49 protein-coding genes, 2 tRNA genes and 4 pseudogenes (1 of these 55 cut by a window edge) are annotated in these 56,881 nt (G+C 58.9%); 24 read left to right on the top strand and 31 right to left on the bottom strand.

The window, feature by feature from the left end; translation table 11 throughout:
- The 3 genes from Q8K09_RS12170 to Q8K09_RS12160 form a co-directional block, all read left to right on the top strand.
- Nucleotides 1-4,546 carry the 3' portion of a hypothetical protein gene (locus Q8K09_RS12170; RefSeq protein WP_305255239.1) on the top strand. 1,721 nt of this gene lie to the left of the window's left edge, so only the last 4,546 of its 6,267 coding nucleotides appear in the window; the start codon falls outside the window, past its left edge; it ends in the stop codon at nt 4,544-4,546.
- Entirely contained in the window at nt 4,524-5,225 is a 702-nt protein-coding gene (locus Q8K09_RS12165) for a hypothetical protein (protein WP_305255238.1), read from the top strand. Before Q8K09_RS12170 ends, Q8K09_RS12165 begins: the two co-directional genes overlap by 23 nt.
- Nucleotides 5,226-5,576: 351 nt before the next feature.
- Nucleotides 5,577-5,903, top strand: a complete 327-nt coding sequence (locus Q8K09_RS12160) for a hypothetical protein (RefSeq protein ID WP_305255237.1) — start codon at nt 5,577-5,579, stop codon at nt 5,901-5,903.
- Between the two features lie 202 nt (nt 5,904-6,105).
- Here the strand turns inward: Q8K09_RS12160 and Q8K09_RS12155 are convergent, their stop codons facing one another.
- From Q8K09_RS12155 to Q8K09_RS12135, 5 genes are all read right to left on the bottom strand, one after another.
- Nucleotides 6,106-6,354: a hypothetical protein gene (locus tag Q8K09_RS12155; RefSeq protein ID WP_305255236.1), complete on the bottom strand. Its 249-nt coding sequence runs from the start codon at nt 6,352-6,354 to the stop codon at nt 6,106-6,108.
- Between the two features lie 8 nt (nt 6,355-6,362).
- On the bottom strand, nt 6,363-7,331 hold the full coding sequence (locus Q8K09_RS12150) for a tyrosine-type recombinase/integrase (protein ID WP_305255235.1): 969 nt from the start codon (nt 7,329-7,331) through the stop codon (nt 6,363-6,365).
- Nucleotides 7,324-7,560 (bottom strand): AbrB/MazE/SpoVT family DNA-binding domain-containing protein, encoded by a 237-nt coding sequence (locus Q8K09_RS12145; protein ID WP_305255234.1) that lies wholly within the window; start codon nt 7,558-7,560, stop codon nt 7,324-7,326. The genes Q8K09_RS12150 and Q8K09_RS12145 overlap by 8 nt, the downstream gene beginning before the upstream one ends.
- A gap of 572 nt (nt 7,561-8,132) precedes the next feature.
- On the bottom strand, nt 8,133-9,623 hold the full coding sequence (locus Q8K09_RS12140) for a hypothetical protein (protein WP_305255233.1): 1,491 nt from the start codon (nt 9,621-9,623) through the stop codon (nt 8,133-8,135).
- 41 nt (nt 9,624-9,664) lie between these two features.
- The gene (locus Q8K09_RS12135) at nt 9,665-10,033 is read right to left on the bottom strand and encodes a hypothetical protein (protein ID WP_305255232.1); all 369 of its coding nucleotides are present in this window, start codon (nt 10,031-10,033) and stop codon (nt 9,665-9,667) included.
- An 837-nt stretch (nt 10,034-10,870) separates the two neighbouring features.
- On the opposite strand from Q8K09_RS12135, the pseudogene Q8K09_RS12130 reads away from it, so the two are divergent.
- The 5 genes and pseudogenes from Q8K09_RS12130 to Q8K09_RS12110 form a co-directional block, all read left to right on the top strand.
- Nucleotides 10,871-11,032, top strand: a pseudogene (locus Q8K09_RS12130) (IS1595 family transposase); the annotation flags it as partial.
- A gap of 758 nt (nt 11,033-11,790) precedes the next feature.
- Nucleotides 11,791-14,559 (top strand): DNA methyltransferase, encoded by a 2,769-nt coding sequence (locus tag Q8K09_RS12125; protein WP_305255231.1) that lies wholly within the window; start codon nt 11,791-11,793, stop codon nt 14,557-14,559.
- Complete coding sequence (locus Q8K09_RS12120; RefSeq protein WP_305255230.1) at nt 14,556-15,584, top strand: virulence RhuM family protein; 1,029 nt, start codon at nt 14,556-14,558, stop codon at nt 15,582-15,584. Before Q8K09_RS12125 ends, Q8K09_RS12120 begins: the two co-directional genes overlap by 4 nt.
- A 136-nt stretch (nt 15,585-15,720) precedes the next feature.
- Entirely contained in the window at nt 15,721-17,841 is a 2,121-nt protein-coding gene (locus Q8K09_RS12115) for a DEAD/DEAH box helicase (RefSeq protein WP_305255229.1), read from the top strand.
- Nucleotides 17,834-19,042, top strand: a complete 1,209-nt coding sequence (locus tag Q8K09_RS12110) for a GIY-YIG nuclease family protein (protein ID WP_305255228.1) — start codon at nt 17,834-17,836, stop codon at nt 19,040-19,042. The genes Q8K09_RS12115 and Q8K09_RS12110 overlap by 8 nt, the downstream gene beginning before the upstream one ends.
- A 50-nt stretch (nt 19,043-19,092) precedes the next feature.
- Here Q8K09_RS12110 and Q8K09_RS12105 read toward each other — a convergent pair whose 3' ends face one another.
- The 22 genes and pseudogenes from Q8K09_RS12105 to Q8K09_RS12000 all read right to left on the bottom strand — a co-directional run bounded on the left by Q8K09_RS12105 (nt 19,093) and on the right by Q8K09_RS12000 (nt 39,179).
- Entirely contained in the window at nt 19,093-19,584 is a 492-nt protein-coding gene (locus tag Q8K09_RS12105) for a type II toxin-antitoxin system VapC family toxin (RefSeq protein ID WP_305255227.1), read from the bottom strand.
- A complete protein-coding gene (locus Q8K09_RS12100) occupies nt 19,581-20,753 on the bottom strand; it encodes an XRE family transcriptional regulator (RefSeq protein ID WP_305255226.1) in 1,173 nt (390 codons plus the stop codon). The genes Q8K09_RS12105 and Q8K09_RS12100 overlap by 4 nt, the downstream gene beginning before the upstream one ends.
- A 44-nt stretch (nt 20,754-20,797) precedes the next feature.
- Nucleotides 20,798-20,927: pseudogene (locus tag Q8K09_RS12095) on the bottom strand (IS5/IS1182 family transposase); the annotation flags it as partial.
- Nucleotides 20,928-21,191: 264 nt separating this feature from the next.
- Entirely contained in the window at nt 21,192-22,136 is a 945-nt protein-coding gene (locus Q8K09_RS12090) for a replication initiator protein A (protein WP_305255225.1), read from the bottom strand.
- Nucleotides 22,137-22,169: 33 nt separating this feature from the next.
- On the bottom strand, nt 22,170-22,373 hold the full coding sequence (locus Q8K09_RS12085) for an AlpA family transcriptional regulator (RefSeq protein ID WP_305255224.1): 204 nt from the start codon (nt 22,371-22,373) through the stop codon (nt 22,170-22,172).
- Nucleotides 22,374-22,508: 135 nt separating this feature from the next.
- Nucleotides 22,509-23,228 (bottom strand): hypothetical protein, encoded by a 720-nt coding sequence (locus Q8K09_RS12080; protein WP_305255223.1) that lies wholly within the window; start codon nt 23,226-23,228, stop codon nt 22,509-22,511.
- A complete protein-coding gene (locus Q8K09_RS12075; RefSeq protein ID WP_305255222.1) occupies nt 23,225-24,445 on the bottom strand; it encodes an integrase arm-type DNA-binding domain-containing protein in 1,221 nt (406 codons plus the stop codon). The genes Q8K09_RS12080 and Q8K09_RS12075 overlap by 4 nt, the downstream gene beginning before the upstream one ends.
- A gap of 168 nt (nt 24,446-24,613) precedes the next feature.
- Nucleotides 24,614-24,689 (bottom strand) — tRNA-Thr (locus tag Q8K09_RS12070).
- Between the two features lie 610 nt (nt 24,690-25,299).
- Nucleotides 25,300-26,517, bottom strand: a complete 1,218-nt coding sequence (locus Q8K09_RS12065; protein ID WP_305255221.1) for a methyltransferase — start codon at nt 26,515-26,517, stop codon at nt 25,300-25,302.
- A 39-nt stretch (nt 26,518-26,556) separates the two neighbouring features.
- Nucleotides 26,557-27,246 (bottom strand): ABC transporter permease, encoded by a 690-nt coding sequence (locus tag Q8K09_RS12060; protein ID WP_305255220.1) that lies wholly within the window; start codon nt 27,244-27,246, stop codon nt 26,557-26,559.
- Complete coding sequence (locus Q8K09_RS12055; RefSeq protein WP_305255219.1) at nt 27,243-27,938, bottom strand: ABC transporter permease; 696 nt, start codon at nt 27,936-27,938, stop codon at nt 27,243-27,245. Before Q8K09_RS12055 ends, Q8K09_RS12060 begins: the two co-directional genes overlap by 4 nt.
- Before the next feature lie 50 nt (nt 27,939-27,988).
- The gene (locus tag Q8K09_RS12050) at nt 27,989-28,741 is read right to left on the bottom strand and encodes an ABC transporter substrate-binding protein (RefSeq protein WP_305255218.1); all 753 of its coding nucleotides are present in this window, start codon (nt 28,739-28,741) and stop codon (nt 27,989-27,991) included.
- Nucleotides 28,742-28,759: 18 nt separating this feature from the next.
- The gene (locus Q8K09_RS12045) at nt 28,760-29,533 is read right to left on the bottom strand and encodes an ABC transporter ATP-binding protein (protein WP_305255217.1); all 774 of its coding nucleotides are present in this window, start codon (nt 29,531-29,533) and stop codon (nt 28,760-28,762) included.
- A gap of 548 nt (nt 29,534-30,081) precedes the next feature.
- A tRNA-Phe gene (locus Q8K09_RS12040) sits at nt 30,082-30,157 on the bottom strand.
- A 189-nt stretch (nt 30,158-30,346) separates the two neighbouring features.
- Nucleotides 30,347-30,619, bottom strand: a complete 273-nt coding sequence (locus tag Q8K09_RS12035; protein WP_305255216.1) for an oxidative damage protection protein — start codon at nt 30,617-30,619, stop codon at nt 30,347-30,349.
- Nucleotides 30,616-31,692: an A/G-specific adenine glycosylase gene (gene mutY, locus Q8K09_RS12030; RefSeq protein ID WP_305255215.1), complete on the bottom strand. Its 1,077-nt coding sequence runs from the start codon at nt 31,690-31,692 to the stop codon at nt 30,616-30,618. Before mutY ends, Q8K09_RS12035 begins: the two co-directional genes overlap by 4 nt.
- Entirely contained in the window at nt 31,689-33,920 is a 2,232-nt protein-coding gene (locus Q8K09_RS12025) for an AsmA family protein (RefSeq protein ID WP_305255214.1), read from the bottom strand. Before Q8K09_RS12025 ends, mutY begins: the two co-directional genes overlap by 4 nt.
- A gap of 108 nt (nt 33,921-34,028) precedes the next feature.
- A pseudogene (locus tag Q8K09_RS12020) lies at nt 34,029-34,351 on the bottom strand (FAD-dependent oxidoreductase); the annotation flags it as partial.
- A 196-nt stretch (nt 34,352-34,547) separates the two neighbouring features.
- Complete coding sequence (locus Q8K09_RS12015; protein ID WP_305255213.1) at nt 34,548-35,330, bottom strand: ABC transporter ATP-binding protein; 783 nt, start codon at nt 35,328-35,330, stop codon at nt 34,548-34,550.
- Nucleotides 35,331-35,340: 10 nt separating this feature from the next.
- The gene (gene ntrB / locus Q8K09_RS12010; RefSeq protein WP_305255212.1) at nt 35,341-36,213 is read right to left on the bottom strand and encodes a nitrate ABC transporter permease; all 873 of its coding nucleotides are present in this window, start codon (nt 36,211-36,213) and stop codon (nt 35,341-35,343) included.
- Between the two features lie 31 nt (nt 36,214-36,244).
- Nucleotides 36,245-37,576, bottom strand: coding sequence for a CmpA/NrtA family ABC transporter substrate-binding protein (locus Q8K09_RS12005; RefSeq protein WP_305255210.1), 1,332 nt, complete (start codon nt 37,574-37,576; stop codon nt 36,245-36,247).
- Between the two features lie 310 nt (nt 37,577-37,886).
- On the bottom strand, nt 37,887-39,179 hold the full coding sequence (locus Q8K09_RS12000; protein ID WP_305255209.1) for a nitrate regulatory protein: 1,293 nt from the start codon (nt 39,177-39,179) through the stop codon (nt 37,887-37,889).
- Nucleotides 39,180-39,310: 131 nt separating this feature from the next.
- Here Q8K09_RS12000 and hisB point away from each other — a divergent pair, with 131 nt between their 5' ends.
- The 11 genes and pseudogenes from hisB to ntrC all read left to right on the top strand — a co-directional run bounded on the left by hisB (nt 39,311) and on the right by ntrC (nt 47,861).
- Nucleotides 39,311-39,904: an imidazoleglycerol-phosphate dehydratase HisB gene (gene hisB / locus Q8K09_RS11995; protein ID WP_305255208.1), complete on the top strand. Its 594-nt coding sequence runs from the start codon at nt 39,311-39,313 to the stop codon at nt 39,902-39,904.
- Complete coding sequence (gene hisH / locus Q8K09_RS11990; RefSeq protein WP_305255207.1) at nt 39,905-40,543, top strand: imidazole glycerol phosphate synthase subunit HisH; 639 nt, start codon at nt 39,905-39,907, stop codon at nt 40,541-40,543.
- On the top strand, nt 40,544-40,804 hold the full coding sequence (locus Q8K09_RS11985; RefSeq protein WP_305255206.1) for a DUF2164 domain-containing protein: 261 nt from the start codon (nt 40,544-40,546) through the stop codon (nt 40,802-40,804).
- Nucleotides 40,805-40,840: 36 nt separating this feature from the next.
- Complete coding sequence (hisA, locus tag Q8K09_RS11980) at nt 40,841-41,578, top strand: 1-(5-phosphoribosyl)-5-[(5-phosphoribosylamino)methylideneamino]imidazole-4-carboxamide isomerase (RefSeq protein WP_274087640.1); 738 nt, start codon at nt 40,841-40,843, stop codon at nt 41,576-41,578.
- Between the two features lie 109 nt (nt 41,579-41,687).
- Nucleotides 41,688-42,446 (top strand): imidazole glycerol phosphate synthase subunit HisF, encoded by a 759-nt coding sequence (gene hisF / locus Q8K09_RS11975; RefSeq protein ID WP_305255205.1) that lies wholly within the window; start codon nt 41,688-41,690, stop codon nt 42,444-42,446.
- An 81-nt stretch (nt 42,447-42,527) separates the two neighbouring features.
- Nucleotides 42,528-42,905 (top strand): annotated as a pseudogene (locus Q8K09_RS11970) (amino acid ABC transporter substrate-binding protein); the annotation flags it as partial.
- Nucleotides 42,906-42,979: 74 nt separating this feature from the next.
- Nucleotides 42,980-43,735: an ABC transporter substrate-binding protein gene (locus Q8K09_RS11965; protein WP_305255204.1), complete on the top strand. Its 756-nt coding sequence runs from the start codon at nt 42,980-42,982 to the stop codon at nt 43,733-43,735.
- A gap of 240 nt (nt 43,736-43,975) precedes the next feature.
- Complete coding sequence (locus tag Q8K09_RS11960) at nt 43,976-44,530, top strand: DUF4124 domain-containing protein (protein WP_305255203.1); 555 nt, start codon at nt 43,976-43,978, stop codon at nt 44,528-44,530.
- Nucleotides 44,531-44,533: 3 nt separating this feature from the next.
- Nucleotides 44,534-45,148, top strand: a complete 615-nt coding sequence (locus tag Q8K09_RS11955; RefSeq protein WP_305255202.1) for a DUF4124 domain-containing protein — start codon at nt 44,534-44,536, stop codon at nt 45,146-45,148.
- Nucleotides 45,149-45,342: 194 nt separating this feature from the next.
- The gene (glnL, locus tag Q8K09_RS11950) at nt 45,343-46,428 is read left to right on the top strand and encodes a nitrogen regulation protein NR(II) (RefSeq protein WP_305255201.1); all 1,086 of its coding nucleotides are present in this window, start codon (nt 45,343-45,345) and stop codon (nt 46,426-46,428) included.
- Nucleotides 46,425-47,861: a nitrogen regulation protein NR(I) gene (gene ntrC, locus Q8K09_RS11945; RefSeq protein WP_305255200.1), complete on the top strand. Its 1,437-nt coding sequence runs from the start codon at nt 46,425-46,427 to the stop codon at nt 47,859-47,861. Before glnL ends, ntrC begins: the two co-directional genes overlap by 4 nt.
- Nucleotides 47,862-48,249: 388 nt before the next feature.
- Here ntrC and Q8K09_RS11940 read toward each other — a convergent pair whose 3' ends face one another.
- The 3 genes from Q8K09_RS11940 to gpmI form a co-directional block, all read right to left on the bottom strand.
- A complete protein-coding gene (locus tag Q8K09_RS11940) occupies nt 48,250-49,551 on the bottom strand; it encodes a S41 family peptidase (RefSeq protein ID WP_305255199.1) in 1,302 nt (433 codons plus the stop codon).
- A gap of 34 nt (nt 49,552-49,585) precedes the next feature.
- Complete coding sequence (locus Q8K09_RS11935; RefSeq protein WP_305255198.1) at nt 49,586-50,845, bottom strand: murein hydrolase activator EnvC; 1,260 nt, start codon at nt 50,843-50,845, stop codon at nt 49,586-49,588.
- A gap of 145 nt (nt 50,846-50,990) precedes the next feature.
- Entirely contained in the window at nt 50,991-52,526 is a 1,536-nt protein-coding gene (gene gpmI / locus Q8K09_RS11930) for a 2,3-bisphosphoglycerate-independent phosphoglycerate mutase (RefSeq protein ID WP_305255197.1), read from the bottom strand.
- Between the two features lie 138 nt (nt 52,527-52,664).
- Here gpmI and Q8K09_RS11925 point away from each other — a divergent pair, with 138 nt between their 5' ends.
- The 3 genes from Q8K09_RS11925 to secB all read left to right on the top strand — a co-directional run bounded on the left by Q8K09_RS11925 (nt 52,665) and on the right by secB (nt 53,993).
- A complete protein-coding gene (locus Q8K09_RS11925; protein WP_305255196.1) occupies nt 52,665-53,078 on the top strand; it encodes a rhodanese-like domain-containing protein in 414 nt (137 codons plus the stop codon).
- A 1-nt stretch (nt 53,079) separates the two neighbouring features.
- Entirely contained in the window at nt 53,080-53,334 is a 255-nt protein-coding gene (grxC, locus tag Q8K09_RS11920; protein WP_305255195.1) for a glutaredoxin 3, read from the top strand.
- A 167-nt stretch (nt 53,335-53,501) separates the two neighbouring features.
- Nucleotides 53,502-53,993, top strand: a complete 492-nt coding sequence (secB, locus tag Q8K09_RS11915) for a protein-export chaperone SecB (RefSeq protein ID WP_305255194.1) — start codon at nt 53,502-53,504, stop codon at nt 53,991-53,993.
- 119 nt (nt 53,994-54,112) lie between these two features.
- Here secB and trmL read toward each other — a convergent pair whose 3' ends face one another.
- Complete coding sequence (gene trmL / locus Q8K09_RS11910) at nt 54,113-54,577, bottom strand: tRNA (uridine(34)/cytosine(34)/5-carboxymethylaminomethyluridine(34)-2'-O)-methyltransferase TrmL (protein ID WP_305255193.1); 465 nt, start codon at nt 54,575-54,577, stop codon at nt 54,113-54,115.
- Here trmL and Q8K09_RS11905 point away from each other — a divergent pair.
- Both Q8K09_RS11905 and chrA read left to right on the top strand, forming a co-directional pair.
- The gene (locus tag Q8K09_RS11905) at nt 54,576-55,016 is read left to right on the top strand and encodes a hypothetical protein (protein WP_305255192.1); all 441 of its coding nucleotides are present in this window, start codon (nt 54,576-54,578) and stop codon (nt 55,014-55,016) included. The genes trmL and Q8K09_RS11905 overlap by 2 nt on opposite strands.
- 454 nt (nt 55,017-55,470) lie before the next feature.
- Complete coding sequence (gene chrA, locus Q8K09_RS11900; protein ID WP_305255191.1) at nt 55,471-56,814, top strand: chromate efflux transporter; 1,344 nt, start codon at nt 55,471-55,473, stop codon at nt 56,812-56,814.
- Nucleotides 56,815-56,881: the final 67 nt, after the last annotated feature.

The raw sequence follows: 56,881 nt of genomic DNA, 5'->3' as shown, positions 1-56,881 counted from the left end.
GTTGGTGAAGGGCGATAGCCTGCACTTTCTCGACGAGCCCTCGGAAACCTGGTTCCGCGAGAACTTCAAGCCTGACACCCATGAGTTGGAAGTTTTGCTTCAGAGAATGCGCCCGTTGACCGCACATAGCGCATACGCTGCTGCTGTGCTGCCTCAACTACTACTGCAAGCAGGCAAGCTTGACGAACTCGTCGAACTAGCTCTGGCAGGCGACGACCTACCGACTGACAATCCTCTGGCTCGGCGCGACGTCGAACTCCAACGCCTTTCGTTCGCCCTCAAGGCTTGTCTGAGTTCCAAGCGATACAAGGCTGCGGCCAAGCTGGCCCTTCGTGCTGGAGGAGAATCTGCGGCTGAGTCTCGCCAAAATGAGCTTGTTCAAGAGAACACCGACCTCGCGGCCTATCTCTTGCCCGCCGATCGAATTGAGGAGATCGTCTCTCGTCGGAGCTTCAGGTCTACTTGGATGGGCTCGTCGCAGGCCTACTACGCCGGCCTGCTATCCGGCCGGCCAGAGCTCCGAACCGATGCAGCAAGTCGGCTTCGCATAGCAACAGATTGGCTGATGGCATGGGCTCGACGTGCCAAGGAGGACAACGATTCGCCTGAGCGATTCCATGTGACAGATGCAGATCGCGCTGAACTTACCCTTACCTATCTTCGCGTGAACGGGGCAGACAGTGCTGCGGACTTTCTCAGGCAGTGGACACCAAAAAGCTTGGCGCTCGAAGCTGGGCGAAGCGTTACCGCTCGACTGCTCGACCAACGAGATACGTCCGCCGTCGATGCGTTGTTTGCATCCGCTGGGAACAATGTCTGGCTCCTCCTGGGAGTTGCACTCGAGTCTGCGAAGGTGGGCCACTCGCTAGATACAAAGCCCTTGAAGCGTCTCTTGAGGTTGCTCGATAACCGCCGTGTTTTTCTTGAGATCGAGGGAACGAGGGGAACCCATTGGGACTTATTGTCCGCGGTGACGGCTACAATCGAAATTGCACTGAAGATCCTTCCTGCAGATGCGCCTCGCTGGAGTCAAATCCTTGAGCGCTACTTACCCTCGACCCCACCCTGGGGCCTTGTCGAGCAGCACGGAGGAGTTCTTTCAGCCGTTCTGAGGGCCTATGCACTGCATGCCGAGCTATCAGGTAAGGCGTTAACGCTTCATGCCCTTGCGCCACAATCTATTAGCGAATTTGTGAGCCTTGATGGCAAAGCGGTTAATCACAACAGCAAAGCGGAATCGTTTTGTCGCGATGTTGGGGGTGTGCTGGACTGGTTCACCCTTGGAGCTTCTGCGACATATGAACACGGCACTATAAGCATTGAAGCGGCTGCGGAGGCGGCGCTGATGAAGCTGAGCCTTGCCGAGACCTATCGTTACTACGGTGGAAAGTCGCTGACCCAATCAGTGGCCACAGAGTGGCTCTTCGTTCTGCGAGTCAGTCGACTCACCGCTGGTGCGCCATGGAGCCAATACGAGAGTTGGCTGGAGACTGTCAAGGAGGCGCTCTGGCCCATTACGCTGATTGCTATTTGCAGGCTCGCGGCACATATCCGAGATCTGTGTGACTTTGCCTTCAAGATGGCCACCTACACCTATCAACGAATCGAGAATCTCACCGGTGACGATGCAGAGTCCCGAGTACAGAACTACCAAGAACTGGCTAGGGCCATCCTTCCTCTTAGCAAGGAAGAAGCCTCTGCGTACTTCGATCGGGCAATTGAAATCGCAAGCCGCATAGGACAAGAAAACCTCAGCCGTTGGAATGCTCTGATAAATCTCGGCAAAGCCGCTGGCGCGCCTGATAATCCGCAGCCCGAGCTCGCATACAAGCTCGCACGAGCGGCAGAGCTGACATACTCCTATTCAGAAGACCATTTTGATTGGCGCGGCACGGTGGACGCACTCGGCCGACTCTGCGCCCCATCTTTGCTTGCGATAGCAAGCCGCTGGCGAGACCGTCGATTTGGCCATCAAGAGTTCTTGGTCTCGCATACGATTGAGAAACTTATTGAGCTAGGCCAGTTACCCGAGAAAGCAGCAGTGGTTATGGGTGGACTAGACGCTCAATGGGATCGCGTTGCAATCCTCAGTCGCACCCTCGACAACGAGCCCACGTTGGATGGTCGACGCCGGCTGTTGGCAACTGCTTATCGATACATTCGGCTGCAATCAAACAACAAAGCAACGTGGAGAAAGCTCAGGGCTCTCGGTGAACAGCTCAGTGTCGAACTGCTCGACATTGACCGTCTGGTCCTGTTCGGATCCGACGATATAGAGAAAGACGGCAGCATTCATTTGCCCTGCAACCGCTCAAATGCAGAGATAGAGAGGCGCGAATCTTCGCAGGAAGACTGGAGAGTGCAGCTCGACAACGCACGTCTAGACGACGCAGGCGTCCTCAAGGAAATCTTTGAGCGGAGCAAGCAATCCGGCAATTCCTTGTCCTACGCTGTCTTCGTCGATGAAGGACTGCGCAGAGCAGGCCTCGGCGGAGCTGCAGCCTTCCTGAAGGCGGTGTCTTCCTGGGGCGATTTCGATCTCTACAATTTACGAAGTCTGCTCGACGCGGTTCCGCCGCCTTATAAGGAGCTATCCTCCGTACGTTTAGCCATCAAGGCCGCAGTACTAACCGTCTGCAAACGCGAGCCAAGCCGGATTACGCGCCGAGGAGATTGGGTTTTTCTTCCGTTAGAACAACTCGACGAGGAAGGCATCGTTCCTGACGCTGAGGTCGTTGCGGCCATCCTGAACGGCTCCGTGGACCAAGTGCAGGACGCAGGTGCCGACGAGCTCTTCCGCCTTCTGGAACCGCTCGCCACGACTCTCTCGCCAATAGAGGCTGCCGAGTGCTTGGACTATGGCATTGACCTGCTTCAAGAGGCCCTAGTTGACGATAAGGGCGACGGTGTTTGGACCGAGGCGCTCCGCCCACCTACAAGTGTGCTGTCGGCGCTTGGCGGCTACATCTGGTCTGGACTCGGCTCTCCTATCGCGGCCGAACGTTGGCAGTTCGCTCACGTCGTTTGCAATGCGGTGGAGGTGCAATGGGACAATCTCCTCGATGAACTCGCTTTGCGCGCCACGACAAGGATCGCAGGATCTTTCTCGGACCATCGGCTGGAGTTCTATAGTTGGCACGCGCGCCAATGGTTGCTTGTCGGCCTTGCCCGGGGCGCGCTAGCCCGAAAAGGTCTTCCGACGTCCTGCATCACGCTTCTGCGGCAAGAACTTAAGGCGCGGCATGTGCTCATCCGCGCTTTTGCCGCACAAGCGTTGGTTGCGGTTGAGGCGGCCCAGACTGTTGAGGATAAGACCGCGTTTCTGGCCACGAACCTGTCTCAACTTTCAGAAGTAACCACTGTCAGCTACCGCAATGGCGTTGAAACGGTAACTAACCGGGATCGACATAACGCTGGCGAGAAGGATTATTCCTTCGGCATCGATATAGGACCGTATTGGTTCGAGCCGCTGGGGCGCTGCTTTAACTTGTCGCAAGCATCTGTTGAGCTGAAAGCCCGGGAGGCGATTGAAAATCAGATATTCGCCGGAGACTTTAGTTGGAGTCGAGATGAGAGATATAGCCGCGGCATTTTCGGGCAGCACGAGAACGGAACCCACCACAGACATGGCAGCAACCCCCGAGTCGACAATCTGCAGGCGTACTGCTCCTACCACGCCATGATGCTAGTGGCGGCCGACCTACTCGAAGAACGATCGACTGTCCGAGATGACGGTGAAAGCGAGAACCGATTTCAGGAGTGGCTCGCCAGACATTTGCTCACACGTGAAAACGGGATGTGGCTGGCGGATCTGCGAGACCCTCAACTCGCCAGCGAACCGCCCTTGCCAAGCGATTATCTACCCAATGACTGGTATTGGGGCGTTACGAAAGATGATCTCGACCGCCAGCTTCTGACCGACGACAACCGGCTCGTTGTCTGGGGGGCGTGGGGCGTTGGTCGCACAGGTGATGACGAAGACATCTCCGTTCAGAGCGCCTTCACCGAAGCGGCGCTGGCCCCGGCATTGGTGGCAGCTCTTCAAACGACGACTAGTGACCGTTTCTACCTTCCCGCCGCGGATGACCATCGGTACGATGAGGACAATCTGCTTCCGCTCATTGGCTGGATTAATCGCTATTCGCCCTACGTTCAGATTGACGAAATGGACCCTTGGTCTCAAGGCATTTCCTACCCAGCCCCAGGTCCGGACGACGACACTTGCCGAGAACTTGCGCTCGATATATCCGAAGACGAGCGGCAATGGACTGTAGCGAACGGTGGATCTCTCCGGTCAGAGTCATGGACACGCGTTGTCGGCTATGGCCGCGATGAGACTGCCCTATGGGGGCGGCGACTAAGTGCCGATAACGCCTTCGTCGAGGCCCTGCTCGAATCAAAACCGGGCCATTGCATCGTTCTGTGTGTTGAGATCCGTCGGCGTCTGGATCGCCATGCAGCCGAGCGAGACGGCCTTGAACAATATCCGTGGCCATACAGGCGTTACTACTTACTGGATCGCAATGGAATTACTCGCACGCTCTAAATTCGTCATTGCGCTGGGCAAACGCATTGCTGCTTCTCTAGCGGAGGACGAGGATCTCGTCTCTGAATGGATGGCACATCTTATTGCCGAGCGGATCGATGCCGTGGAGCAGGCACCACCAGAGGACAAGGCTGCGGCCGAGGAAGCCTGCGTTCAAGAGATTCTTCGGCTCTGGAGTCATCGCTATGCCGCTCCGCATCGCATGAACCCCCTTAAGGATATCGAGCCTATCGCCCGAGCTTTGGGTGCGCTTGATCCTGAAAGTACGGCATACCGCTATAACCCTGATGCCCTTGGTTTGGCGAACGATGAGGACTGCAAAAACCCGAACGATTGGCTGAAGCTAGCTCTACAGGTCGACCGCGTATCAAAAGACCTCATCCACTTTTCTCTGCAGAAGGGAGCGCAGGAAGCGCTCGCCAGTACGGAATTCCAGACAGCCCTTGGCGAAGCCGTGAATGGTAATGCCGACACGGCCCTCGAGGTTCGCCTCGCTAGTTTTCTCTTGGACATCGGAGAGACGAAGGCGCAACTTGCTCGAGCAGGTGAGAAAATTTACCGCGAAAGGATCGCACACCTTGAACGCTTCGCATCCCTTGCCATGCTCTTGGCAGAGCAGCTCAAACAAGGGCTGCGCGAGCCGTCAGATGTATCTCAGAATGATGATACGCCGAACTGAATAGCCCCTTTTTGTAGATTCCACGAAGGGCCGCTTTCTGCCGATTCTCACCGGCAGCTTGGGTCGGTTGCAGTTCTTCAGTGCTTGGCTGAGCACTCACCCCCTGAATGGCACCTGCTGACACCGGTCAACTGCAAATAGCTGGTCTGCGCTAATGCAAACGACTGGTCAGTGGCGATGCAATTAGGTCCTTGTAAAGTCAGTGCAGTTTCGCAAGCAATGGAACAGGATGTGCGCATAAGCGGGACTGGCTTAGCGTACGGTTTTTACGAATTCTGGGGGCTCCCCTAGACGATCGTGGGCAGCCTGTCTGCGTTGGATATTTCAACCGTTCTCACTAGGGGCTCGAGCATGGCAAGGGCGCTTTCGGAAAACCAGGTCGCGCACGACTTGGGTGTGTCGCTTCAGGAGCGGCTGGTCAGAGGCGTCATTCGCGGCATTCAGAGCTTGCGTGATGAGTCTCAGCTCTCCGGTGAATTCAGCGGGCTGGGCAGTGTTTGGGAAGAAATATGCGTTCAGCAGCAGGGAGAAGAGTCGCTCTTTTGGGATGTGTACCTGGAAGTCATCGACACTTTCATCGCGGCTCGTCTTGAAGGGTTGCAGCCATACGAGCTAGATGCCCTATGGCTGAGGACTGGCGGTATGAGGACAAGGAGCACCGCGCTTCATACCCTGTAGCCAGTTACGATGTTCAGATTGGCCTTCAAGGCCAGGTGCTGAGCAAGGCATGCGACTGGAGCAATGCTCGGATCGCCCGATACCTTGAGCGCGATTATGATTGACGTTGAGCGGTAATCCCCTGAAATCAGTACTAGCAGAAGTGGATTTTTCTCCTAATCGGATCAACGAAGTTTTGCGTGAACCGCAGTGTTGTTCTGACTTATGGATGGCTTTGCCTCAATGCCATGGTTTTGATTCCGGTCAGACACACAGCTACGGCAATGGCACAGATAGCGGCCGCTGCCAGGGGCATGATCATTGCGCCGATAACCAGTGTGGCGCCGCCAGTCGTTGCGCTGCCTGCAATGGTGCTGAGCTGCGGGTTCGAGCGCCACGCGGCGATGCCGCTGCAGACCATATCGGTGAGCAGAAGCAGCGCCACCACGATGGCGATTTCAAGCTCGATCATAGATCACCTCAATAACGCACTTTGAACGTGGGTGAGTCCTCCGGCCGCATGCCGCGCCGGTCATAGATTTTCGTGGTGCTGATGTTGGCGTGGCCCAGCCACTGTTGCACTTTGGCGATGTCGGCCTCATGTTCCAGAGCGTTGGTCGCCGCCGTTGCGCGTAGGCCATGCACTCCCAGCCCGGCGACCTCGATGCCGGCCACTTTGGCATAGCGGCCCACCAGGGCATAGATACCATCGGCACTCAGACCTCTGCCCGTACTCGTGCCGCGCAGCGGCATAAAGAGCGGTGCCGCAGGTTGTTCCAGGTGATGCCCGGAAATCTCCAGGTACGCATGAATGCGCTCCAGGGCGACGGGGTGCATGGGCAGGTAGCGCAACTTGCCGCCCTTGCCGTGAACACACAGGTGCTTGATACCCCGGCGCTCCTGCATGTCCAGGACATGCAGGCGGGCGGCTTCTTCACGACGTAGACCGTGATAGAGCAACACCGCCAGTACGGCACGATCACGCAGCCCCTGCAGGCTGACCGGATCGGGCGCATCCAGCAGCGCCTTGGCCTGGTGATCGCCAAGAGCCGGCGTTTTGCCTTCGTTGGTTTCAATCTTCGGCCGCTTCACCCCATGCACCGGGTTGCCGCCCGCGACGGCGTTGGCATCGAGCAGGTGATCGAACAGGCTGGCCAGGGCGGCCAGCTTGCGGCGAATGCTGGCCCCGGACAGGCCGCGCTGTTCGAGCTGGCTGCGCCAGGCGAGGATGTGGGCGCGGGTGACCGCCCGAAACTGCTCGGGGGCATGGATGCCGAGGAAACTGCAGAAGTCTTCGAGGTCACCCTGGTAAGCGCGTCGTGTGCGTGGATTGTCCAGGTTGGCGAACCACTCGGCCGCTGCCGGCACTTCGGTCAGGCCTTGGAATTCGGCGGCCGTCAGGCGGCGCTCAGTCGAAGGACTCTCGGTCGCTGTAATCAGGTTATTCATCGTGGGCGTCCGCGCGCTGCTGGCGATGCCACTGCTCGGTCAGTTCGTCGATGCGGTCGGGGAGGCGGGGTGTTTTGGAGAACACCAGGGTGCGCGTGGTGCCGACGACCTCCTCGATCAGGTACAGCGAATCGCCGACATCCACGCCCAGTTCCTGCAGCACCTCATCCGGCAGGCGGATGCCGCCATCGCCGTCCCAGTCTTCGATGACGATCTGCGTTGGTTTCATGCGTGATTCCAGGTGGGGGCTGAAAACTAACGATAACCTATTTTATCGTTAGTTATTTACGATGATGGTAGGGTGACTGTACATCTCCGGAAGACAACGATGGGGTACTGCCTGCTGGACGCCCCCTGCACAACTGCTGAGGCTGAAACCAGCAATCCACTGAGTCAAATTTCAATCGGCAGGGGGGCAATTTTCCATCAGCGCCAACAGGCATGTATCACAGGCTGAACGCATTTTGCTGTCCGTTGCACAGCCTGATTAAATGCCATTAAATGCCATTAAATGCCATTAGATGGCATCTAATGGCATCTAATGGCATGTATCACAGGCTGAACGCATTTTGCCGTCCGTTGCACAGTCTGATTAGCTGCCATTAAATGCCATTAAATGCCACCTAATGGTATGTATCACAGGCTGAACGCATGTCGTGTATCACACGCTGCACGCTTAAAATCAGTGCGAGACTATTACGGGAGGGCATTTAGGGTGATACACCAGTGTCTATTTCACTCTCGAAACCTGGGAATATTCGCGCCAAAAACAGCTCCATTAATGCGTCAATAGCCAGATCGCTAGTTGACATAGATGCTGAAGAACTTTTTGGGTAACGACTTGGCCATGACAAGAACCTCTCCCTCCTCCATGAACATAGAGTTGGTCGAGACTTTGTAACCATTTTCCTTCGAGTAAAGGATGTGGACACCCCGGTAGTCGCAGGCATTGAAGCCGTCGTAAAAGGGGCCGTTTCCCCTGGTTTCACGAAATCCTATCTCCCGACCATTTATGAACGCGCGAACCTCGCAAATCCTTTTGCCACTTTTGCGTTCGCCTTCGACAACCTGCAGGTGGTACTCCTGGTCGGGTCGAATTTTCATGGCTGGCACGTTCTGGTTGAAGTACTCCGAAGCCAGCGCATTCCATCTGGCTGGGTCAACCTCTGCATGCTTGCTCCATGCCTGTCCAGCAATGCTGGCACTAATTGGATACAGAATGATCCCCAGCAGAATCCCGATATAAGCCAGGTACCCCAGGAATATCTGCGGCGCTCGTAATTCAGCAGCCACTTGGAAATCACTACCGCCATACATGGCCGCCTGAGTAGAGTTGACTGGCATAGCCTCAAGCTGGGCTTTGGCATTACGTGCCGCAATGAAGCGAAGGGATACATACCAGAAGGCCGCCGCCGGTATTACAGTCCAGGCCATGCCAAACAGGATTCCCACCAAAACTATTACGGGGATCATGAACAGATCTTGAAGCTCTGGGTTCGCAATCGTCTCCATGAACGCACTGCCAAGGGCCGAAAGGTTTGTAGTGATGAAGCTCATCAGTGCTCCCACATTCCACTCAGCACCTAGCGCAAGCCAAAGGTATGAAAGACCACCTATAGCGGCGCCCCAGTTAATGACCTGTGCACAACCATAACCACCGAAGGCGCCGCCATTGATAGGCGCAGTGGCAGCAAAGTGAGTGCCGCGCCCGAGCATTGCACGAGGAAGGAAACAGACCACCAATAGGAGCCCAGCGAGCAGAAGAAGAAGGCCTTCATGCCCTAGCAGGGGCACAAACTCACCTTTAACGTATGTAACCCCTTTCATCACGTCCCGTGCCATATCCACAAAAGGTATGGCCAAGACGGCAGCAATAAAACCAGACTTCGGTACCGACCAGATTTCTGCAAGCCAGTTACCGGTCAAGCTGCGACGGTAGTAGTAGCGATAGTTAAGTTTAGGCTTGGACTTGGTGCCGGAGTTCTTCACCGCCAGCCCAAACCAGCCACTTTTAATGGCGACATAGGAAAGCAGGCGGCCAGTATTGTTCATCGCCAGCGAATGGGTTGCTGAGCTATCCACCCACGGCAGGCGGACGGACTGCCCGGCTGGGCGATTGGCACATGTTTCAACAAACGCATCAACCATCTCATTGCAAGGCTTGTAACCAGTCGGACAGAAAAAATCGAAGAAGGCTCTGAAGGAGCCAGCTGCAACGCTCCATAGAAGGCACAGCGGCATATAAACGCAGTACGTCCAAGCCCCTATGATGAAAGACCTGACCTCTGACATAGCTGCAACTCCTGGAATTAATGGGGTTGAGGGTAGGGGTTCTATGGAGCGGTGGAGCTTGATATTAGGCTTTTGGTGATTTCATCAATCAGCATCTCCCGCGCAACCAGCTTGCAATGCCTTAGCCAACAAACGCGTGCTTGGTAGCCAGCAACAATACTCAGCGGGTGAAGCCCTCGCCACTCTCTTTCAAGCTTCAAAGCCTCTAGTTGAAGATGGGCTTGCTTCTGCTCGACGAAGGCCTGCAGCTTCTGGTTCTCGGCCAACCAACGCATGAGGCGTGGATTCACCTCATGAAGAATCTCGTGAACAGTGCGTCCCCAATACGACAGGCCGTGGATCTCCGGCAGTAGTGTCGCCTCGATCGGCATGCTCAGGTAGATGTCATGAAAAGGCGAATTCAAGGCCACTCTATTCTCCAGCAATTGGTCGACGAGCTTCCCCTACTTCTGGATCAGATCTAGCAGCGATGGGTAATGTCTCGCCCTGGATAAACAAGCGCACTTGCAACCCGGTCATCTTGCGCTGCCTCGACGAGCAGCTATGGCATCCAGGCAGCTGCAACTAGCTCAGATCTGAGCATCCTGCATTTAGCCGTGACCTTAAAGCAGCCTTCCTGGGTGCAACTCTTGACGAGCCAGCAACGGCTATATCTGGGTACATGATGATTATAGACCGCCTGCTTAACTTAAGCAACTTACGTAAGTAGCATTTGTAGCACTGCCTTTTCGACTCACAGAAACCTGCCCACAGCCGCCCGATGAGCTGCGCATTGAGTCAGCTATTCGCGACGGGCTTTATCCAAAAGCTCCACGATTTGCTCTTCGGTCATTGCTGCTAGGGCAGCTATCCCTGCACGAACAACATCCGAGCGAGAGGCTCGGAATCCACGTGGGATGAGGCTAAGGCGGTCAATTTCTTCGCTGATCGAGTCCGTAAGAGAGAATGTGACGCGCTTAAAGACAGCCACACTCTGTGTCTGGGTATTTGATTTAGGCATGATGGTTCCTCAAAAAATTACTTAAGTTCAGTAATTTACATAAAACGCGCAAGTTATCAATCCGCTGCTCTGCTAAACAGCGCGCCCACCGTGCTGACCTGCATTTCTCGGCCTGGACTATGGGGATAAAGCCCCTTTTTGAGCTTCCAAATGCCAGAGCGTAGTAAGCACAGGAGTTATATCCCGCTCGATCTGCGGCACTGAGCGGTTGAGCCTGGTACAGGGTGCGCGGGTCAGGCAACGCGTCTTTCATATCCAGCATGTGGCCGCCTTCGACTCGCGTTTGATGCGCCGCTTCAATGGCGTTGCCACCCGCTACTTACCAAAATACTTGGGCTGGAGGCGATTACGGGAACGTTCCGGCAAATATCTTGGTGCCGAGGCCTGGCTCTCGCATGCCATGAAATAGGCCACGGGGAACGTGAACAGAGCCTTTTCATTTTGCAGTACGAAATGGATCGAGCACGCCCGGTTTACCACTTCACTACTGAGCGTGGCAAAACGTGACACCAAATGGCTGAAAATGGCATGGCGTGTCACGAAACCCACTCATCCGCAAATCTGTGCTTTAGGTGAAGCAGGTTATTTAGGCCGTACATCCGTCGAGTTATGCCTTCCAAGCTCGTCGTTTCAATCAGCGCGCACGGTCTACGTCAAAACTTACCCAATGCCACCTAAAAACGGCCAGAAAAACCGGCTGTATCACACGCTGCACGCATACGCTGTATCACATGCTGCACGCCTGCCGTGTATCACACGTTGCACGCATAAAAATCAGTGCGAGACTATTACGTTGTGTTGTTTGGGGTGATACACCACTCTCTGCTGAAGTCTCAAAATCGAGGGGAATTCGCGCCCAAATCAGCTGCTTTCATGTCTAAGATCGGGCTGTGAGAACCCTCGGCTTTTTCGCATTCCAGAAGCACCTTCCTTTATCATCCCCGGCATCGTGTACTGGTTGGTTCCCCGGTCACTGGCCCAGGGCTCTCGGTTGTCGCATTCAGTGGTATCCGGCATAAACCGATGCGACTGAGCAGAGCTGAGTGGCCGATGCTGAAGCCAGGCCGACAGAACGGTATGTGCCGGCCGGGATGTAGCCATCACCCAACAAATTTTGCGGCTAAAATCGCCGCCTTCGCGGATCAGCGATCTGGACAGTGGTAAACCATGAATGCAGTAGAAATTGAGTCCGCCATATCGGACTTGGCCCTTGAGCCCTTTGATGGGGCAGAGTTTCCGTTCACCTTCCTGGCCGCGTTCGGCAACAAAGACACCGCGCTCAAGCGTCTGCGTGCCGGCAACAACAACGTCTCGGACGTGCCCAGCGGCGTACTACTGCGCAGCAACATTCATATCGCCGCATGCGAGCCTGGTACCGTGGGCGAAACGCTCAAGGCTTTGCGCGCCAGCCCGGCCACCACAAAAGCCAAAGCCAAGTTCATCCTCGCCACCGACGGGCAAACGCTGGAGGCCGAAGAGCTGATCACCGGTGAAACCATCACCTGCGATTACTCGGATTTGCCCAACCACTTCGGCTTCCTGCTGCCGCTGGCTGGCATCTCCACCATCAAGGAGATCAAGGACAACCCCATCGATGTGCGCGCCACCAGCCGCCTGAACAAGCTGTACGTCGAGCTGCTGAATGAGAACCCGGACTGGGCCAAGGCCGAACGCCGCGCCGACATGAACCACTTCATGGCACGCCTGGTGTTCTGCTTCTTTGCCGAAGACACCGATATTTTCAATGGAGATGGCCTGTTTACCAAAACGGTTGAGCAGTACAGCGAACGTGATGGCTCCAACACCGACCATGTGTTGTCAGAAATCTTCCGCGCAATGAACATCAAGCTGGCCGAACGAGCAACCGCTCAGCCGCGCCTGCCCAATTGGGCCAACACCTTCCCCTATGTGAATGGCGGCCTTTTTTCCGGCAGCACCGAGGTGCCGCGCTTTACGCGCATGGCCCGTACTTATCTGCTGCACGCTGGCAACCTGAACTGGCAAAAAATTAACCCAGACATCTTCGGCAGCATGATCCAGGCCGTGGCCGATGATGAAGAGCGCGGCGCACTGGGCATGCACTACACCAGCGTGCCTAACATCCTGAAGGTGCTGAACCCGCTGTTTCTCGATGACCTGCGTGTGCAACTGGAGGCGGCGGGCGACAACAAGGCCAAGTTGCTGAACCTGCGCAAGCGCATGGCGCATATCCGCGTGTTTGACCCGGCCTGCGGCTCCGGCAACTTTTTGGTCATTGCCTACAAGCAGATGCGCGATATCGAGGCAGAGATCAATCGCCGCCGGGACGAGGCTAACAACAAGTCCGAAATACCACTGACCAACTTCCGCGGTATCGAGCTGCGCGACTTTCCGGCAGAGATTGCCCGTTTGGCGCTGATCATTGCCGAGTTCCAGTGCGACGTGCTCTATCGAGGCCAGCAGGATGCGCTGGCAGAGTTTCTGCCGCTGAATGCGCAGAACTGGATTGTATGCGGTAACTCGCTACGTCTGGACTGGTTGAGTATCTGCCGACCTACGGGTACAGGCGTCAAGATAATTGCCGACGACTTATTTGGTACACCACTCAATCAGACGGAAATCGATTTCGAGAACGAGGGTGGCGAGACGTATATCTGTGGCAACCCGCCATACGTTGGAGATAAAAAACAGTCTCCGAGCCAGAAAGCTGACATGGAAGCCCTTTTTGGTGGTGTCAGTTCACGGTGGCGATCATTCGATTACATCTGCGGATTCATATTTAAGGCAGCCAACTATCTGAAGGCCACCGAACGTGCGGCCTCAGCCCTCGTATCAACGAATTCTGTATGCCAGGGAATGCAAGTAGCCGAGTTCTGGCCGCTGGTTCTGGGCGAAGTGCGATTGAATTTCGCAGTGCTTTCCTTCAAATGGGCGAATCTCGCTGCGAATAACGCAGGGGTTACCTGCGTTATTGTTGGCTTGGATTGCCGTGGAGCACGCGCGCCAGCCAAACTCATAAATGGAGAGGTTGCACGAGAAGTGGAAAGTATTTCCCCCTACCTTACCTCCGGCCCGGTAATTTACGTAGCGGGGCGCCAAAAGCCGCTTTCGGTGGTATCCGAAATGCTGCTAGGTAACTTTGCTAAGGATGGTGGGCATTTGCTTCTATCCAGCAACGAGGCTGCAGAACTTGGCTCTGCGGCCCAAAAATTCGTCAGACCAATGTTCGGCGCGCGTGAGTTCATTCAAGGCGTTCAGCGTTATTGTCTATGGATTGAGGACCAGGATATTGCTGTCGCAGCCGAGATCCCAAGCGTCAAGGAGCGAATGCTCAAGGTTGCGGCAGAACGGGCGAAAAGTCCCAAACTAGCGACGACACAATGGGCAGCTCTTCCTCATCGCTTTGTTGAGATTCGATCACCTAACTACACCTGCGCAGTCATCGTCCCGCGCGTAAGCTCAGAGAGTCGCCCATACCTTCCGGTGGGCCTATTGCCGGAGCAATCCATAATTACCGAGGCCTTTGGTTTTTACGACGCTCCGCTCTGGAACATGGCACTCATAGCCTCCCGCCTGCACTTGGTCTGGATTGGCACCGTCTGCGGCAAAATGAAAACGGACTTCCGCTACTCCAACACCCTAGGCTGGAACACCTTCCCTGTACCGCTACTCACCGAGCAGAATAAGGCCGATCTGACCGCTTGTGCTGAGGCCATCCTGCTGGCCCGCGAAGCACACTTCCCCGCCACTATCGCCGACCTGTACGCCCCGGACACGATGCCGGACAACCTGCGCTGCGTCCACGAACGTAACGATGAAGTGCTGGAGCGCATCTATATTGGTCGTCGCTTCAAGAACGACACCGAGCGACTGGAAAAGCTGTTTGACCTCTACACCAAGATGACCGCAGACACCGCGAAGGTCGCGGCGAAAAAGCCACGAGTCAAAAAAGCATGAGCGAGCTGATTCTCTACGCTTCGGACGACGGCCAAACCCGGTTGCATCTACGGGTGGAGGGCGAGAGCGTCTGGTTGAGCCAGTTGGAGCTTGCCGAGCTGTTCCAAACCACCAAGCAGAATGTCTCGCTGCACGCGAAAAACATCTTTGAGGACGGGGAGTTGAGCCCGGTGGCAACTGTCAAGGAATCCTTGACAGTTCAAGTTGAGGGTGGGCGCCAGATCCGTCGTAAGTTGATCCAGTACAACCTCGACCTGATCCTGGCCATCGGCTACCGCGTGCGTTCGCCACGCGGCATCCAGTTCCGTCAGTGGGCCAGCGCCCATCTCAAGGAGTTCCTGCTCAAAGGCTTCGTCATGGACGATGAGCGCCTCAAGAACCCCTCTGGCAGGGATTACTTCGACGAGCTGCTGGCACGCATCCGCGATATTCGCGCCTCGGAAAAACGCTTCTATCAGAAGGTGCGCGAGCTGTTTGCCCTGAGTGCCGACTATCGGGCAAGCGACCAGGAAACCGCTTTGTTCTTTGCCGAGGTGCAGAACAAGCTGCTTTACGCCACAACAGGTCACACCGCCACTGAGTTGGTGGTCAAACGCGCCAATCCCGGTCAACCGAATATGGCATTGACCACCTGGAGCGGCGCGCGCGTGCGCAAACAGGATGTGATCATCGCCAAGAATTATCTGACGGCCGATGAAATCGACACACTCAACCGCCTGGTGGTTATCTTCCTGGAACAGGCCGAGCTGCGGGTTAAGCAGCGCCAAGACTTGAGCTTGGACTTCTGGCGCAACAATGTGGACAAGATGCTGGCCTTTAACGATCAAGCCATCCTTGAGGGGGCGGGCTCGGTCAGCCGGGAGGGAATGGAGCGCGTCGTACATGAACGCTATGAAGTGTTTGACCAGCAGCGCCGCGCCACCGAGGCGCTGGAGGCCGATGCACTCGACTTGCAGGAAATCGAATGGCTGGAAACGCGGGTTGCGCAGCGTGCGAAGATCAGCCCAAAGGGGAAGAAAACATGAGCCAGAGGCCGACTTTGTGCAGGAGGTGCTTGCACAATTGCGTTGCGCCATCCGTTGGCGCTGAAGTCCAATCTGGCCAGATGTCTGAATTGTCCAGCCGGCTGTTGGGCGATTACCTATTTAGAGAAAATTTTGCATGACTAACTCAACCAACCCGACCAACAGCTACACAGTGCCATCGGTATCCATTGCCACGGCGCACACCGGGGCTTCCAGCAAAGCCAATGAGTTGGGCATGCGTACCATGCAGGAACGTGCCTATGCCAAGCGTGGCGAGCAGTACCTGCTGATCAAATCGCCTCCCGCTTCGGGCAAGTCGCGGGCGCTGATGTTTATCGCCCTGGATAAGCTGCATAACCAGGGCTTGCAACAAGCCATTGTGGTGGTGCCGGAACGCTCGATTGGCGGCAGCTTTGCTGATGAGCCGTTGAGCCAACAGGGTTTCTACTGGGACTGGCAGGTGGCTCCACAGTGGAACCTGTGCAATGCGCCGGGCATCGACGAGCCGCGCGTGGCCAAGTCCAAGGTGGAGGCGGTGCGCACGTTCTTGGCAAGCGCCGACAAGACGCTGGTCTGCACCCATGCCACCTTCCGCTTTGCCGTGGAAGAGTTAGGGCTAGAAGCCTTCGATAACCGCCTGATCGCCATCGACGAGTTCCACCACGTTTCCGCCAACCCGGACAACAAGCTGGGCAGCCAGCTGAGCGCGCTGATCAGCCGCGACAAGGTGCATCTGGTGGCCATGACCGGCTCCTATTTCCGTGGCGACAGCGAAGCCGTGCTGGCCCCGGGAGAAGAAGCCAAGTTTGAGACGGTGACTTACACCTACTACGAGCAACTCAACGGCTACCGTTGGCTCAAGTCGCTGGACATCGGCTACTTCTTCTACACCGGCCGCTATGTGGATGCGGTCGCCAAGGTGCTGGACCCAGCGCTGAAAACCATCATCCATATCCCCAACGTGAACGCCCGTGAAAGCCTCAAAGACAAGGAACGCGAGGTTAACGAAATCATGAGTGCGCTGGGCGAGTGGCAGGGTGTCGACCCAGCCACTGGCTTCCACCTGATCAAGGCCAAGGATGGTCGCACGCTGAAAGTGGCCGACCTGGTGGATGACAGCGACGCGGCCAGGCGCTCCAACGTACTCACCGCGCTGAAAGACCCGGTGCAGAAGAACAACCGCGACCACGTGGATGTGATCATCGCACTGGGCATGGCGAAGGAAGGCTTTGACTGGATCTGGTGCGAGCATGCGCTGACCATCGGCTACCGTTCGAGCCTGACCGAAATCGTGCAGATCATTGGCCGCGCGACGCGTGATGCTGAAGGTAAGGAGCGCTCACGTTTCACCAACCTGATCGCCGAACCCGCAGCCGATCAAATGGCTGTTGCTGAAGCGGTGAACGATATGCTCAAGGCCATTTCCGCCAGCTTGCTGATGGAACAGGTGCTGGCCCCGCGCTATGAGTTCACCCCGAAAGATACGGGGCCGAAAGACGGTTTTGTCTACAACGGCGGTGAAGGCTATCAACAGGGCGGAATCAACCTGGGTGTGAATGAAACCACCGGCCAGTTCCATGTCGAGATCAAGGGTCTGATCACGCCGCAAAGCACAGAAGCTACGCGCATCTGCAAAGAAGACTTAAACGAAGTGGTGACCAGCTTCTTGCAGGACAAAACCGTGCTGGAGCGCGGCCTGTTCGATAAAGAGAATACCCTGCCCGAAGAGCTGACCCAGCTGCGCATGGGCAAGATCGTGCGCGAGCGTTACCCAGAGTTGAGCGACACCGATCAAGAAGCCATACGACAACACGCCATCGCGACAATGAATATCACCCAACAGGCCAAATTGGCGTTGGCCGTAATCGATGCCAATGGTGGCGACACCGTGCAAGGCAGCACGGCGCTGCTGGATGGTGTACGCAAGTTTATTAACGTGCGCGATTTGGATATTGATCTGATCGACCGCATCAACCCCTTCGACGCCGCCTATGCCGTGTTGGCGAAAGCAATGGATGAAAAATCCCTGCGCCAGGTGCAGGCCAGCATTGCTGCCAAGAAGGTGAGCATTCCCGAAGACAAAGCCCGCGAGCTGGCAAAACGCGCTTTGCAGTTCAAGAACGAGCGTGGCCGCCTGCCGGACATCAACTCAGCCGATGCCTGGGAAAAACACATGGCTGAAGGCGTGGCCGCGCTGGCACGCTACCGCGCCCAAGCCAAGGCGGCGCAGGCGCTGGGAGAGTCCGCCAATGGCTGATATGAATGATGACGAGCTGCTAGATGCGCTGGGCGTAGAGGCCACCCCACTCAAGGCAGTCAATCGAACCCCGCGCGAAGAACGCATCATCGCCGGCTTCGAGGACATTCTGCGCTTTTATCAGACTCACGGCCGTGCCCCACTGCATGGTGAAGACCGCGACATCTTTGAGCGTTTGTATGCCGTGCGCCTGGATCAACTACGCAAGTTGCCCGAAGCGCAAACCCTGCTGGCTGAGTTGGATGGCCCAGGGTTGCTGTCTGGTGCCGCCGCGGCCTCGGTAGATGTCGATGATCTGGACGAAGACGCCTTGCTGGCGGAGCTGGGCATCGGCAATGAATCCACCGATCAGGACGACATCACTGTACTGCGGCATGTTCGGTCTCATGCGGCGATAAAGGCGGCGGAAGAAATTGCCGCCCGGACCCCATGTGAAGACTTCGAGAGGTTTAAGCCACTGTTTGATGAGGTGGAAGCAGGCCTCAAGCAAAAATTGTGGATAACCAAGCCCTTTGGCAAGAACGCCAGCATCGAGGTTGGGGATTTTTTCGTCCTGAGCGGACTGATCGCCTATGTCGCCGAGGTGGGCGACACCTACAAGACACCAAATGCAGAGACGAATGGGCGCTTGCGCGTCATTTACTCTAATGAGACGGAAAGCGATCTGCTATTACGATCCTTACAGCGGGCGCTCTACAAAGACAGCGAGGGGCGTGCCGGGTCTAGGCTCGTCAAGGTAGATTCCGGTCCGCTGTTCAGCGACATAACCGAGCCGGACGATATCGAGTCTGGAACCATCTATGTGCTGCGCAGCCAGTCAAACCATCCATTCGTGACCGAGCATCGCGAGCTGATCCACAAGATCGGCGTTACCGGCGGCAAAGTGGAAACCCGCATCGCCGGCGCAAACAAAGATGCCACTTACCTGCTGGCCGACGTGGAAGTAGTCGCCACTTACAAACTGCACAATCTGAACCGCACCCGGCTGGAAAAAATCTTCCACCGCCTGTTCGGCGCGGCGCAGCTCGACCTGATTATCGACGACCGTTTCGGAAACCCTGTTAAGCCGAAGGAGTGGTTCCTGGTGCCGCTCCAGGTGATCGATGAGGCGGTTGAGCGCATTCGGGATGGCTCGATTACCGATGTGGTCTACGACCCCCAAACGGCTCGTTTGGTCAGCCAAGGCATAGCCAAGACGTGATGATCAAATCCGGGCGGAGCCAGTCTCTTCGCCCGGAGATCCACGCCGGACTATGGCTTACGCCAGGCACTCAAACGTGAATGACACGCCTCTTCGGGAAGGCGGGCACCCTGAGAGAGCATCAACTCCAGAGCATTTGCCGCATCACCGGCATGAACAACCCCGTGCTCTAGCATGCTATCCAGCAACCAAAGAGCACCGCGAACCTGTAGCCCGTCAGAAGAGGCCTGGCGACGTAGCCGGCCATCTCCTGTTAGTAATGGATAGCCCGTATCTTGAGCAAGGAGATAGCAAGAGACATCTGCCAAAGAGCTGTTGTTATGCTCAGTTCTAAGTCGAAATAATTTAGCGATGCTCTGCTCATCCATGATTTCAACACGCAGCCCTCTGCCTAGCAGTTCAGCATGGGCAAAATCCCTCAGCTCCCGCAGAACAAACTCAGTGCAGCAGAATGCAAAAGGCAGTCCGAACATTTGATCCAGCAACCCTGCATTCCTGAAGTCGATCAGGATGTTTGTATCACTGATATAGACCCTGCTCATGCCCGCTCCATCGGGCCTGCAAGATCACCGTCCAGCGCACTGACCGGCCTTCGTAGCAGTTCTGCTGCACGAGATTTGCTAAATAGCCCCTCGGCCAGCCCCCAGAAAACAAGTGATTCAAAACGCTGTGGCGGCTTGCACTGTTGCGGCTCTGGCTCCGATTTACGCCATCCGCGCTTGCTGAATTGTATAGTCAGCGCTTGATAGCCAGCGTCACTGAGCAGATGGAGATCCTTCAGACGATACAACGCCGCCTGCATGGATAGACCGTACTGCCGTTTTGCAATCAACAGTTCCTGCGGGTGCACGTGAGAACGCTGATGGCTTCCAAAGTCACTAGTTACACAATGTGCCGGGTAGAGAAATGAGCCCGCAAAGCGATGACAACAACGCTCTTTATCATTCTCTGACATCTCGTCAGATAGTTTCATTACCCAATGCCCAAGCTCATGCGCGGCAGTGAAGCGCATCCGCTCACCTGGTCGCTGAGCGTTGAGCGCAATCAGAACATGCTGCCTGTCCTCGGTAGCGGCACAGGCACCATCGAAGTCATCAGGCCCGTCCAACAACGCAACCTTGATGCCGTTTTCCTCCAGCAGTTCGGTGAAATTCGCAATAGCATCACCGCCAATCTGCCAGTGCTCACGAAGAGCGCCCGCGGCTCTCTCCGCATCCTCAATTGAGGTCACCTCCAGAAACTGGAATGGGGTAAGCGGGGCCTGGATGTCGGCAGGGTCAAAACAACTTTCAAGAGCTATGTAGCGCTCCAAATACTCTCGAATCTGCTCTTTGACCTGTTCCTGACGATATTTGGGCATTTTCGCGAGTTTGCGAAACTCCAAAGGAGCCAGCGGGACCGGTTCTGCGCGAAAAAAATACTCCGGACTAACATTCAGAGCATCTGCCAGCTGCAACAGGCGAGTAGAGTTAGGAGCAATAAGCCCCTTCTCAAGCTTGCTTAAGCCCTGTTTGGTAATGTCTCCCATCTGTTGGGCCAAGGCCTCCAGACTGAGACCTCGAAGTAACCTGGCGCGTCGTATTCTGTCGTAAATCATGTGCCCTCCAATGGTTGACAAAAATACGCTCAAAGCATTTTTTGTCAACCAGATGGCCTCGAGCCAGCTCTTCTGGCTTGCAGCGAGGTGTCCATCTGTTTTGATGGGCACCATGTAAGGCCTCGTTGGGCCGGACGACCGCCTTCACCCTCTGGCTAGCGCGGCTCGATCAGGGCGATCAACTCCGTCCGCGGCCACCACCTGGTCCGTCTCGATCAGGAGCAACTCTTTGCGGGTTTGCTTGCGCTTGCCGGCGTACTCAGTGTGGGCGAAGGTCATCTGCTTCATCGGAAAATTCTGCGGGGTGGAATCTCGAAATTTTGCCAAAATCAGGAGGTATTCTTCAGGGTTTTCCTTAATGTTTAATTAATTGTTTTAAGAGCTTTAGGGCGATAATTATCTAAAAATATCATATTTTTTAATGACTTGAGTTCGCTGGAGGTGGGTGAAGTACGGAGTTTGCTGGGTTAAGTACGGGTATGGGTGTGTGAAATACGGGAAGGGGTGGGCAATATACGGAGCTTGGAAAGCAACCTGCGAGTTATCCACAGGCTACCTCGCTGCAGCTGAATTTCTATGTGTAATTATCAGTTGAGGTCCAGATAGCCCTGTGTCTTCACGCAAGTGGTAGTCCGGGAGGCTGTCGGTTTTGATAAGGCGGCGCAAGATGCGACAAAATTCTTTAAAGCATGTCAATCCGCTTCGCTCATAAATTGTCTTAAATCCCCACTTTGCAATGCTTTTACCTGCTGCGCGTCGAGCCAAGCGATATATGAAGCGCACGACGGAAGAATTAATCGAAAAATAGGTTTGGTTAACGGTTAGAACCAACGGTCCTCGACTATCAACCACCTGCCTGTAGATCCAGTGCGGAGCTTCAATCTGAACTCGATCTACGCGACCACTGGCTGTGTGTGACAGGACAAGGTAACTACTAATCAGACTCTCACCTTTAACCTCGCGGATGATGCCTTTTCCGTTATGCGACGTGCGATGGCGCACACTTTTTATGGATGTTCCCTTCAATCGATCCAGTGCTAATTCAATACCACTCGCTTGCTTACCGCCATCACCACGCTGACAGAACCTAAGAATATCCGAAGCATGCGGTGAAAAAAAACGGCCTGGTTTTGCACCTTGACCTCGTTTGTAGCGATTCATCGACTCTGTTAAATGCGAAATAAGCATCAGTACAATGTCGTAATCCCATATTGATGCCATACCCTCTGGCCCTGCTTTGACCTCAATGTACCCATCCGCCAGCTTATAGTGAATTACATCGCCCGCACGACTTTCTCGCTTGGACATTCGGAACAGTGCAACATCCATATAGTCACGAATGTCCTTGAGTGGGAGGCCATCCGTTAGAACAAAACAATCTGCTAGCTCGCCATCATCCAGCGCCTGCTTGCTTGAGCTGATTTTAAACAGCCTGGCGGCCGCTTCTTCCCACGATTCGCCAGGGCGGGCCTCAGCTTGAATACGCTGCCTATCCACGCTTGCGCTCCGCCCAGACGAATACATACGGAGTCAACCTAGCGACGCATTAATTTTTTCGGAAACCCATGCGCTTACATGTTCAGCAGGCCACGCAACAGAGTTAGCGCCAAGCGCTATAGCAGCTGGGAACTGTCCGGCACGAATCAGTCGATAGATCTGTGATTTGCTTAGTCCTACTATTGCGCAGACTGATGGCAGGCGAAGTAGTGCTGGTGAGACAGATTGATTAGCCATGGGGTCGGATCTCCTTGGAACCGTATTGGATGGCTAAGGATTAAATGGGACTTCATGCTGCGGGTTTTGGCAATTGCCATTTTTTCAGGGAAATGCCAAAAATATATTTCAGTAGAATGCAGGCTCTAGTCGGAATTACTGATCTTCCGCGTACCATTTTAGTGTCTTCCAGCTTTTGCGCATTTCAACTCCAGCAGCGTCTGCAAGGGAAATAACAACAGGATACGGATTAAAATTTTTACGTGATGAATTTAACCGGGATGCAGCGCGTATGATATTTTCTGCACGCTTTCTTTTTTCATCGTCCAATGTCGGTGCAGTGTGCGCATTATTAACTTCTATTATCAGCTCAATCAAGCCGCTAATAATCCGCCTAATAGAAACCAATTCTTTTTCATTAAACTCATCAGTGTCTTCGCTGTCGGTTGAGCAGTCCCCTGCATTACCGTCTAATATAAAGGCTGGGGGCTCAATATCGGCAGCCTGTATCCATTCAACTAATGCTGCCTTATAAAAATGGACGACGCTTGGCGGGATGCTTGTGTAGTCGCTGTCCGTGCGACTGAAGCAAATAATGTGTGGGTTACTGGCCTCAGGCGAGTCAAACAAAGCTTTGAAATACTTCTGTAGTCCTCCAAAATCCAGTTCATAACCCTTGCTTGAGCGTTGAGAGGATTTTGCCCCACCCACACACCAAATTTGCTCGGGCAATGGCTTTCCTCGCTTCAAAGCGTACTCGCGGAACAATTGCTCAATCAGCTCATGCAGATTATATGCAGCTTCCTGAAAACTAACGTCATAGTGACGAGCGTACTCAGGCACTAAGTCAGATAGGCGAATCAGATCGTCATTCATATGGTTTCCTCCACTACTGCAATGGATTGATTCCCGGTACTACTGCGGGGTAGATAATCTAAGTGATCGGCATACCACTGAAGCATCTCTCGCCGCCCCTCCAGATACTGAGCATGGTTGTAGGTGCCGCGAATGCTGTTCTTGTCTACATGCGCCAACTGGGTTTCGACCCACTCGCTGGCATATCCCTGCTCGTGCAGAGTGGTGGACATTGTGTGACGAAATCCATGACCTGTGGCACGCCCGTCGTAGCCAGAGCGCTTCAGCAGTTGGTTGATGGCGGCCTCGCTCATGGGCCTTGCCGGATCGATACGGCCAGGGAATGCGAGCGTGTAGCCACCAGTGATGCTATCCAGCTCACGTAGTATCGCCACCGCCTGCTTGGGGAGTGGGATCAGGTGAGCGCGGCGCATCTTCATGCGTGCAGCAGGGATCAGCCATAGCTCTTTATCGAGGTCAAACTCCGACCAGGGAGCCCCCCTCAGCTCAGCCGTTCGCACCCCCGTCAGAATCAAAAGGCGAGTGGCGATCTTGACGGTGTCGTTACCTGGGCAGGCCTGGATAGAGCGCAACAGCTCCGGTAGCTCTGTAATGGGTAAGAACGGATAGTGTTTTGTGGTGGGCGTTTGTAGTGCGCCACCAATATCCGCTATGGGGTTGTACTCAGCACGGCCAGTAGCGATTGCATATCGGTAGACCTCTTGGCAGCGTTGACGAGTCTTGCGCAGTACCTCAAGCGCCCCTCGCGCCTCGATCTTGCGGAATACGTGCAACCACTGCATGGGCTTGATGGTGGCGAGGGGCAGGCTGCCCATCTGGGGGAAGATGTCCCGCTCGAAGGCCTCCAAAACGTCGCTAGAATATCCCGCCGACCATCGAGGTGTTTTGTGTTGGTGCCATTCCAGCGCTAGTGCCTTGAAGGTATTAGCTCGGGCTATTGCTGCCTGCGCTCTCGTGGTATCGCGCTCAAGCCCTGGATGCTTGCCTTGTGCTACGAGTTGACGGGCCTCAGAGGCCAACTGGCGGGCTTGTGCCAGCGTCACCTTGTCGACAGTGCCTAGGGAGATGTGGGACTGCTTACCATCCAGGCGGAAGCGGAATCGCCAGGATTTTCCTCCTGCGTCACGAACCCACAGAAACAATCCACCTCCATCGGCAAGGCCGTAATCCTTGTCGCGTGGCGCGGCGTTCTTCACTTGCAGGACGGTCAATGGCATGAGTCGAGTACCCAAAGATTGTTGAACCAATCAAAGGTACTTGTGCGGGTACTCAAATGGCAAGCGCTTGGATGAAACTCGATGGCACTGCATGAAGCAGAAAGCCCGCACTAGGCGGGCTTTCTGGGGCGTTCATGACACTGCTTTGCACTGCATGAAACGCTTATATGGTGCCGGCACCAAGAGTCGAACTCGGGACCTACTGATTACAAGTCAGTTGCTCTACCAGCTGAGCTATACCGGCATTTCAGGGTCGCTATTATATCCATTCATTTGGCCGAGTAAAGTCGTCTGCGCATTGTTTATTCTGATTATTTTCAAGTTTCAGTCAGCTTTTAGTCGGCAAAGCGTGGCAGGTCTTCTCGGGACGGATCGGTTGGGGAAAGCTTTCGCTTGCTGCGACTGTCGGCAGGTGTCTTGTCGCGATGGCTTGGCGACGACATTCGATGTTCATCGGCCCTGAGTTTTAGGGGGGGCGCTGTCAAAAATGCGTGCAGCTTGTTTTTCTCCGTGCATGCCGATCATCACGAAATCAGAGGGCCGTAGGCTGTTTAAGTCGTGCTGGCATGGACGCGGCTGCGTCCCATAGGTGCTGCGCGTTGGGCTGTTTAGTGCTCTTTTCGCTATCAGTGGCGAAATCCTTATGCACAGGTCGGGCTTATGTGGTCGGGGTGCACGGGCTCTTTTGTGAGGGATTTCTCGGTTTTTAATAAGTACATGTTTTTATTGGTTTTTATTTGTTGTTCAAAAAACGATCAGGTGTTGCAGAGGCCGCTGTCAGCAGGCGTCAGGTGAATCTGCTCAGAATCTATCAACACAGTTATCCACAGATAATGTGGGTAACTTGGACGGGGTCAGTTGCGTTCGGCGAGCAGCAGCAGGTTGCGTGGGGTGAGCAGGTGTGGGCAGAAGTTGCCGAGGCGCACGCCGAAGCCCTGCTCTTGCAGGTAGAGGGCGCGGTCGAGCAGTAGCCAGAGTTCCAGTGGACGGCGGAACAAGCCGCGTAGCAGTTCCAGGTTGCGCACCTGGGCCAGTCGTTGCCAGCCTTGGGCCTGCAGTTGTTGCCAGTCTGTTGCGACGTTTGGCGCGGGCAGTTGTTTCAGGGCAGCGAGGTCGGTGCAGTAGTCGGCGAAGTCTTTTGCCAGCCAGGCCGGCGGCAGGGAGGGGGTGGGCAGGTACTGGTCGATGCCACGCAGTTTGCGCTGCAGTACGTCGAACGCCAGGCGCCAGGCCATCGACTGGTCGCGCTGGCGGCGCACGCGGGCGCCGGCGGTGACGGTCTCGCTGAGTGGCAGAGCCAGGTCATCCAGCGAGAGTTGCAGGTTAGAGGCTTGGGCTGTGGCGGAGAGTGCCTGGTAATCGGGGTCGGTGATGCGGTTGTAGCAGCACGGTGCTATGGCCAATTGCTTGCAGCCGGCCGCGCTGGCGAGTCGCATCAGGCGTACATGCAGGTCGCCGCAGGCGTGCAGGGCGACCGGGGTGTGCTCATGGCCGAGTTGCGCGCCTGCATCGGCGTCGAGTACGTCTTGTTGCAGGTGGCGGGCGTTGAGTCCCAGGCGCTGGCTGAGCAGTTGGCCGCTGTGTACCAGTTCGGGGTTGTGTTCCAGGCAGGTCAGGGGGCGTCCGTCATGCGCCAGCATGCGGCCGAGGTGGCCTTTGCCGGCGCACCAGTCGAGCCAGTGCTGTGCAGGTTGTTGAAACTGCAGGCTGCTGGCGAAGGCCTGGATCTGTTGCCACTTGCGGCCCGGTACGTCGACCGAGAAGCGCGCCGGCAGTGGCGGCAACGCTTGTGGCGCGAATGCGCCGACTTGGCTCAGGGCGCGCGCTTGGGTGGCCAGCTCGGTAAAGGGCGCGGGTGCGGCAAGCAGGTGTGGTTGATTGTGGCTGGCTTCGGCCTGGTCCAGGCTGCGCGATCTGAGCCAGAGCGCGAGTTCGGGGTGCTGGCGCTCCCACGGCAGTTGCTGCTGGGTGAATGGGCGTGGCTGCCATAGCGCCTGGTGCTGCAGCAAAAATGCATCCAGCGCCTGGAAGCGCTGGAGCAGATTGTCACCGCTGAGAGTGGAGTCGTTCATGGTCGTGTCGTCAGGTCGGGATGGCGCGGCTCCGTCGCGCTAGCGGCCCTGGCAGGCGTCGACCCTTAGCCAGTTTTCCAGCAGCTTGAAACCACGTACCAGCAGGAAGGCGATCAGCAGGTAGAACATGCCCGCGGCGAAGAAGATCTCCACCGGCAAGTAGGTGCGGGCAATGATGGTGCGCGCCATCCCGGTCAGCTCCAGCAAGGTAACGGTGCTGGCCAGGGAGCTGGCCTTGAGCATCAGGATCACTTCGTTGCTGTAGGCGGGCAGGCCGATGCGTGCGGCGCGCGGCAGGATGATATAGAGCATGGTCTGCCAGCGGGCCATGCCCAGGGCGCGGGCCGCCTCCACTTCGCCTGGCGGTACGGCTTGAATCGCACCACGCAGGATTTCGGCGATATAGGCCGCGGTATGCAGGGTCATGGTCAGGATGGCGCACCAGTAAGGTGAACGCAGATAAGGCCACAGCGGCCCCTCGCGCACCGCATCGAACTGCGCGAGGCCGTAATACACCAGAAACAACTGCACCAGCAGCGGAGTGCCGCGGAAGAAGAAGATGTAGCCGTAGGGCACTGCGCGAACAAACCAATGTTTGGATGCCCGGGCGATGCCCATGGGGATTGCCAGGATCAGGCCGGCGACTACCGCGATGGCGACCAGTTCCAGGGTCAGCACCGCGCCTTCGGCCAGGCGCGGCAGCCATTTGATGATCACTTCCCAGTTCATGAGTTGCTCCTGATGAAGCCGCGACTGGCTCGCTGTTCAAGGAAGTGCAGGCCGATCATGGCGACCACGGTGAGACCGAGGTAGATAAAGGCTGCTACCAGGAAGAAGGTGAACGGTTCTTTGCTTGAGGTCACGGCGATCTGCGAGCGACGCATGATTTCTTCCAGGCCGATCACCGACACCAGGGCAGTGTCTTTCATCAGGATCATGAACAGGTTGCCCAGGCCGGGCAGGGCGATGCGCCACATTTGCGGCAGGATCAGGCGCCAGAAAATGCGTGGCCTGGACATCCCCAAGGCTTGGCCGGCCTCGCGATGACCCTTGGGGATGGCGAGAATGGCACCGCGAAAAACTTCAGTGGCGTAGGCGCCGAAACAAATGCCCAGGGCGATGGTGCCGGCGGCGAACGCGCTCAGTTCGAGGCTGTCGATACCCAGCAGGTCGGCCAGGTTGCGCATCAGCTGCACGGTGCCGAAGTAAATCAGCAGCACCCAGAGCAGCTCTGGGATACCGCGCACGATGGTCGAATAGGTGCCGCCAAACCATTGCAGTGGCTTGTACGGCGAAGTCTTGGCCAGGGCGCCGAGCAGGCCGAGCACCAGACCCAGGGCCAGCGCGCAGAGCGCCAGCTTGATGGTCATCAGGGTGCCGGCGGCCAGGGCCGGGCCGAATCCGTAGAGGTCTAAATTCATGGGGGGTCAGAAGCCTGCATCGCCCGCGAGGGCGACGCAGGGCAGGCTGCTCAGTAGATGCTGAACGGGAAATATTTGTCGTTGATCTGCTTGTAGGTGCCATCTTCGATGATGGCCTGCAGCGCGGTATTCAGCTTTTCGCGCAGCGGGTCGCCCTTGCGTACGGCGATACCGATCTTGTCGTTGTCGAATACCGGCTCACCCTTGAACTCGAAGCTCTTGCCGGCATCGCTTTTCAGCCATTCCCACTGCACGAATGTGTCCGCGAGGATGCCATCAAGACGGCCCGAGGAGAGGTCGAGGTAGGCGTTTTCCTGGGTGTCGTAGAGCTTGATGTCGACTACCTTGTCCAGGTTGTCTTCCAACCAGGTGCCGGCGATGGTGGCACGCTGGGCGCCGATTACCTTACCTTTGAGGCTGGCCTTGTCGGATTTGAAGTCGCTGTCTTTCGGCGCGATGAATTGCAGTTTGTTGGTGTAGTAGGGTTCGGTGAAGTCTACCGCCACCTTGCGTTCTTCGGTGATCGACATCGAGGCCACCAGGAAGTCGAACTTCTTGGCATTGAGGGCCGGGATGATCCCGTCCCAGTCGGAGGTGACTACTTCGCACTCGGCTTGCATCTTGGCGCACAGGGCCTTGCCGATCTCTACGTCAAAACCGCCCACTTGGCCGCTGGCGTCGATAAGGTTGAACGGCGGGTAAGCGCCTTCGGTGCCCATCTTGAGTTTGTCAGCGGCTACTGCGCTGGTGCCGAAAGCCAGGGTGGCGGCCGCGGCCAGCAGAATCTTTTTGTATTTCAGCATGCGAGAGTTGCTCCGTGTTTAGCGATTGCCGGACATGAATTGTTTGCAGCGTGCCGAGACCGGGTTGTCGAACACTTGCTCGGGCGAGCCGTGTTCTTCGACCAGGCCCTGATGAAGGAACACCACCTCACTGGACACCTGACGGGCAAAGCCCATCTCGTGGGTAACCAGCAGCATAGTGCGACCTTCATCGGCGAGCGAGCGGATCACATTAAGCACTTCTTGTACCATCTCCGGGTCGAGAGCCGAGGTTGGCTCATCGAACAGGATCACTTTCGGCTGCATGGCCAGAGTACGAGCAATGGCGGCGCGCTGTTGTTGACCGCCTGACAGCTGATTCGGATAGACGTGGCGTTTTTCGCCGATACCGACTTTGGCCAGCAGTGCCTCGGCCCGTTCGATGGCCTCAGCCTTGCTCAGGCCGAGCACTCGGCGCGGCGCTTCGATAATGTTGTCGAGCACGCTCATGTGCGGCCACAGATTGAAATTCTGGAAGACGAAGCCGATCTCGCTGCGCATGCGATTGATCTGCTTGCTGTCGGCGGCCACCAGCTCGCCATTTTTCGCGGCTTTAAGCTTGAGCTCCTCGCCAGCGACGATGATCTGACCTTTGTGCGGGTTTTCCAGCAGGTTGATGCAGCGCAGAAAGGTCGACTTGCCGGACCCGGATGAGCCAAGAATGGAGATGACAGCGCCGTCGTGAGCAGTCAGGGAGATGCCCTTGAGCACCTCGAGGTCGCCGTAGCGTTTGTGTAAATCACGAATTTCCAGCGCGGGCGTGGCCTCGGCCATGGGGGGTCCTCTTCTTGTTCGGGTGCGCTCAGGCGTGCGTGGCCTCCCTGGCGAGCCGTCAACCTAGCATAGCGCTTCCGTGACCGCCAAGCCGTTTACCGGCCTGGAGGCGCTCGCTCGGTCACGCTGTCGCTTGGCTACAGTTTGCTGACGCGTAGACGCAAAAATTAACGGGAACAATTTTTAACGTCACACAGCAGTCACCGCCGTTGGCGGTCATTAGGGATGATGCGTCGCTGAACGCCAGCCCAGTGCTGGTTAGGTTAGTGTTGGCCTTGATTGCCCTGATAGGCGCGTCCGGGCTGCAGGTGGCGAGTAGGCTCGCGCAGCGGCGTGACCCGGTATGCGGTGTCATGGTGAGGTGTTTGACCTGGCCGTAGCCCTTCGCGCGAACTGTCCAGGATTCTTTGACAGTTGCCGGGCTCAGCTCGCCTGCGGATGCGCAGGCTGACTGTTCTGTATGGCTGATGGCGCAAGGCGCGCGAGGTCGCCCACTTTTTCTGCAGATAGAAAAAAGGCCCACATCGCTGTGAGCCTTTTTCTGTATGTGGTGCCCGGGGACGGAATCGAACCGCCGACACGGGGATTTTCAATCCCCTGCTCTACCGACTGAGCTACCCGGGCCAACGGCGGCTATTAGACGGATTTGAAGGGGGGGTGTCAAGCGCGTTTTTGAAAAATATTTAACTATTACGGGTGGTTAGGTGTCGCATCGGTGTTTGGAGTGGTGAGTAGGGTGCGCCGTGCGCACCTTTGTAGGTTGTGACGCACCCTACGGGGTCGCCCGCTCCAGCAGGTGAGTGTGGTACGTGGTTACTCGCTGGGTGGCACGTAGCCTTCGGCCTGGGCGTAGTCTTCGCCGGAGAGGAACTTGTCCATCTCGGCCTGGAGGAATTTGCGGTCTTCGGCGTTCATCATGTTCAGGCGCCGTTCGTTGATCAGCAGGGTCTGGTGCTTCTGCCATTCATCCCAGGCCTGTTTGGAGACGTTGCTGAAAATGTCTTCGCCTTTGGCGCCCGGATAGGGAGGGCGGTCGAGGCCTGGCAGTTCTTGTTTGTGCTTGCGGCACAGTACGGTACGGGTCATGGCTGCTCTCCAGGGGTCTGTTCGGTCGCGAGTGTGTCGGCCACGCGCTTCAGTAGTTTTTTCACTGGGGCGGCAAGGCCCAGGCGCGGCGGGGTGGCGAGGTTATACCAGAGCCAGTCGGCCTCGGCCACGGCCGACGGCGCGGCTTCGACGCGGATCAGCCAGGGTTCGATGGTCAGCTGGAAATGGCTGAAGGTGTGGATCAGACCGGCCAGTTCGCGGCGTGCGCCCAGTTGCAGGGCGTGACGGCTGGCCAGCAGGTCGAGGCCGAGCAGGTCGTCCAGTTCCGGTAGGCTCCACAAGCCGCCCCAGAGGCCGCTGGAGGGGCGGCGGTAGAGCAGAACCTCACCAGCCCTGGTCAGAATCGGCATCAGGGTGCGTCTCTGCGGCAGCACCTTGCGCGGCTTGGCGATCGGGTAGCGAATCTCCAGGCCGAGCAGGTGGGCCTGGCAGCCGCTCTTGAGCGGGCAGAGCAGGCAGCTGGGTTTGCTGCGGGTACACAGGGTAGCGCCCAGATCCATCATCGCCTGGGTGTAATGGTTGACCCGCGCCTGTGGGGTAAAGCGTTCGGCCACGTCCCACAGCTGTTTGGCGACTTTCGGCTCGCCCGGATAGCCTTCCTGGGCCACATAGCGCGCCAGCACGCGCTTGACGTTGCCGTCGAGGATCGGTGCGCGCAGGCCCATGCTCAAGCTGGCGATGGCGCCGGCGGTGGAGCGGCCAATGCCGGGAAGCTCGGTCAGTTTGTCGACGTCGCGGGGGAATGTGCCGCCATGCTCGGCCATGACGAGCTGTGCGGTCTTCTGCAGGTTGCGCGCGCGGGTGTAGTAACCGAGGCCGGTCCAGAGGTGCAGTACTTCGTCTTCCGGCGCGTCAGCCAGGTCTTTTACCGTGGGCAGAGCGGTCATGAAGCGGTCGAAGTAGCCGAGTACGGTGCTGACCTGAGTCTGTTGCAGCATGATTTCCGAGACCCACACGCGGTAAGGGTTGATGCCCTGTTGCCAGGGCAGGTCCTTGCGCCCGTGCTGGTCGTACCAGTCGAGTACCGCGGTGGAGAACTGCGTGGGGCTCATTGGTTGAACAGGCCTTTGAGGGCGTCTTTCAGTTCGGGGCTGACCTTGTCGCCGAGTTTTTCTTCGAGCTTCTGGTTGATCTTGTCGCCGGCCAGTTTGGCGGCGACCTTGCCCATGCCATCCTGATCCAGGCGGCAGGCCTTGCCGCCCATTTCCAGCGGGCCACGGCAGCGTATCGGCCACTCGATACCGACATAGCGTTCGTTGACCTGGCAGGCCGGGTCGGGCATTTCGCGTTGGTCGCCGATCAGGGCGATGCCTGCACGGTAGTCGAGGCCAAGTACGCGCAGGTCCAGGTCACCATTGCCGCTGACGCGCAGGCCGGGGAGGCTGGCTTTGAGGTCCGGGTTGTGGGCTACGCCGTTGAGGAAGGTCAGATTGCCCTGCAGGGTCTCGAAGGGCGTGTCCTTGGCCCGCGGCTCGCTGCTCAGTGCCTTGCGGTTGAGTGCGGCAATGCCACGGCAGAGTTGCTGTTCAAGGTTGGCGCCGACCAGCACGCCGTCGTTGAGGGCGAAGCTGGCCGTGCCGTTGAGGCCGTCGACCCAGGCTTTCTGGCTGTTGCCACGGGTGCTCAGGTTGGCCTGCAGGTTGAGCAGGCCTTTGAGCGGCGAGGGCTGCTGTTCGCTCTTGAGGAAGGGTTCTACGCTGATCTGGCTCAGGCGGTTTTGCAGGCTGAGCAGGGGGATGGCTGGGCGTGCATCGACGGTTGCCTTGAGGTCGAAATTGCCGCTGCCGAGGTTGCCGCGCATTTCTTCCAGGCTCAGCAAGCCGGCCTGGCTCTTGGCTTTGAGGGTGAAGGCGCTGATGGCTTGCTTGTCGTAAATCAGCTGGTCGAGGCTCAGTGCCAGTTGCAGATCGAGACTGCGCAGGCGCTCGATCGGTAGCACGGCGGCGGCGCTCCAGGCGTGCTGTGTGGGCGCCTGAGGCAGCGGTGTGCTGCCGCTCTGGCCGGCACTGGCGATGCTTTGCTTGACCTCGGCCTGGCGCGCGGCGCCAGCGTCTTTGCTGTCCTGGGATTTACTCGGCAGGTAGCGGTCGAGATCCAGGCTGTCACCCTTCAGTTGTACGCGCAGGGCCTGCTTGGCGAAGTCGGCGATGCCGATCTGGCCGCTGAAGTTGCTGTCGTCGAGTTTCAGTTTCAGCTCTTGCAGGGTCAGGCTGGTGGGGCTGCCGCTGAGGCGGGTGACCAGCTCGAACTGGCCAAGGGCTTTGGCGTCGCTCATCGGCGGCAGTTTCTGGCCGATGGTGGCGAAAAATTCCCGCAGGTTGACGGGGGCGACGGACAGGCCGCCGGTCAGTTTAGGCGCGCTATCAAGGTCGCGGATTTTAACTTCGCCGAGGGCGCGCAACTGGTTGGCCGAGAGCTTCAGGCCATTTAATTCGGCAACCTGTGCGGCCAGATCGACCAGCAGTTGGCCTTGCATGGAATAGGTCAGGGTTTGTCCGTCGAAGGGTTCGCCGGATGCTTCACCGGAAAGCCTGGCGTCTTCCAGCTGATAGCGCTTGAGCACGCGGTCGAAGCGCAGCTCGCCTTGCAGTTCGCTGCGCGCCCGCACGACCGGCTGATTGGTGCCGAAGAAGGCGCTGAGTTTGATCGGGATGGCCGCCCCTTCACGGATCGCGCCGGTGGTCAGCTGGATGCTTTCGGCGCTGAATTGCTGGCCTTTCTGTGTGTCGTGATAGTCGATGCGTGCGCTGTTGACGATCAGGCTGTCGATATCCAGCTTGATCGGTTGGGCGCCTGATGGCGTGCTTGCTGGCTGCTCGTCTGCGCTGGCTGCAGGCGTTGCGTTGGCGGCTGTGCTGGTGGTTGCGGCGGGTTGTGGCGGACGGCCAACATCTTCCCAGTTGCTGCGGCCTTTTTCATCGCGCTGCAGGTTCAGGTTGAGGCCATCGACGCGGATGTCGCTCATTTGCACTTCGCGGCGCAGCAGCGGTAGCACGCGGACCGACAAGCCGAGTAGGCGCAGGTCGGCAAAAGGCTGGTCTGGGGTCGTGACACTGGCCAGAGTGGCGTCGGTCAGTTCCAGGCCAAGCCAGGGAAACAGGCTCCAGCCGATGTCACCCCTGAGGGTCAGTTCCAGGTTGGCCTTGTCGCGGGCCAGTTGTTGAATTTCGTCTTTGTAGTCGTTGGGATCGAACAGGTGGGTCAGGGCAAAGCCCAAGGCCACCAGGATCAGCAACAGCCCGAGAAAAAACAGACCCAGGATTTTGCCGAGCGCTTTCATGGACGATTCCTTGTTTCGAATGACTTGAATTGAGTTGGCGAGTATAGCGCCGCCAGTATTAATAGGCCGATGAAAGTCCAGGTTGCGCCGCGATTATGCAAGCGGCGGTTACAGGTTGCGGGCCACGCGTTCGGCAATTGCCAGGCTGGCGGTCAGCCCGGGCGATTCGATACCGAACAGGTTGATCAGGCCTGGCAAGCCGTGATCGCTGGCGGTTTGGATAAGGAAGTCGGCAGCGGGTTCCCCGAGGCCAGCGAGTTTCGGCCGGATGCCGCTGTAGCCTGGCGCCAGGCGCGTGCTGTCGAGGCGGATCGCCTTGGCAAAGGGTTCGCGCAGCTGTTCGTCGACCCGGTAATCGAGATGGTCGAGGTATTCGGTCCGAAGCGCACCTGGCCGCCAAGGTCCCGGGTGGCGTGGATGCCCAGGCCCGAGGGTGGCCAGCGCATCGAGCTTGCCGCGTTCTGTCGCGCTTACCGCCACCAGCAGCTTGCGGCGCGCCACCTGATGTTGGGCGCACCAGGCAAGCCCCTCCCACCTGCGTGAAGCAGGTCAATGCATCGGTGTATGCCGACGAGTTGTTTGTGGAGGGGCCGGGCGGCGATCCGTTTTAGCCGCGAAAGCTATCGCTTACTGCAGGCGATGGCGATCGTGGAGAAAACTCAGTACTGCGCGGCGGCAGCGGTTGTACTCGTGGTCGTCGGCCAGGGCGATGCGGTCGCGCGGGCGCGGCAAGTCGACGGTGAGGATTTCGCCGATGGTGGCCGAGGGGCCGTTGGTCATCATCACGATGCGGTCCGAGAGCAGCACCGCTTCGTCGACATCGTGGGTGATCATCATCATGGTGTTGCCCAGGTCTGCCTGGATACGCATCACCTCGTCTTGCAGGTGGGCGCGGGTCAGGGCGTCGAGGGCGCCGAAGGGCTCGTCGAGCAGCAGCACCTTGGGTTTCATCGCCAGGGCGCGGGCGATGCCGACGCGCTGTTTCATGCCGCCGGAAATCTCCTGCGGGTACTTGTCCATAGCGTGACCCATGCTCACCAGCTTGAGGTTGTGTTCGATCCACTCGCGGCGCTCGGCCTTACTCATGCTGCGCTTGAACACCTTATTGACCGCCACTGCGACGTTTTCGAAGACCGTCAGCCAGGGCAGCAGCGAGTGGTTCTGGAACACCATGCCGCGATCTGGCCCTGGCCCGTTGACTTCCTTGCCGTCGAGGATCACCACGCCGAGGCTGGGGTCGAGCAGGCCGGCGACGATGTTCAGTACCGTCGATTTGCCGCAGCCGGAGTGGCCGATGATCGAGATGAATTCGCCCTTGTCGATGCGCAGGTTGACGTTTTTCAGCACCTGGGAGGCCAGGTTGCCGCGCACGAAGCTTTTGTCCAGTTGTTCGATGGAGAGGTAGCTCATGTTCGAATCCTCAGGCGGCGGGGATGCCACGGGTGATGCGCTGGCCGACGTAGGCCACCAGGCGGTCGAGGAAGAAGCCGACCACGCCGATATAGACCAGGGCGAGAATGATGTCGCTGATGCGCGAGGCGTTCCAGGCATCCCAGATAAAGAAGCCGATGCCGACGCCGCCGATGAGCATTTCCGCGGCGATGATCGCCAGCCAGGACAAACCGACGCCGATACGCAGGCCGGTGAAAATGTAGGGTGCGGCGGCTGGCAGCATGATCAGGTGGAAGTACTCCCAGGCATTCAGTTGGATCACTTGGGCGACGTTGCGGTAGTCCTGCGGAATATTACGGATGCCCACCGAGGTGTTGATGATGATCGGCCAGATGGCGGTGATGAAGATCACGAAGATCGCCGACGGATGACTGTCCTGAAAGCCGGCCAGCGACAGCGGCAGCCAGGCCAGCGGCGGTACGGTGCGCAGCACCTGGAACAGCGGATCAAGGCCGCGCATGGCCCAGTCCGACTGGCCGATCAGTACGCCCAGGCCGACGCCGGCGAACACCGCGAGCATATAGCCCACCGCGACCCGCTTGAGGCTGGCCAGCAGTTGCCAGGCCAGGCCGACGTCATTGCCGCCATTGTCGTAGAACGGGTTGACGATCAGCTCCCAGGTCTCGCTGATCACCTGGGAAGGTGGTGGCAGGGCCGCGCCTGCGCCCGAGCAGAGCATCTCCCAGATCAGGCCGAGCACCAGCAGAATTACCAGTGGCGGCAGCAGATCCCGTAGCAGGGTTTGCTGCACGCGGGTGCTGATACGGCTAAGCCGCGAGGGGCCGGCTTGCGGCGCCGGGCTGGCCACGGCGGCGGGATCGAGTTTGACGTTGGCATTCATGGGGTAGTTCCTCGCGGGCAATCCATGGCGATCAGGCCATGGCCTTGATGGTCAGGCTGTCCAGGTAGGCTTGCGGGTTTTCGGGGTCGAACACCTTGCCGTCGAAGAAGGTCTCGACGCCGCGCGAGGTCGAGGTCGGGATCTGCTCGGCAGGCAGGTTCATGGCGGCGGCGGCGGCGCGCCAGATGTCCTCGCGGTTGACCTGGGCGATCAGCGCCTGGGTGTCGAAGTCAGTCGGCAGGTAGCCCCAGCGCTGGTTTTCGACGAGGAACCAGAGGTCGTGGCTCTTGAACGGGTAAGAGGCGAAATCGTCCCAGTAGCGCATCTGCTCGGGGTGATTCTCGACGACCTTGCCGGTGCCGTAGGCGAAGTTGCCCTTCATACGGTCGATGATGTCGGCGTAAGGTGCGCCGATCCAGCGACGCTGTGAGCAGATCTTCGCCACTTCTTCCTTGTTTTCCGGCAGTTCGCAGAACATCTGCGCTTCCATGATGGCCATGGTCAGCGCCTGGGCGGCTTTCGGGTTGGCGGCCACATAATCGCTGCGCAGGGCGAAGGATTTTTCTGGGTGGTTGTGCCACAACTCGCCAGTGGTGTTGGCCGTGTAGCCGATCTTTTGGCTGATCAGCTGGGCGTTCCACGGCTCGCACACGCAGAAGGTGTCCATGCTGCCGACCTTCATGTTGGCGACCATCTGCGCCGGAGGCACGGTGATGGTGCTGATGTCGTTGTTCGGGTCGATGCCGCCGGCCGCCAGCCAGTAGCGCATCCACAGGTCATGGGTGCCGCCGGGGAAGGTCATGGCCGCGCTGACTTTCTTGCCGGTGGCTTTCTTGGCCTCCAGCGCTGCCTTGAACGGGGTGCTGTCGACGCCGATCTGCAGGTCGCGGTATTCCTCACCCACCGAGATGCACTGGCCGGCCAGGTTGAGGCGGGCGAGGATGGAAATCGGCACTGGCTGGTTGTTCGGGGTGACGACGCCGGCGCTGATCAGGTAGGGCATGGGGGTTAGGATGTGGGCGCCGTCGATGCCGTTTCTGGCCGAGCCAAGCACCAGGTTGTCGCGGGTGGTGCCCCAGGACGATTGCTTGAGCACTTCGACGTCGGTCATGCCGTATTTGGCGAACAAGCCTTTTTCGGCCGCGACGAACAAAGGCGCAGCGTCGGTCAGGGCGATGAAGCCAAGCTTGGCCTTGGTGGTCTCTACGTCGGTTCCGGCGGCCCAGGCGCTGGAAGACAAGCCCAGCGGCATGCCGCCGAGCAGGGCCATGCCGCTGGCGGCGACAATCGACTGTTTCAGGAAGCGCCGGCGCGAGGCCATGAGTGCGCTGTTGCTGTCGTCATTGCTTGGCTTGTCAGTCATGGTCCGGTTTCCTCTGGGCAAAAAAAAACGATGTCACGCTGACCAGATGAGCTGGTGGGCGTGGACATCGTTGTCCTGTGGGATTGTGGCGCGGGGCATTGCTGCCGGGCTTGTTATGCTCTTAGCGAAAGCCATGCCAGGATGCCCTGAGCGTCCTGACTGCTGCGCTAGTTCAGTTTTTTTCATATTTAAATCAAAGGCTTGTGATGGTTTTAAGGTTGCTGCGAGGTTGCCTGTTCGGTCGGCGATGCCTGCTCGTAGTGCACGTTTGCAGTGCGGTGGCGGTGGCCTGTGCCTGAGTTCAGTGCTTTTAGCGTGTTCGAGGCGTGGCCGGGGGTGGCTCGGTATCGAGTGCCAGCAGGCGCTGGGCGACCTCGTCCATGCGCAAACCCTGATTCATTGCCGCACGCCGCAGCCGCGCATGGGCTTCGCTCTCGCTGCAGCCTTGTTGCTTGATCAGCAATTGTTTGGCGCGCTCTAGCTGTTTGCGCTCATCCAGGGCCTGGCGTGCTTCGCGCAGCTCGTCGTGCATGGCCTGCAGGCGCTGGGTCTGAGTCTGCAGCAAGGCCAGGGTCGAGCGTGCCAGGTTAGCGCTTACGCCGTCTTCAGTCGTGCTGTCGAGGTGGCTGCTGTGCACGCTGAACAGCCGAGTCTGTTCGGCGGCGGCATGCATGTCACTGAGGCCGTCGAGCAGGCGGCGGTGGCTGTGCAGGTCGCTGCGGATACGCTGGATGCTTTGCTGGCAGCGTTGCAGCAGATCCTGTTCCAGGCGTGTTTCGACGCTTTTCATCGCGTCGATGCGCGCGGTGTGCAGCTCGAACCATAGCTCGCCGAGCTGGCAGTCGACCTGGGCGTCGGGGCGAGTGCGTCGGGCAATCTCGCGCAGGCGACAGGCCTGAGTGCTGTTGGGGCTGGCGCAGAGTTGGTGCCAGAGTTCCAGGGCGGTCGGGCTGGCGAAGCGGCTAAAGGTTTCGAAACAGCGCTCCTGGCTCTCCAGTAGTTGCTCCAGGCGCTCGAGCATTTCGCTCGTGAAATAGCCGCTGGCGAATCCGGCGACGCCGAGGGCGCGTTCCTGTCCGGCCAGTTCCTTGCCCTGCATGAAGTTGAACAGCGCCACCAGGCTGCGGGTTATGTCGGGGTCGGTGGCGGTGTCGGCAGCCTCGAAGACCACGGCCAGCAGGCCACCGATCAGGCGTACCAGGGTGGCGGTGGCGTCCTGCATGCTGATGCGGTGCTCGCGGATCTTGCGCCGCAGCGCCGGCAATTCGTCGAGGTTATGCAGGGCATAAGCGATGCGGGTGAACAGGCGAGTCTTGTCGGCCGAGCCGAGTTCGTTCTGGTCGATGTGTTCGAGGTCGTTGCGGACCTGGCCCTCCAGGCTGTCGACCGCCTGGCTCAGGCTGTCCAGTTGCAGGCGCTGGTGCGGGGCGTTGCCGCTCAAGTAGAGGTTCGAGTAGCCGCGCTCTTTTTGCAGGGCGTGCACCAGCTGACTGATGCGGGTTACCAGTTCGCAGGTCTGTGACAGGTCCTCCAGGCCGAGTAGTTCGCTGCGCCGGGCGGCCAACATAAAGCGCAGGGTGGCCGGCATTTTCCGTTCGTGCATGGTTGCCATCTCCGGCCAGTAAATGCTCGCGTGCTTGCAAGATACAGTCCAGCAGGAGAGGTGCGTATCGCCAGTGCAGCTTTGCCCTTATAATGGCAGCCTTTTTCCGTGGGCAATTTCTGGAGCTGGTGATGACCGAACGTACGGCATCCGTCGAGCGCAATACCCTGGAGACCCAGATCAAGGTCTCGATCAACCTGGATGGCACCGGCAAGGCCAAGTTCGATATTGGCGTGCCGTTCCTTGAACACATGCTCGATCAGATTGCCCGTCATGGCCTGATCGACCTGGATATCCAGTGCAAAGGCGACCTGCAGATCGACGATCACCACACCGTCGAAGATGTTGGCATCACCCTCGGCCAGGCCTTTACCAAGGCCATTGGCGACAAGAAAGGCATGACTCGTTACGGTCATTCCTATGTGCCGCTGGATGAAGCCCTGTCGCGTGTGGTGATCGATTTCTCCGGTCGTCCCGGCTTGCAGATGCATGTGCCGTTCACCCGTGCGGTAGTTGGCGGCTTTGATGTGGATCTGTTCCAGGAATTCTTCCAGGGCTTCGTCAACCACGCCCTGATCAGCCTGCATATCGACAATCTGCGTGGCACCAACACCCACCACCAGATCGAGACGGTATTCAAGGCCTTCGGCCGCGCCCTGCGCATGGCCGTCGAGCTGGACCCGCGTATGGCCGGGCAGATGCCGTCGACCAAGGGTTGTTTGTAAATGCAGACAGTTGCAGTAATCGACTACGGCATGGGCAACCTGCACTCGGTAGCCAAGGCGCTGGAACATGTGGGCGCCGGCAAGGTGCTGGTGACCAGCGACGCCAAGGTGATTCGCGAGGCTGATCGGGTGGTATTTCCCGGGGTTGGCGCAATCCGCGACTGCATGGCCGAGATCAAGCGCCTGGGCTTCGATGAGCTGGTGCGTGAAGTCAGCGCCGACCGGCCGTTTCTCGGTATTTGTGTCGGCATGCAGGCCTTGCTTGAGCGCAGCGAAGAGAACGATGGGGTCGACTGCATCGGTCTGTTTCCCGGTCAGGTGCGCTTCTTCGGCAAAGGCATGGTCGAGAACGGCGAGCAGCTGAAGGTGCCGCATATGGGCTGGAACGAAGTGGCGCAGACGGTCAAGCACCCGCTGTGGCACGACATCCCGGATCTGGCGCGCTTCTACTTCGTGCACAGCTATTACGTCGAGGCGGGCAACCCCAAGCAAGTGGTCGGTCGTGGCCATTACGGTAAGGATTTCGCTGCAGCGCTGGCTGACGGTTCGCGTTTTGCAGTGCAGTTCCACCCGGAGAAGAGTCATACCCATGGCCTGCAGTTACTGCAGAACTTTGCCGCGTGGGATGGCCGCTGGTAAATGAGCCGGGCCAAGAACAAGCAACCGATCATGACCTTGAGCGCCGAGCAGGAGCGTGAAGCCTGCTTGGCACTCAAGCGCTTCATGGCCGAGCGTTTCGAGCTGGAGCTGGGTAGTTTCGAGGCCGCCGAGGTGCTGGAACTGTTTGCCCGCGAGATTGCACCGCATTACTACAACCGGGCGATTTTCGATGTGCAGACTCACCTGAAAGAACGGTTTGAGAGCATCGAAAGCGACCTCTGGGCACTCGAGAAGAGCTGACCCACCGAATTCACACGACTTGAGCAGGTTCAACCGATGCTGATTATTCCCGCTATCGATCTGAAAGACGGCGCTTGCGTGCGCCTGCGCCAGGGCCGCATGGAAGACTCCACGGTGTTTTCCGATGACCCAGTGAGCATGGCCGCCAAGTGGGTCGAGGGCGGCTGCCGTCGTCTGCACCTGGTCGACCTGAATGGTGCCTTTGAAGGCCAGCCGGTGAACGGTGAAGTGGTCACCGCCATCGCCAAGCGCTACCCGCACCTGCCGATCCAGATTGGCGGCGGTATCCGCACCCTGGAAACCATCGAGCACTACGTGCGTGCCGGCGTCAGCTACGTGATCATCGGCACCAAGGCGGTGAAAGATCCGCAGTTCGTCACCGATGCCTGCAAAGCCTTCCCCGGCAAGGTGATCGTTGGCCTGGATGCCAAAGACGGTTTCGTCGCCACCGACGGTTGGGCGGAAGTGTCTACCGTGCAGGCGACTGACCTGGCCAAGCGTTTCGAAGCCGATGGCGTGTCGGCCATCGTTTATACCGACATCGCCAAAGACGGCATGATGCAGGGCTGCAACGTCGAAGCCACCGCCGCCCTGGCCGCTGCCAGCCGCATTCCAGTGATTGCCTCCGGTGGCATCCACAACCTGAGTGATATCGAGAAGCTGCTGCTGGCGCGCTCGCCGGGCATCATCGGTGCCATCACTGGGCGTGCGATCTATGAAGGCACTTTGGATGTGGCTGAGGCTCAGGCCTTCTGCGATTCGTTCAAGGGCTGATTCGGGCGTAGGGTGGGTTAGCTGCGGCGCGGCGTAACCCACCGATGCAGTCATCCGTTGGCGCAACGATGGGTATCGCTGCGCTCAACCCATCCTACGGAATACTGTTATGGCTTTAGCTAAACGCATTATCCCCTGCCTCGACGTCGACAACGGCCGTGTGGTCAAGGGCGTGCAGTTCGAGAACATCCGCGATGCCGGCGACCCGGTGGAGATCGCCCGCCGTTACGATGAGCAGGGCGCCGACGAGATTACCTTTCTCGATATCACCGCCAGCGTCGATGGCCGCGACACCACCTTGCACACCGTTGAACGCATGGCCAGCCAGGTGTTTATCCCGCTCACCGTGGGCGGTGGCGTGCGCACCGTGCAGGACATTCGCAACCTGCTGAACGCTGGCGCGGACAAGGTCTCGATCAATACCGCGGCGGTCTTTACCCCGGAGTTCGTGGGTGAGGCGGCTGCGCGTTTCGGCTCGCAGTGCATCGTGGTCGCCATCGACGCCAAACAAGTTGCGCCGGGGCGCTGGGAAATCTTCACCCACGGCGGGCGCAAGCCGACTGGCCTGGATGCGGTGCTCTGGGCGAAGAAGATGGAAGACCTCGGCGCTGGCGAAATTCTCCTGACCAGCATGGATCAGGACGGCGTGAAGCGCGGCTATGACCTGGGCGTGACCCGTGCCATCAGCGAGCTGGTCGGTATTCCGGTGATCGCCTCCGGTGGCGTCGGCAACCTGGAACACCTGGCCGCCGGCATTCTCGAAGGCAAGGCCGATGCGGTGCTGGCTGCGAGTATCTTCCACTTCGGCGAATACACCGTCCCCGAAGCCAAGGCTTATCTGGCCAGTCGCGGCATTGTGGTGCGCTGAGAGGCACTGTCGGGCCGGGCTGGGCGCGAGTCGACAGCGCCATCAGCCGCTCTACGTTAATGTGTTTGCCGGTTTCCATCGATGTTCAAATGGGTCGGGCCGATTGGTCCGGATGACTGGGTGCTGCTGGGGCGAGGCGGCTTCGCCATCAGCCTGACCAGGCTGGAGCAGACCACGTCATACAAGGTCGGCGCCTACAAGGGCGACGCGATTGCCGAGCATCTACTGGCGAAAGGCGTGGAGCCGATCACGGTGCTGCGCGACCAGCAAAACGCCAGGAAGCTCATGGCCGGGCAGATCGATTTGTGTGCCACTGGCGATCCTGCGTTTCGACAGCGCCGAGTTGTATCTGGCCTCAACAAGGATGTGCCCGACGAGGTGGTACAGAAGCTGCAGACTGAGCTGGAGCAGATGCGCAGCGAAGGATTGGTCGATGACATCCTGAGCCGCTATCTGTAGAACAGTACACAGCAGGTTGGCCACGAGCCGGTCTGCCGCTAGCCATAATCACAACACACGCGGGCGGAAGACTTATGTTGAAAATGATCAAAAGTAGTTTGCTGTTCGGCCTGCTCTTCAGCGCCTGCGCGGCCCACGCTGAATTGCCTTACGGTTACAAGGTGGTGCTGCTGACCGAAAACTTCCCGCCGTTCAACATGTCGGTCGACGACAAGAACTTCGCTCGCGACGACGGCATCGATGGCATCAGCGCGGAGATCGTCCGTGCGATGTTCAAGCGCGCCAAGATCGACTACAGCCTGAGCCTGCGCTTTCCCTGGGATCGGTTGTACCGCCTGACCCTGGACAAGCCCAGCTACGGACTGTTCTCCACCACCTTTACGCCAGAGCGCCAGCCGTTGTTCAAGTGGGTGGGGCCGCTCGCCAAGACTGGTTGGGTGCTGCTTGCCGCGCCAGGCAATACCCTCAGTGTGGCGAGCTTGAAAGAAGCGGGGCAATACAAGGTCGGCGCCTATAAGAACGATGCGGTCAGTCAGCATCTGGAAGGCCAGGGGCTGACGCCGATCAATGCGTTGCGCGACCAGGAAAACGTCAAGAAGCTGATCAGCGGCAAGATCGACCTGTGGGCCACCACTGACCCGGTTGGCCGCTACCTGGCCAAGCAGGAGGGCGTCAGCGGCCTGACCACCGTGCTGCGCTTCAATGAGGCCGAGCTGTACCTGGCGCTGAACAAGGACACCCCGGACGAGGTGGTGCAGCGCTTGCAAAAGGCGCTGGACGAACTGCGCAGCGAAGGTTTTGTCGAGGACATGACCAATAGTTATCTGTAACGCCGGTATGCCCCGCCCAGCCCATCAGGCCGGGACTCGGTGCCATGGCCGTTATTGCTTATGGGTTACGCCGCGCTTGCCGAGCGTCGCGTAACCCAGGCAACCGCTCGCCGTTGTATGGGTACTGCGCGCGTCGCCTCCAGCTTTTGCCGTGCGCCAGTCATGATCGCTGCATCAGCATCCTTGCCAGCGCGGCGCGCCAGTGTAAGTCTTGGCAGCACACACATCGGGAGATTGGCCATGCGCCGGATACTCACCTGCCTGCTACTGCTACTGGCATTGCCGGCCAGTGCGCAAATCTACAAATACACTGACGCCAGCGGCAATACCGTATTCACCAACCAACCTCCGCAAGGCTTGGATACGCAGCCCGTTGAGCTGCCGCCAACCAACACCGTGGAGATGCAAACCCCTGGTGTATCTGCAACGCCCGAGCGCAGCGAAGCCCCTGCACAAGCCCCATATCGACTCCTGCGGTTAACCGGTCTGCCCAGCGCTGAAGCACTGCGCGCGAACAACGGCACCTTCAGCGTTGGGGTTGAGCTGGAGCCACGCCTGGCTTCCGGTCACCGTCTGCGCTTGCTGCTCGATGGCCAGCCCTTTGGGCCGCCGAGTAATGTGCCGCGCCTGCAGTTGAACAATGTCGACCGCGGCGAGCACAGCCTGGCGGTCGAAGTGTTGAGCGGTGACGTATCGATCCAGCAGAGCGCTGCGCTGCAGTTCACTGTGCAGCGGGTTAATACCAGTAGCCCAGCGCTGCGCCCACCACCACCGCCCCCCAAACCGGCTCCCTGAACCATGCGCAACCTCCTGCTTTGCCTGTTACTGATCAGCGTGCCTGCTGCTGCCCAGGTCTATACCTACATAGATGCTGAGGGTAATCGGGTATTTACCGACAAGCCCCAGCAGGCCAATGCTGAGCCTATTCAACTGACGCCCACCAATGAAATACGCAACGAACCCCGCGTGCAGGCTCCAGCAGTAGCGGCGCCGATAGCCCCGGCACTGGGCTACCAGATGCTGCGCATTCTGGTGCCGCACCCCGACGCGACCATTCGCGATAACGCAGGCAACCTGATCGTTACCGCCACCAGCGAGCCGGCGCTGCACAGCGGGCATAGCTTCCGTCTGCTGCTGGACGGCCAGGCGGTAGGCACCTCGGGGCGCAGTCCGGTTTTCCCGCTGGAAAATATCGATCGTGGCACTCACCAACTGGCTGTTGAAATTGTCGATAGCCAGGGCCGCACCGTAGAGCGCACCCCGAGTCAGCCGCTGCACATGCAGCGTATTTCCCTGGCGCAGAAACGCCAGGTCAGCCCCTGCAAAAAAGCCGATTACGGTGTGCGCCCGGAATGCCCGCTCAAGGACAAACCCGTAGAAAAGAAAGACATCCCCTTCGTCCCGTTTATCTGATGCGCTGAGTAATGCACTAGATTGGTGCGCAATGTTGCACCATAAGCTACGCTGTGCCTGTTTTAGGGCGTCCGCACCGCCTACTGCTTTGCCCAAAGCACCGCCGAACGCCACCATTGCTGATTGCGCGCGTCTTTTCAGGGCTTTGGTTTGCTTCTTGCATTTTCCTGCCTCATTGCCGGAAGCCTTTGCCTATGACTATCAATGACGCACTCCACCGCCTGTTGCTCGATAACCTGACCACCGCCACGCTCCTGCTCAACGCCGACCTGCGTCTTGAGTACATGAACCCTGCAGCAGAAATGCTCCTGGCCGTCAGCGGTCAGCGCAGTCACGGACAATTTATCAGCGAGCTGTTCACTGAGTCGGCTGATGCCCTGAGCGCATTGCGCCAGGCGGTCGAACAAGCGCATCCGTTCAACAAGCGCGAGGCGGTACTGACGGCCGTCACTGGCCAGACGCTTACCGTCGATTACGCGGTAACGCCGATTCTTAGCCGCGGCGAGACCTTGCTCCTGCTAGAGGTGCACCCGCGCGACCGGCTGCTGCGCATCACCAAGGAAGAAGCGCAGCTGTCCAAGCAGGAGACCACCAAGATGCTGGTGCGCGGCCTGGCCCACGAGATCAAGAACCCGCTTGGCGGCATTCGTGGCGCCGCCCAGTTGCTGGCGCGCGAACTGCCGAACGAAGAGCTCAAGGACTACACCAACGTCATCATCGAGGAAGCCGACCGCTTGCGAAATCTGGTCGACCGCATGCTTGGTTCGAACAAGCTGCCATCGCTGGCGATGACCAACGTGCACGAGGTGCTGGAGCGAGTCGGCAGTCTGGTTGAGGCGGAAAGTCAGGGTGGCATTATTTTGGTGCGCGATTACGACCCGAGCATCCCCGACGTACTGATCGACCGCGAGCAGATGATCCAGGCTGTGCTCAATATCGTGCGCAACGCCATGCAGGCCGTCGGTTCGCAGAACGAGATGCGCCTGGGTCGGATCACCCTGCGCACCCGTACCCTGCGCCAGTTCACCATTGGCCACATCCGCCATCGCCTGGTGGCGCGCCTGCAAATTATCGACAACGGCCCCGGCATACCTGCCGAGTTGCAGGAAACCATCTTCTATCCCATGGTCAGCGGGCGTGCCGACGGCACCGGGCTGGGCCTGGCGATAACCCAGAACATCATTAGTCAGCATCAGGGTCTGATCGAGTGCGAAAGCCATCCGGGTCACACCGTGTTCTCGATCTTCCTGCCGCTTGAACAAGGAGTAACGCCGTCATGAGTCGCAGTGAAACCGTATGGATCGTCGACGACGACCGCTCCATCCGCTGGGTGCTGGAAAAAGCCCTGCAACAGGAAGGCATGACCACCCAAAGCTTCGACAGCGCCGACGGCGTCCTTAGCCACCTCACCCGGCAGCAACCGGATGTGATCGTCTCGGACATCCGCATGCCCGGCTCCAGCGGCCTGGAACTGCTGGCGCGGATCCGCGAACTCTACCCGCGCCTGCCGGTCATAATCATGACCGCTCACTCCGACCTGGACAGCGCAGTGGCGTCCTATCAGGGCGGGGCTTTCGAGTACTTGCCCAAGCCGTTCGATGTCGATGAGGCCGTCTCCCTGGTCAAGCGTGCCTACCTGCACGCGCAGGAGCAGCAAGGCCTGCAGGTACCTGTCGAGCAGCCGCGCACACCGGAAATTATCGGCGAAGCACCCGCCATGCAGGAGGTGTTTCGCGCCATCGGCCGGCTTTCCCACTCCAATATCACAGTATTGATCAATGGCGAGTCCGGCACCGGCAAGGAGCTGGTCGCCCATGCCCTGCACCGGCACAGCCCGCGTGCCGCCTCGCCGTTTATCGCGCTGAACATGGCGGCGATCCCGAAAGACCTGATGGAGTCCGAGCTGTTCGGCCACGAGAAAGGCGCCTTTACCGGGGCTGCCAATCAGCGCCGCGGACGCTTCGAGCAAGCCGACGGCGGCACCCTGTTCCTCGACGAAATCGGCGACATGCCGGCCGACACCCAGACCCGCCTGTTGCGCGTGCTGGCCGATGGCGAGTTTTATCGGGTTGGCGGCCACACACCGGTCAAGGTGGATGTGCGGATCATCGCCGCCACCCACCAGAACCTGGAAACCCTGGTCCAGGAAGGCAAGTTCCGCGAAGACCTGTTTCACCGGCTCAATGTGATTCGTATCCACATTCCGCGCCTGTCCGACCGCCGCGAAGACATCCCGACCCTGGCTCGCCACTTCCTCGCGCGCGCCGCGCTGGAGCTGGCGGTCGAGCCTAAGTTGTTGAAAAGCGAGACTGAGGATTATCTGCAGCACCTGCCCTGGCCGGGTAACGTGCGTCAGCTGGAAAACACCTGCCGCTGGATCACCGTGATGGCGTCCGGGCGCGAGGTGCATGTCGGCGACCTGCCTCCGGAGCTGCTCAGCCAGCCGCAAGACAGCGCGCCGGTGAGCAACTGGGAACAAGCCCTGCGTCAATGGGCCGACCAGGCCCTCGCTCGCGGCCAGACTGACCTGCTCGACAGCGCCGTACCGGCTTTCGAACGGATCATGATCGAAACCGCACTCAAGCACACTGCAGGCCGCCGCCGTGACGCTGCCTTATTGCTCGGCTGGGGGCGCAACACCCTGACCCGCAAGATCAAGGAGCTAGGCATGAAGGTCGATGGCGCCGACGACGACGACAGCGACGACAACTGAGCGCCGGCTTGATACCGCCAGCGGGCCGCTGGCGTAGGATGCGCTACGGATTCGTAGGCGTGGGCCTGCAGGTACCTACACGCCGATGGACGCAATTGCCCCCAGTTTGCTGCGCGACAGCGCGGCGTCTGGATGACGGGGTATCTCCTCCGGGTGGGGCGGCCTCATCCAGCACGCACACCCATTACCAATAAAAAAGCGATGTACCCGCTATGTGTTGCCCATGTAGGAGCCAGCTTGCTGGCGATCCGGGCCAGCAATCCCATGCAACAGCATCGCCAGCAAGCTGGCTCCTACAGGGCATTGCTGCATGCAACACATAACGGGTATATAGCCAATAAAAAGCCCGGGCATCGCGTCCGGGCTTTTTCGTGTTTGCGTCAGCGGCTCAATCGCCGCGGGTGATGTTCAGGCCTTTGAGTAGATTAAGCGCCTGGCTCAGCTGGTAGTCGTCATCCTGTGGACGTACCGGCTGGCCGGTTTTGCTCTTGCTGGGTTTGTCCGCGCCGCCGTTACCGTTACCCAGGTGACCCTGCAGATCGGCTTCCTTGATGTTGGCGTCATCCTGCTCGCGGGTCAGCTTGGCGCGCGCCACTTCGATGTCCGGCACTATGCCCTGGGCCTGGATCGAGCGGCCATTGGGGGTGTAGTACAGCGCAGTGGTCAGTTTCAGGGCGCGGTCGTTGTTCAGCGGCAGCACGGTTTGCACCGAGCCTTTGCCGAAGCTGTCGGTGCCCATCAATACGCCGCGTTTATGATCCTGCAAGGCGCCGGCGACGATTTCCGAGGCCGAAGCGCTGCCGCCATTGATCAGTACCACCAGCGGCACGCCTTCGCTGGCATCCGCCGGGTCGGCGGAGAAGCGCAATTCGGAGTTGGCGATGCGCCCTTCGGTGTAGACGATCAGGCCTTTCTTGAGGAAGTGGTCAGAGACCTCGACTGCGGCTTGAAGTACGCCGCCGGGGTTGTTGCGCAGGTCGAGCACCAGGCCGCGCAGTTTCTTGCCGTTGTCCTTGCGCAGCTTGTTCAGTGCCTTGCCGACTTCTTCACCGGTGTTGACCTGGAACTGGGTAATGCGCAGGTAGCCATAACCATCGTCGAGCAATTGGCTGCGCACGCTCCTGACTTTGATCACCGCGCGCGTCAACTCCACATCAAAGGGCTTGCCGCCCTCGCGCACCAGGGTCAAGAGGATCTTGCTACCTGCGGCGCCGCGCATCTTGTCCACGGCCTCCAGCATCGACAGGCCTTTGGTTGGTTGACCGTCGATCTTGACGATCAGGTCGCCCGGCTGAATCCCGGCTTTCGAGGCGGGGGTGTCGTCGATCGGCGAAACGACCTTGACGAAGCCATCTTCCATGCCGACCTCGATGCCCAGGCCACCGAACTCGCCGCTGGTGCTTTCCTGCAGCTCTCGGAAAGTTTGCGGGTCGAGGTAGGCAGAGTGCGGGTCGAGGTTGCTGAGCATGCCCTTGATCGCATTTTCCAGCAGGGTCTTGTCGCTGACGGGTTCGACGTAGGCCGCCTTGATACGGTCCATTACCTCGGCAAAGGTGCGCAGTTCGTCGAGCGGTAGCGGGGCATTTCCGGTGGCTGCCGCTGGCGACGGTTCTGCCGCGTGCAGCAGGTGAGGGCTGCCGAGCAGTGCGATAGCCAGGGCCAGAGAGGTGAGGCGAGACAAATGCGGCATATCGAACTAACTCCTAAAGAGGTGAGCGCAGTGCTTATCCTTGCGTGCGGCACCATTGTGCAGGGTCGCTTGGACGACCCTGCTGGCGAATCGCGAAATACAGCGCGGGCGTATCTTGCCCGCCGCTGGTGCCGACTGTGGCGATAGGCTCGCCAGCATTGACCACATCGCCGGCGTCTTTGAGCAGGCTTTGGTTGTGTCCATACAGGCTCAGGTAGCCATTGCCGTGGTCGAGAATGACCAGAAGCCCGGCACCACGCAACCAGTCGGCGAATACCACTCGCCCGCCATGTACGGCCCGAACCTGGCTACCGGCGCTGGCGCCGATCAGTACACCATCCCACTTAGTCCGAGCGTCAGCGCCGCGTTGGGTTCCGTAACGGGCAACCAAACGACCATCGACCGGCCATGGCAGCTTGCCGCGCGCCTGGGCGAAAGGTCCGCCATACGTAGTACCGGAGCTGACCTGCGGGCCATTTTCCAGGTTTGTGCTGGCGGCAGGTGTGCTGCGCTGTTGCTGTTGCTGCTCGCGCGCCGCGATCAAGGCCTGTTGGCGTGCAGCCTCTGCTTCCTGCGCCTGGCGGGCGAGGGTGGCTTCGATGGTTTTCAATACGCGGGCCAGCTGCGCCTGCTCTTGCTGGCGGGCCTTGAACTTCTTGTCGCGGGCGGAATATTCCTGGTTCAGTTTTGCCAGGGCCTGCTGGCGTTCCTTGCGCGCCTGGGCGAGTTGTTCAACGCGAGTATCCAGAGCGTCTTTGTTTTCCAGCAGTTGGTTCTGCTGGGTAACGATGTCTTGTTCGACGTTGGCCAGCTGGCGCAAGGTTTCGTTGAATGTAGCCAACTGCTCCATGCGCGCATCGCTGAGGTAGTCGTAATAGGTCAGGGTGCGTGAAACTTTTTCCGGGTTTTGTTGGTTTAGCAGCAGTTTCAGATATTCCTGGCGACCGCTCTGGTAGGCGGCGCGGGCCTGAATACCGATCAGGCGTTGCTGCTCAAGACGCGCGTCATGGAGTTTTTTTTTCTCCTGATTCAGGCGCTGGATGTCCTTTTCGCTGTCCTTCAGGTTTTTTTGCAGGTCCTTGACTTGCTTTTCCAGCTCGCCCATTTCGGTTTCGGTTTTCTGCAGCTCTTTCTGCACGCCGGATTTGTCCTGCTGCAACTTATCCAGCAGCTTTTTCAGCTCAGCCACATCGCTGCGGGCAGCTTCCAGCTGTTTCTGGGCGTCGGCTTTCTCGTCGGCAAACGCCGGACTCAGCAGGCAAGCGAGGAAAATCAGGGCAAGAAGGCGAAACATGATACTGACGACACCTGGGCGGGAGACGGGCCTAGTATGCCTAAAAAACCAGCAGCAAGCTGCAACATGCGTTGGCCTGCGCCGCCAGCAGTCCCGGGGTTGCCGGGTTGTTGGGCTTCGCGGCGCTCAGCCCAACTTCGGCCGGCTACTTCAGCTGAATGATGCTGGTGCCGGTCATCTCCGCCGGGATCGGCAGGCCCATCAGGGTCAGCATGGTCGGCGCCACATCGGCCAGGACACCGCCTTCGCGCATGCTCAGCTGGCGCTTGCCAACGTAGATGAAGGGCACCGGCTCGCAGGTGTGGGCGGTGTGCGCCTGACCGGTGCAGGCATCCTCCATTTGCTCGACGTTGCCGTGGTCGGCAGTGAGCAGGGCTTCGCCGCCGACCTTGTCCAGCGCCGCGACGATGCGCCCGACGCAGCTGTCCAGGCACTCCACGGCCTTGACTGCAGCGTCGAACACCCCGGTATGACCCACCATGTCGCCGTTGGCGTAGTTGACGACGATCACGTCATAACGCTGTTGCTCGATCGCCTCGACGATCCGGTCGGTGACTTGCGGCGCATTCATCTCAGGCTGCAGGTCGTAGGTGGCGACATTCGGCGACGGGATCAGGATGCGCTCCTCGCCCTCGAAGGGTTCTTCGCGGCCGCCGGAAAAGAAGAAAGTGACGTGGGCGTACTTCTCGGTCTCGGCGATGCGCAGTTGGGTCTTGCCATTCTTGGCCAGGTATTCGCCGAGCACATTGCTCAGGCTGGCCGGCGCGAAGGCGCTGGGCGCCGGAATGCTTGCGGCGTACTGGGTGAGCATGACGAAGCTGGCCAGTTGCGGCAGGCGCGCGCGCGGGAACTCCTGGAAATCGGCTTCGACGAAGGCGCGGGTCAGTTCGCGGGCGCGGTCGGCGCGGAAGTTCATGAACACCACGGCGTCGCCATCCTCGACCTTGACCGGCTCGCCGAGGGTGGTGGCCTTGACGAACTCGTCGTTCTCGCCGCGGGCGTAGGCGGCCTGCAGGCCTTCGAGCGCGTTGCTGGCGTTGAACTGGCCCTGGCCCTCAACGATCAGGTTGTAGGCCTGCTCGACGCGGTCCCAGCGGTTGTCGCGGTCCATGGCGAAGTAGCGGCCGACCAGGCTGGCGATGCGTCCCTTGCCGAGCCGGGCGAAGGTTGCGTCGAGCAGCTCGATGGAGGCTTGGGCGCTTTTCGGCGGGGTGTCGCGACCGTCGAGGAAGGCGTGCAGGTAAATTTTCTCGGCACCGCGCTGGGCGGCCAGTTCGGCCATGGCGACCAGGTGATCCTGATGGCTGTGCACACCACCGTCGGACAGCAGGCCGAGGATATGCACGGCCTTGCCGGCGCTCACCGCCTGATCTACCGCGCGAGTAATCGTCGGGTTGTCGAAGAATTCGCCATCGCGGATGGCTTTGGTCACCCGGGTGAAGTCCTGGTACACCACGCGGCCGGCACCGAGGTTCATGTGGCCGACCTCGGAATTACCCATCTGGCCGTCCGGCAGGCCGACATCCATGCCTGAGCCTGAGATCAAACTGTGCGGCTGAGTGGCGCGCAAGTGGTCGTAGACCGGCGTGTTGGCGGCATGGATGGCGTTGTATTCGGTGCTGTCACTGTGACCGAAGCCATCGAGAATGATCAGGACCAACGGTTTGGGCGTGGTGCTCATTAATCTGGCTCGCTGTGCATAGGGGCAAAAGGTCGGGCATTTTAAAGCCTGGTGTTAGATCCGTCACCGCCGGGCGGGGTGTGGCCGATCTGTAGGGCTGTGTATACTGCCGGGATTTTACCGTCCCGGAACCACCTCATGCTTGCCAATCTGATTGAATTTGCCTCTACCCACTTTGTATTGAGCGGATTGTTCGTTGTTCTGCTGGCGCTGCTGATCTTCACGGAGCTGCGCAAAGGCGGGCAAAGCCTGAGCAGCCGCGAGCTGACCGCCCTGATTAACCGCGAGCAAGGCTTGGTCCTCGATGTGCGCGGGCAGAAGGACTTTTCTGCCGGCCATATCGTCGGCGCTCTGCATATCCCTTATGAAAAAATCACCAGCCGCATCGGCGAACTGGAAAAGCACAAAGGCAAGACCCTGATCGTGGTCGATGCCATGGGTCAGCATGCCGGCACGGTCAGTCGCGACCTGAAAAAAGCCGGCTTCAATGCAGCCAAGCTATCTGGCGGGATTGCCAGCTGGCGCGGTGACAACCTGCCATTGGTGAAGTGATATGCCTGCAGTCGTGATTTACTCCAGTGATTGGTGCCCCTACTGCATGCGCGCCAAGCAGCTATTGGTCCAGAAGGGTGTGAGCTTCGACGAAATCAAGGTTGACGGTAAACCCGAGGTGCGCGCGGAGATGACCCGCAAAGCGCGGCAGACCTCGGTGCCGCAGATCTGGATCGGCAGCAGCCACGTTGGTGGTTGCGACGACCTGTATGCCCTGGAGCGCGCGGGTAAGCTGGATGCGCTGCTCGAGGCATAGCAGGCCGCTGAATATGGCATTGGATTTAGCCTCAAAATGCTCATGTGCAGTTCATACACTGCGTGTTCCAGGCTAACTTCGCCTTGCCTGGTCGTCGCTTGCTACATTTTTCAGCAGCCTGCTAGTACCCTCCTCATCTTCAGTACCTACGACAAGAAGGCTTTGCCATGACAGAACAAGCTAACAACGACGTCGCCGCTCAGGACGAACAGGCTCCGCAGTTTTCCCTGCAGCGTATTTATGTCCGCGACCTGTCTTTTGAGGCGCCGAAGAGCCCGGAAATCTTCCGGAAGGAATGGACGCCGAGCGTTGCCCTGGACTTGAATACCCGGCAAAAGCCGCTGGAAGGTGACTTCCACGAAGTGGTACTGACCCTGTCGGTCACCGTGAAGAATGGCGAAGAGACCGCCTTCATCGCCGAAGTCCAGCAAGCCGGGATCTTTATGGTCAAGGGGCTGGATGCCGCATCCATGAGCCACACCCTGGGTGCGTTCTGCCCGAATATCCTGTTCCCGTATGCCCGCGAAACCCTGGACAGCCTGGTCGTGCGTGGTTCTTTCCCCGCCCTGATGCTGGCGCCGGTGAATTTCGACGCACTCTATGCGCAAGAACTGCAGCGCATTCAGCAGCAGGCTGCCGAGGCTGCTCCGACCCACTAAGTTTTAGCCCGGGTTGAAAAAAGCGCCTTGCGGGGCGCTTTTTTGTGCGTGGCAGGTTGCGTTGTGAGCAGCGCGGCTGGTGCGCATGGCGCACCCTACTCGGCGAGCACTGCAATTTTTTATGGTGCTGTGGCGAAGTCCTGCTGGCGCCAGGCCTCATAGACGGCCACGGCTACGGTATTGGATAGATTGAGGCTGCGACAGCCTTCACGCATAGGCAAGCGCAGGCGCTGCTCGACAGGCAGGCTGTCGCGGATGTCCTGAGGCAGGCCACGACTCTCCGGGCCGAATAAAAAGGCGTCGCCGGGCTGGTAGCGCACCTGATGATAGGGCTGGGAACCTTTGGTGGTGAAGGCGAATACGCGGGGCTGGCCGAGGCTCTCCAGGCAGCTGGGGAGGTCCGCATGACGCTGCAGGGTTGCATACTCGTGGTAGTCGAGTCCGGCGCGGCGCAGGCGCTTGTCATCCAGCTCGAAGCCCAGTGGCTCGATCAGGTGCAGGTGGCAGCCGCTGTTGGCGCAGAGCCTGATAATGTTGCCGGTATTGGGTGGGATTTCTGGTTGAAAAAGGATCACGTGGAACATGCTCGGCTCCAAGCCTGAATACGCTCAACAGTCTACTCCTGATCCGGGTCCACGGCCGCGTCCTTGGGTGCGGGTGGTCAGCTCCCTGGCACTATTCGGCTTTTTGATAGGGTTGATGGTCGGCCGTTTGTTGCAGCCCGATCAGCTGCGTCTGGCGAGTGTGGAGGAGGTGGAGCAGGGTCTGCAGTTGTGGTTTAACGTCGAGCCGACGGTGCGTATCGATCACATCCAGGGAGTGTTTTTTCTGCGGGTCGAAAGCATGGGCCGCGAGCAGGAGGGGCAGATGCGTCTGCAGGGTAAGGCTATTAATTGGCGGATTCAGCGCGAGAGGCGGGTGTTGCTGCTGCGAGTAGTGGCGGCCCGTCCGCTGCGTGGCGAGGTGCTCACTGAGGAGCTGGACGGGCGCTGGCGGCTGACGGTCAACCTGGCGTACGAATAAAAGAGGGGAATCCCCGGCCTGCCTGTACCAAGGTCCCCGAAACTGGGATTGCTTAAGCATATGCAGACTGTGTGCCAGTTTTATTACGATGAGCCATGCCCTCTGTTTATAAGGGCTGCGGCCCTGCTGCTGGGCCGTGCTGGGGGCGTGAGGCGCCGCCCGCATGGACAAAAATGTTCCTTGGCTGTGCGCGTGTGAGGGGCGTGGCGCCGAATGGGTGCACAAGCAGGCTGTCAAACAACCTCCTGCCTGCGGCGCTTGCGCCACATGCTGCCGCCCAGTTGCAGCGATAACCCGCCAAGCGCTTGAGCGCGCGGCACTGGCCGCGGTGAATGGCGCCCTATGGCGCGGCACATACAGCGGGTTCTTCGTTTGGCGCGTGGCTGCCATTTCTCTTTAATGGCCGCGGGCTATAGTGCGCCGGCCTGTTTCAACCTGAATGGACCGATGATCAATGTACATACCGCCTTCCGAGCACGCTGCTCCGTCACCCGTCAGCCTGGCTGAGGCGTTCTGGTTCTGGCTCAAACTTGGCCTGATCAGCTTTGGCGGTCCGGCCGGGCAGATTTCGATCATGCATCAGGAATTGGTGGAGAAGCGCCGCTGGTTGTCAGAGCGGCGTTTCCTGCACGCGCTGAACTACTGCATGCTGCTGCCCGGCCCCGAGGCGCAGCAGCTGGCCACCTATATCGGCTGGTTAATGCACCGCACCTGGGGTGGAGTGATCGCCGGGGTACTGTTCGTGCTGCCGTCGCTATTTATCCTGATCGGCCTGTCCTGGGTGTATATCGCCTTCGGCGACGTGCCGCTGGTGGCAGGGATCTTCTACGGGATCAAGCCGGCGGTCACCGCCATTGTCATGCAGGCCGCCTGGCGCATCGGCTCGCGTGCGCTGAAGAACAACTGGCTGTGGGGCATCGCCGCGGCGTCCTTCGTCGCCATTTTTGCCCTCAATGTGCCGTTCCCGTTGATCGTGCTGGGCGCGGCGTTGCTGGGTTATATCGGCGGCCGGTTGCTGCCGGCGCAGTTCAGCATCGGCGGTGCTCATGCGACGACGGACACGACATTCGGTCCGGCGCTGATCGACGACGACACCCCGACACCATCCCATGCGCGCTTTCGCGCCTCGCGCCTGGCCCTGATCGTGGCGGCCGGTGCACTGCTCTGGCTGGTGCCGATGGGCCTGTTGACCTGGCTGTATGGCTGGGAGGGCACCCTGACCCAGATGGCCTGGTTCTTCACCAAGGCCGCGCTGCTGACCTTCGGTGGCGCCTATGCGGTGCTGCCGTATGTCTACCAGGGCGCCATCAGCCATTACGCCTGGCTGACCCCAGCGCAGATGATCGACGGCCTGGCGCTGGGCGAAACTACGCCGGGCCCGCTGATCATGGTGGTGGCCTTCGTCGCGTTTGTGGGTGCCTATGTGCAGCAGGTATTTGGCCCCGAGCAGGTGTTTATCGCCGGCGCCCTGGCGGCGACGCTGGTGACCTGGTTCACCTTCCTGCCGTCCTTTTTGTTCATCCTCGCCGGCGGGCCGCTGGTGGAGTCGACCCACGGCGAGCTGAGGTTCACCGCGCCCCTGACCGGCATTACCGCCGCGGTGGTCGGGGTGATCCTCAACCTGGCGCTGTTCTTCGCTTACCACGTGCTCTGGCCGCAAGGCTTTGCCGGCACTTTCGACTGGCCCTCGGCGCTGATCGCGTTGGCGGCGGCGCTGGCGTTGTTGCGCTACAAGCGCGGAGTGATCGAGGTGATCGGCGCCTGTGCGCTGGCGGGCCTGTTGGTGCATCTGGTCTGACTGGTTAGGGGCTGCAGGACGCCGGCTCGTAGGGTGACGCGGGGGCGCCTAGGCCGTGCGCACCACC

Origin of the sequence: Pseudomonas sp. (assembly GCF_030683065.1) — a bacterium.
GTDB lineage: Bacteria > Pseudomonadota > Gammaproteobacteria > Pseudomonadales > Pseudomonadaceae > Aquipseudomonas.
This window is presented reverse-complemented; position numbering and strand designations above follow the sequence as displayed.

What these genes read in the sequence shown, in the direction of transcription:
- Q8K09_RS11985 (WP_305255206.1), top strand. Translation starts at nt 40,544, where the DNA reads ATGAGCCGGGCCAAGAACAAGCAACCGATCATGACCTTGAGCGCCGAG.
- Q8K09_RS12110 (WP_305255228.1), top strand. Translation starts at nt 17,834, where the DNA reads ATGGCTGATATGAATGATGACGAGCTGCTAGATGCGCTGGGCGTAGAG.
- Q8K09_RS12080 (WP_305255223.1), bottom strand. Translation starts at nt 23,228, where the DNA reads ATGAATGACGATCTGATTCGCCTATCTGACTTAGTGCCTGAGTACGCT.
- Q8K09_RS12165 (WP_305255238.1), top strand. Translation starts at nt 4,524, where the DNA reads ATGGAATTACTCGCACGCTCTAAATTCGTCATTGCGCTGGGCAAACGC.
- trmL (WP_305255193.1), bottom strand. Translation starts at nt 54,577, where the DNA reads ATGTTCCACGTGATCCTTTTTCAACCAGAAATCCCACCCAATACCGGC.
- hisF (WP_305255205.1), top strand. Translation starts at nt 41,688, where the DNA reads ATGGCTTTAGCTAAACGCATTATCCCCTGCCTCGACGTCGACAACGGC.
- Q8K09_RS12100 (WP_305255226.1), bottom strand. Translation starts at nt 20,753, where the DNA reads ATGGTGCCCATCAAAACAGATGGACACCTCGCTGCAAGCCAGAAGAGC.
- Q8K09_RS11960 (WP_305255203.1), top strand. Translation starts at nt 43,976, where the DNA reads ATGCGCCGGATACTCACCTGCCTGCTACTGCTACTGGCATTGCCGGCC.
- Q8K09_RS12035 (WP_305255216.1), bottom strand. Translation starts at nt 30,619, where the DNA reads ATGACCCGTACCGTACTGTGCCGCAAGCACAAACAAGAACTGCCAGGC.
- Q8K09_RS12140 (WP_305255233.1), bottom strand. Translation starts at nt 9,623, where the DNA reads ATGTCAGAGGTCAGGTCTTTCATCATAGGGGCTTGGACGTACTGCGTT.
- Q8K09_RS12145 (WP_305255234.1), bottom strand. Translation starts at nt 7,560, where the DNA reads ATGAAACCAACGCAGATCGTCATCGAAGACTGGGACGGCGATGGCGGC.
- Q8K09_RS12005 (WP_305255210.1), bottom strand. Translation starts at nt 37,576, where the DNA reads ATGACTGACAAGCCAAGCAATGACGACAGCAACAGCGCACTCATGGCC.
- Q8K09_RS12115 (WP_305255229.1), top strand. Translation starts at nt 15,721, where the DNA reads ATGACTAACTCAACCAACCCGACCAACAGCTACACAGTGCCATCGGTA.
- Q8K09_RS12045 (WP_305255217.1), bottom strand. Translation starts at nt 29,533, where the DNA reads ATGGCCGAGGCCACGCCCGCGCTGGAAATTCGTGATTTACACAAACGC.
- Q8K09_RS11940 (WP_305255199.1), bottom strand. Translation starts at nt 49,551, where the DNA reads ATGCCGCATTTGTCTCGCCTCACCTCTCTGGCCCTGGCTATCGCACTG.
- Q8K09_RS12150 (WP_305255235.1), bottom strand. Translation starts at nt 7,331, where the DNA reads ATGAATAACCTGATTACAGCGACCGAGAGTCCTTCGACTGAGCGCCGC.
- Q8K09_RS12075 (WP_305255222.1), bottom strand. Translation starts at nt 24,445, where the DNA reads ATGCCATTGACCGTCCTGCAAGTGAAGAACGCCGCGCCACGCGACAAG.
- Q8K09_RS12000 (WP_305255209.1), bottom strand. Translation starts at nt 39,179, where the DNA reads ATGCACGAACGGAAAATGCCGGCCACCCTGCGCTTTATGTTGGCCGCC.
- Q8K09_RS11955 (WP_305255202.1), top strand. Translation starts at nt 44,534, where the DNA reads ATGCGCAACCTCCTGCTTTGCCTGTTACTGATCAGCGTGCCTGCTGCT.
- Q8K09_RS12160 (WP_305255237.1), top strand. Translation starts at nt 5,577, where the DNA reads ATGGCAAGGGCGCTTTCGGAAAACCAGGTCGCGCACGACTTGGGTGTG.
- secB (WP_305255194.1), top strand. Translation starts at nt 53,502, where the DNA reads ATGACAGAACAAGCTAACAACGACGTCGCCGCTCAGGACGAACAGGCT.
- Q8K09_RS12060 (WP_305255220.1), bottom strand. Translation starts at nt 27,246, where the DNA reads ATGAACTGGGAAGTGATCATCAAATGGCTGCCGCGCCTGGCCGAAGGC.
- Q8K09_RS12050 (WP_305255218.1), bottom strand. Translation starts at nt 28,741, where the DNA reads ATGCTGAAATACAAAAAGATTCTGCTGGCCGCGGCCGCCACCCTGGCT.
- mutY (WP_305255215.1), bottom strand. Translation starts at nt 31,692, where the DNA reads ATGAGCCCCACGCAGTTCTCCACCGCGGTACTCGACTGGTACGACCAG.
- hisH (WP_305255207.1), top strand. Translation starts at nt 39,905, where the DNA reads ATGCAGACAGTTGCAGTAATCGACTACGGCATGGGCAACCTGCACTCG.
- hisB (WP_305255208.1), top strand. Translation starts at nt 39,311, where the DNA reads ATGACCGAACGTACGGCATCCGTCGAGCGCAATACCCTGGAGACCCAG.
- Q8K09_RS12105 (WP_305255227.1), bottom strand. Translation starts at nt 19,584, where the DNA reads ATGAGCAGGGTCTATATCAGTGATACAAACATCCTGATCGACTTCAGG.
- hisA (WP_274087640.1), top strand. Translation starts at nt 40,841, where the DNA reads ATGCTGATTATTCCCGCTATCGATCTGAAAGACGGCGCTTGCGTGCGC.
- Q8K09_RS11905 (WP_305255192.1), top strand. Translation starts at nt 54,576, where the DNA reads ATGCTCGGCTCCAAGCCTGAATACGCTCAACAGTCTACTCCTGATCCG.
- chrA (WP_305255191.1), top strand. Translation starts at nt 55,471, where the DNA reads ATGTACATACCGCCTTCCGAGCACGCTGCTCCGTCACCCGTCAGCCTG.
- Q8K09_RS11935 (WP_305255198.1), bottom strand. Translation starts at nt 50,845, where the DNA reads ATGTTTCGCCTTCTTGCCCTGATTTTCCTCGCTTGCCTGCTGAGTCCG.
- Q8K09_RS12015 (WP_305255213.1), bottom strand. Translation starts at nt 35,330, where the DNA reads ATGAGCTACCTCTCCATCGAACAACTGGACAAAAGCTTCGTGCGCGGC.
- Q8K09_RS12155 (WP_305255236.1), bottom strand. Translation starts at nt 6,354, where the DNA reads ATGATCGAGCTTGAAATCGCCATCGTGGTGGCGCTGCTTCTGCTCACC.
- Q8K09_RS12120 (WP_305255230.1), top strand. Translation starts at nt 14,556, where the DNA reads ATGAGCGAGCTGATTCTCTACGCTTCGGACGACGGCCAAACCCGGTTG.
- ntrC (WP_305255200.1), top strand. Translation starts at nt 46,425, where the DNA reads ATGAGTCGCAGTGAAACCGTATGGATCGTCGACGACGACCGCTCCATC.
- Q8K09_RS12065 (WP_305255221.1), bottom strand. Translation starts at nt 26,517, where the DNA reads ATGAACGACTCCACTCTCAGCGGTGACAATCTGCTCCAGCGCTTCCAG.
- ntrB (WP_305255212.1), bottom strand. Translation starts at nt 36,213, where the DNA reads ATGAATGCCAACGTCAAACTCGATCCCGCCGCCGTGGCCAGCCCGGCG.
- Q8K09_RS12025 (WP_305255214.1), bottom strand. Translation starts at nt 33,920, where the DNA reads ATGAAAGCGCTCGGCAAAATCCTGGGTCTGTTTTTTCTCGGGCTGTTG.
- gpmI (WP_305255197.1), bottom strand. Translation starts at nt 52,526, where the DNA reads ATGAGCACCACGCCCAAACCGTTGGTCCTGATCATTCTCGATGGCTTC.
- Q8K09_RS12055 (WP_305255219.1), bottom strand. Translation starts at nt 27,938, where the DNA reads ATGAATTTAGACCTCTACGGATTCGGCCCGGCCCTGGCCGCCGGCACC.
- grxC (WP_305255195.1), top strand. Translation starts at nt 53,080, where the DNA reads ATGCCTGCAGTCGTGATTTACTCCAGTGATTGGTGCCCCTACTGCATG.
- glnL (WP_305255201.1), top strand. Translation starts at nt 45,343, where the DNA reads ATGACTATCAATGACGCACTCCACCGCCTGTTGCTCGATAACCTGACC.
- Q8K09_RS11965 (WP_305255204.1), top strand. Translation starts at nt 42,980, where the DNA reads ATGTTGAAAATGATCAAAAGTAGTTTGCTGTTCGGCCTGCTCTTCAGC.
- Q8K09_RS12085 (WP_305255224.1), bottom strand. Translation starts at nt 22,373, where the DNA reads ATGGCTAATCAATCTGTCTCACCAGCACTACTTCGCCTGCCATCAGTC.
- Q8K09_RS11925 (WP_305255196.1), top strand. Translation starts at nt 52,665, where the DNA reads ATGCTTGCCAATCTGATTGAATTTGCCTCTACCCACTTTGTATTGAGC.
- Q8K09_RS12125 (WP_305255231.1), top strand. Translation starts at nt 11,791, where the DNA reads ATGAATGCAGTAGAAATTGAGTCCGCCATATCGGACTTGGCCCTTGAG.